Consider the following 42716-nt stretch of genomic DNA (forward strand, 5'->3'; position numbering starts at 1 on the left):
CAAACGCGGCACCCACCACAACGAACTCACCCGCTACCGCTACGACACCACCCTCTACAAAACCGGAACCACCACCCACCCCCTCACCCACACCCCCACCCACCCCTGGACACCCGACGACGACACCCTGGTACGGAGGCTCCGCAAGGAGGAGCCCGACCACCTCCGGGTGACGGGTGTCGTGAACCCGCGGATCGCCCACGACGTCGCGGTCCAACAGTCCGTGGAGAGCGGGGCGGCCCCCGTTCCACCGGTGCCGGCAGCGGATCTCGACACCTTCCACCAACTGGGCGACGAGCACGGCTACTGGACGGGAATCACGTGGAACGCCCAGGACTCCCGGGCCGTCGACGTCGTCTTCGTCAAGCGCGCGGCCCTCGCAGGCGCCAGGCCCGTCGGGCTCTACGCGCCCGCGGTGTCCGGCCCGCCCACGGCCTCCCTGTCCGCCTGGACGACCAACCCGGCCGGCAGCGGCACCGGCGCCCTCCTGGCGGACCTGCGCCACCACCTGCGCCGGACACTGCCCGACTACATGCGGCCGGCCGCCATCATCCCGCTCGACAAGCTTCCGCTCACGGCCAACGGCAAGCTCGACCGGTCGGCGCTCCCCTCACCGGACAGCGAGACCTCCGATGTCGGCAGGCCCCCGGGCACGCCGCAGGAGCAGGTGGTGTGCGAGCTGTTCGCGGAGGTGCTCGGCAGGCCGGTGGTGGGCGTGGACGAGGACTTCTTCGACCTGGGCGGCCACTCCCTGCTGGCCACCCGGCTCATCGCCCGGCTGCGCGGCGCGTTCGGTGCGGAGCTGGGACTGCGGACCCTGTTCGAGGCGCCGACCCCGGGCGGGATCGCCGCGCGGCTGGACGTCGACGACCCGGACGGCTCCTACGAAGTGGTGCTCCCGCTCCGAACCGGGGGCTCCCGGCCGCCACTGTTCTGCATCCACCCCGGTGGGGGGATCAGCTGGTCGTACAGCGCTCTGATCAAGCACCTGGATCCGAAGTACCCCCTGTACGGCATCCAGGCGCGCAGCCTGGCGCGTGAGGAGGACCGGCCCCGGACCATCGAGGAGATGGCGGTCGACTACGCCGACCAGATCCGCACCGTCCAGCCGCACGGTCCCTACCATCTGGCCGGCTGGTCGTTCGGCGGTCTCTGCGCCCACGCGCTGGCCGCGGAGTTCCAGCGGCGCGGGGAGGAGGTGGCGCTGATCGCCGTGCTCGACGTCATCCCGAACTGGCAGGGTCTGACCCACGCCGACGTCCCCGCGCCCGACGACCGGGTGATGCTCCTGTACCACGTCGGCCTGGTCGACGACGGGACCCACCGGTCCGACGACGGCGATCTGACCTTCGCCGAGGCCCGGGAGATCCTGCGCCGCCAGGGCAGTGTGCTGGCCAACCTGGACGAGGACCGGCTCGCCACGATCACGGAGATCTCGGCGAACAACACCCACCTGACGGTCGACTACCGGCCCGGACCGGTCGACGGCGACCTCCTGCTGATCGCCTGTTCGGAACAGCAGGATCCGCCGGTGACCGCCGAGGCCTGGCAGCCGTACGTCCGGGGGAAGGTCGAGGAGCACGTGGTACCCGGCGAGCACGGAGCCATGCTGAACAGCCCGGAGACGGTCTCTCGGATCGGACAGATCCTGTCGGCCAGGCTCAACGAGGTCACCGATGGCACATGAGGTCCGGTGTCCGGTTCCGAGACATGTCCCATCCGCTTCCCGCGAGGACTCACAACGATGCTGACCGACGTCTTCACCGTCGACGTGACCAAAGCCCTGGAGGCCGTCGAGGGCTGGCTGAGCGACTACATCCGTCAACCACACAGCGAACTCGGCCGATCCGGCCCCGTGTGCCCGTTCGTCGCGCCCGCGATGGACGCCGGGGCGCTGGAGATCAGGGTCCGGCTCGTCGGCCCCACTCCGAGCCAGCAGCTCGTCGACGCGATCGTCCGCTGCGCGCTGGACGAGTTCGGCGAGGTCGGCTGGAAGGCCGGCAACCCGAATCTGCGCTCGCTGCTGCTCGTCCTGCCCGATCTGAGGGCCGAGAACCTGCACCTGCTCGACGCGGCACACTCCGCTCTGAAGCCCGAGAGCGTGCGCCGCGGGCTGATGATCGGGCAGTTCCACGAGCGGTGCGACGAGAAGGCGGCACGGAACCCGGCCTTCGAGGTGAGCCACGCCCCGGTGCCGATGGTGGCCGTGCGTTCAATGGCCATCCACGACGTGCTGTTCCTCGGTGAGCGGCGGGAGTGGTTCGAGGAGTACGTGAACCGCTTCGGAAGCCGGTACCAAACGTCGCGGAGCGGCATCGACCCGTTGCTCACCACCTTGTACGAGCGTGCGCTCCGCCGGCACGGCCGGGAGGGCTGAGCGGATGCGCGGGAAACCGACGGCCGGGCCGGGCAAGCCCCTCTACCGGGGGATGGACCGGGCCGCACTGGATCTGCAGTACTCGCCCAGTTCGCGGGTCCCCAGTCTCCAGGCCTACCTCGACGCGTACGAGCGGCTGAGCGCGCGGGCGCACCAGAACCACCCGGTGCGCACCGCCCTCCGGTACGGCCCGCACCCGGCCGAGCTGCTCGACTACTTCCCCGCCGCGGGGGGTGGCCGGGCGCCGCTGCTGGTGTTCGTCCACGGCGGGAACTGGCAGGCCCTGGGCCGGGCAGCATCGGCTTTCCCGGCACCGCCGTTGCTGGCCGCGGGGGCGGCTGTCGCCGTGATCGACTACGGTCTGGCGCCCGATGTGGGGCTGGACGCGATGGCGGGCATGGTTCGCCGCAGCGTGGACTGGCTGCTGAGCCGGGCGGACGATCTGGGGTTCGCGGCACATCGGCTCCACCTGTGCGGGTCCTCGGCCGGAGCGCACCTGGCGGCCATGGCCCTCCTGCCCGGTCCGGTCGAGGGCCCCGACGTGTCCGAACGGATCGCGGGCACGGTGCTGCTGAGCGGCATGTACGACCTGGAGCCGGTGCGGCTGTCGTACGTCAACGAGGCGCTGCGGCTGGACGCGGCCGGGGCGTGGCGCAACAGCCCCCTGCGGCTGCTGCCGGCTCGGCTACCCCCGACGGTGATCGCCCGGGGCGGCAATGAGACCGAGGAATACGTCCGCCAGCACGATCGGATGGTGGCGGAGCTGCGGTCCCGGTCTGCGGTGACGGAAGTGGTCAGCCGGCTGCGCGATCACTTCGACCTTCCCTACGAATTGGGCGTCCGGGGCACCGGGCTGGGCGATGCCGTACTGACACAGCTGGGACTGGAGGGGAGCGTCGTATGAGCACGGAGGAGAACGCCGGGGGTCCGGAGCCGGGAGGTGTTTGTCCCTTTGCCGGCGAACAGCCGCACGGGTCCACCCCGTACGCGCACTATGCGCGGATGGACACCTTGCTGGAGCTCCAGTTCCCGCTGAGCGCGGCGGACACCGAACCGGGATTCATCATCATGAGCCAGGTCAAGGAGCTGCTGTTCAAGCTGCTGCACGAGGAGTTCACCACGGCACGCGAACAGTTGCGCAAGGACCTGGTCGACGAGGCGCTGTGGACGCTGCGCCGTTCCGCCCGGGTGCAGCAGGTCCTCCTGGTTTCCTGGGAGACGTTCTCGGTCCTGTCCCCCGTGGAGTTCGCGGAGTTCCGGGACGTGCTCGGCTCTGCCTCCGGATTCCAGTCCGCGGGCTACCGGCGGCTGGAGTTCCTGCTCGGCAATAAGCGCCCGGGGATGGTGGAGCCGCACCGCGGTTCGGTGATGTACGAGCGGGTGCTGGGGCAGTTGCGGGAGCCGAGCCTGTACGACGAGGCGCTGGCCCTGCTCGTCCGGCGCGGTCTCCTCACGCCGCCCGAGGACGGCGGGGGACGGGACGGCGGGGGACGGGACGGCGCGCGACCCTACCTGGAGGGTCCCGACGTGGAGGCTGCGTGGCGTGAGGTGTACGAGGACCCTGCCGGACATCGCGACCTCTATCTGCTGGCCGAAGCGCTGATGGACACCGCCGACCAGTTCGCCCGCTGGCGCTACACCCATCTGGTGACCGTGCAGCGGGTGCTGGGTGCCAAGCCGGGGACCGGCGGCACGGAGGGAGTGCCCTGGCTGGCCCGGATCAGCGACCACCGCTTCTTCCCGGAGCTGTGGTCGGTGCGCTCGGTGCTCTGACCGGCAGCCCGGGCGACCGGGCCGGACTCGCGCGGACGAGAGAGAAGGAGAGGCGATGGAGTACGGCATCACACGGGCCGTGGCGGAGGCTCTGGACACTGCCGACCCCCTGGCGGGGTACCGGGAGCGGTTCGTGGTCACCGACCCGGGGCTGATCTACCTGGACGGCAATTCGCTGGGCCGGCTGCCGGCCGCCACCCGCGACCATCTGCGCGAAGTGGTCGAGGTGGGGTGGGGCGACGGTCTGGTGCGGTCGTGGCAGGAGTGGATCGACTGGGGCGCCAGGCTCGGCGACCGACTGGCGGAACATGTGCTGGGCGCGCGCCGCGGGGAGGTGGTGGTCTCCGACTCGACCTCGGTCAATCTGTTCAAGCTGGCGGGCGCCGCGCTGGACGAGGTCGCGGACCGCGGGACGGTCCTGATGGACGCCGAGGACTTCCCGACCAACCGGTACGTCGTCCAGGGACTGACCCAGCAGCGCGGGCTGCGGCTGCGCCGGCTCGGCTCCGACCTCGACGGCGGCCTCGACCTGGACCGGCTCCGCACGGCGCTGGACCGGGATGTCGCCCTGGTCGTGCTGTCGCTGGTGTCGTACCGCAGCGGTGCGCTCCAGGACATGGCGCGGGTGAACGAGATGGCGAGGTCCGTGGGCGCCAGGGTGCTGTGGGACCTGTCCCACGCGGCGGGCGCGGTGCCGGTTGAGCTGGCGGCGGCGGGCACCGACCTCGCCGTGGGCTGCACGTACAAGTATCTGAACGGCGGGCCGGGAGCACCGGCCTACCTCTATGTGCGGCGCGAGCTCCAGGAGAGGCTTCGACAGCCGATCTGGGGGTGGTACGGCCAACGGGAGCAGTTCGCCATGCGCCCCGACTACGACCCGGTGGACACGGTCGAGCGGTTCCTGGTGAGCACTCCGCCGCTGCTGTCGTTGGCGGCCATCGAGCCGGGCCTTGACCTCGTCGAGCAAGCGGGTATGGCCGAGATCCGGGCCAAGGGGCTGCTGCTGGGCCGGCTGGCGGTGGACCTCGCGGAGTCCTGGCTGGTTCCTCTGGGTTTCCGCCTCGCCTCGCCTCGTACGCCGGAGCGGCGCGGTTCCCATGTGTCGCTGTACCACCCCGATGCCTGGCAGATCTGCCAGACGCTGGCTGCGGAGGCGAAGGTGGTCTGCGACTACCGGGTGCCGGACCGGCTGCGGATCGGACCGTCCCCGCTGTACACCCGGTTCACGGAGATCTGGGACGCGATGGACCGCGTCCGTGAGGTCGTCGCCCGCGGCGGCCACCGGTCCCGTCCGTCCGGCCTGGCGCGGGTGACCTAGGGCCTGTCGTCAAATTCCCGTCGTCGCCCGGCAGGCGGGAATTTGACGACAGGCCCTAGGCACACCCATTCCTCCCGAAACGCCGCACGTCCCCCTTCATCCGACTCATCGCTTACGGAGCACTCATGGCAGACGCGACCCCGCTCACTACCGACGGCCTGGTCCGGATCCTCTTCGGCTCCTCGGCCTTCCAGATGCTCAACGCAGGAACCCGACTGGGCCTGTTCGCCCTGCTCCACAGGCAGCCGGGCGGCCTGTCGGCGGAGGAGATCGGACGGGAACTCGGCCTGGAGCCGCGCCCGGTGCAGATACTGCTGCTGGGTACGACGGCCCTGGAACTCACGGTCCGGCAGGATGAGCGGTACCACAACGCCGATCTCCTCGACGGCCTGTTCGAGGACGGGACGTGGGACATCGTCGAGGACCTGATCGCGTACGAGGAGCAGATCGTCCGGCCCGCCGAGGTGGACTTCACCGACTCGCTGCGCGCCAACACCAATGTCGGCCTGCGGAGGATCAAGGGCACCGGTACGGACCTGTACCACCGGCTGTCCGCGGATCCGGATCTGGAGCAGCTCTTCTACCGGTGCATGCGCTCCTGGTCCCGCCTGTCCAATCCGGTCCTGGTGGAGAAGGCGGACCTGACCGGGGTACGGCGCGTACTGGACGTGGGCGGCGGGGACGGTGTGAACGCCATCGCCCTGGCGGGGGCCAACCCCGGTGTCGAGTTCACCGTTCTGGACCTTCCGGGCACCGTGGAGATCGCCCGGCGGAAGATCGCCGAACACGGGCTGACCGAACGCATATCGGTCCGGGCGGCCGACATCTTCACCGACGCCTACCCCTTGGGACACGACTGCGTCCTGTTCGCCAACCAGCTGGTGATCTGGTCGCCCGAGGAGAACGTGAGCCTGCTCCGCAAGGCGTACGCCGCACTGCCGGAGGGAGGCCGGGTACTGGTCTTCAACGCCATGTCCGACGACAGCGGCGACGGCCCCCTGTACGCGGCACTGGACAACGTGTACTTCGCGACGCTGCCCGCGGCGAGCAGCACCATCTACCGCTGGGGTCAGTACGAGGAGTGGTTCGGGGCCGCCGGCTTCGTGGAGGCGGAACGGCTGCCGGGTCTCAGGTGGACCCCGCACGGCGTGATCAGCGCGGTCAAGTGACCAGCCCGAGGGAGCCGGAGCTCCCGGCGCCGCTCACCGTGCCCGAGGGTCCCGGTGCGACCTGCCCTGTCGGTCCCCACATGACGGACCCGGACCTGCTCGCAGACCCGTTCGGCGGCTACGGCAGGCTGCGCGAGCAGAGTCCGGTCGTCCGGGGCCGTTTCGTGGACGGCACCCCCGTGTGGTTCGTGACGCGCTTCGCCGACGTCCGCGCGGTGCTGCGCGACCCGCGCTTCGTCAACACCCCCTCGAACGTGCCGGGGGAGGAGGGGGCAGACCCCCGCCACAGCATGATGGACCTGCTCGAGGTCCCGGAGGCCTTGCGGGTCTATCTGCTCGGCTCGGTCCTGGACAGCGATCCGCCGGACCACTCCCGGCTGCGGCGCCTGGTGACCCGGGCGTTCACGGCCCGCCGGATTCTCGGTCTGCGGCCGGAGATCGAGCGGATCGCGGACCGGCTGCTCACCGAATTGCCGGACCGGGAGCAGAACGGGTCGGTCGACCTGCTGGAGCATTTCTCGTATCCGCTGTCCATCACCGTGATCGGCGAGCTGGTCGGTATCCCGCCGGATGATCTCGACCGGTGGCGCGAATGGGGCGGGGACCTGGTGTCGATGCGGCCGGAACGGCTGCGGCACTCCTTCCCGGTGATGGTCGACTATTGCCACGACCTGGTGGCGGAGCGGCGTCGCGCGCTGGGGGAAGATCTGCTCAGCGAGCTGATCCGGGCCCAGGACGACGACGGGGAGAGGCTCACCGACGTCGAGATGGTCACCATGGTCATCACTCTGGTACTGGCCGGGCACGAGACGAGCGCTCACCTGATCGGAAACGGCACCGCCGCGTTGCTGCACCACCGCGACCAGCTGGAGTTGCTCCGCGACGATCCTTCGCTGCTGCCGCGCGCGGTCCACGAGCTGATGCGGTGGTGCGGTTCGGTGCAGGTGGCGCGGCTCCGCTACGCGGCCGAGGACCTGTGGATCTCGGGCACGGCCATCGCGCGGGGCGACGCCGTCCAACCGGTCCTGGTCTCAGCCAACTTCGACCCGCGCCACTATCCGAATCCGGACCGACTGGACATCAGCCGGCAGCCGGACGGACAGGCCGAGAACCATGTCGGATTCGGCCACGGCATCCACTATTGCCTGGGAGCGACCCTGGCCCGGCAGGAGGCTGAGGCGGCGTTCGGCATGCTGCTGAAGCACTATCCGGACGTTGCGGCCGCCGACGACGGCAGGCCGGACCGCTCGATGCTGCCGGGCAGTTGGCGCCTGAACACGCTACGGCTACGGCTGCGCCCCTGAACGCCCTGTGGGGCGGGGGGGCCCGAGGGCCCGCCGCCCCACAGAAGGGAGAGTACGGTGAAGTGGGAGGTCAGCGCGCCACGGCGATCGCCTGGACCGGACAGGCCAGGGCCGCCTGGTCCACCTGCTGGTGCGTGGCGTCGCCCGCCTCTCGCGGAAGCACCTGCGCGTATCCGTCCTCGTCCTGCGTGAACCGCCCGGGTGCTGTCAGGACACACTGCCCGGATCCGATGCACACGGAATGATCGATGCTGATCTGCATGACGGGAGTCTCCAGCGATCGGGCCGACGGGTCCACGGGACCGTCACCGGCCGAGTTCATGTGCGGCGGCCCGGTCGAGCGCGGAGAGTATCCACTCGTCGAACTCACGGTCCGCCTTGGACGCGGCCTCACGCCAGACCCCCATCCGGTCGCCGGACGCGCTGATGCGCGGCAGCCGGGTCCGCTCCGGAGTGGCTACCGCCCGTTTCCCCCGGCGGCTCTCCCTGAGGTTGATCCGCAGCTGGTTGCGGGACCAGCGGTGCTGTTCCGAGCGGTCCAGCCACGCGTCCGCCTCCGCCGGTGGGAGGGAGGCGACCTCCGCGTGGTGGCCGAAGCTGAGGGACTCGCGGCGCCGCCAGAACTCGAAGCGCCGGGTCACCCAGGCGTAGTTGCGCAAGGTCTGGTAGTCGAGACCGGCGGCCTCGACTCCGGCCTGGTAGCGATCCGCATACCGCTCCTGCCCGTAGACCAGCCAGTCCCCCAGGCACCAGGCCGAGGAGTCCGCGATCTGGAAGAGGTGCTGGCCGGCCCGCTCCCACCGGTCGTATCTGAGAACCACAGGGAGTTGGAGACCGACCCGCGTGGTCAGGATCCGCTCCTGCCGCTGCGGGCGGGGACGGACGACTCCGCCCCCCGGGCTGCGCCGCACCGTTAATTCTCTGTCCGTCCGGTCGCCGTTATCCGTGTGCCGCATGCGTTACCCCTCGTGTTGAGGTACTGCCAAATCTCCCACAGCCCGGCGGCAGGAAAGATTGACGCCGCCTTCTCGAAAACGGTAGGACAACTGCCTCGCCATCGTCAACGATCAATTTAAGTCCAATAATGTCACCGAGGGAAAATGACGACCAGAATCCATCAACATCGCGCCAGAAGATTCACCGGAAGTCGGCCACCGGGCGGACCGGCGGAGTCGACCACGCGGCGGGAGGGGCGAGGGCGGCCTCGACACCGTCGAGGATCAGGCCGAGGCCGGCCCGGAACGCGTCCCGGGCCTCCCTCTCCAGATACGACACGGCGCCATCGGACTCGTGCGCGACGGGTGCGGCCGCCACGGCCTCCATCGCGGCGAGGGCCGGAAAACGCCGGGCGAAGTCCGGCGCAGCCTCCGCGAGCAACGCGGAGCGAGCCTCCCACCACGCCTCGTCGGAGACCCCCGTGGCCGGTGCCGCCTGCCGGTGCTCCGCCGCGATCCGGGCCGTCCCGCGAACGAACTGGAACAGGACGGAGACGACGCGGCGCGTCCTCGGGGAATCCATCCCTACACCTTGAAGAATCTCCACCAGCGCCTCCAGTTGAGCATAGGCGCCCGGCCCGAGAACCGGTCTGGCCTGGGACACCTGAAGGACCCATGGGTGACGGAGACAGCACGCCCAGGTGTCCTCCGCCCAGGCGACGACCGCGGGCCGCCACCCCTCCCCCACCTCGTACGAGCCGGGGACCTCGGCCAGCACACGGTCATGCATGAGATCGATCAGCTCGCCCTTGCCCGGCACATGGGTGTAGAGCGCCATCGCCGTGCGCCCCAGCCTGCGCCCCACCGCCCTCATCGAGAGTGCGGCCATCCCCCGCTCGTCGGCGACCGCGATGCCCGCCGCCACGATCGTGTCGACATCGAGCCTGTCCCTGGATCCCGGCGGCTCGCCGGCCCCGCCGGATGGGGGCGGGCGCCAGAGCAGGCCCATCGTCCGGCGAGCATCGCCCTGTCCGGAAAACACAACCATCTTGCAACTCCTTACTCCATAAAGTAACCTCCACGACGCATCTCTTTACGATGTAAAGATATCAGGTGGGGTCGGCCCGTCGAGAGGGCCGACGTTCATGGAAGGTCTTTTCGATGGCAGAGCTCCCCGTATCGTTCATCCAGGTCACCGACATCGCTCGGGTGACTCCGCACATGGCCCGCGTCACGTTCGAGGCCGACCGGCTCGACGCCTCCGTCGGCACGTCGCCGGACCAGCAGGTCAAGCTCTGCTTCCCGCTGCCCGGCCAGGACCGGCCCGTCCTGCCCGAGGAGAGCGACGACGCGACCAGCTGGTACTACGCGTTTCTCGCCATTCCGGAGGACGAGCGGCCGACGATGCGTAGCTTCACGGTGCGGCGGCGCCACCCGGACAGCAACGCTCTGGAGATCGACTTCGTCCTCCACGGCGAGACCGGCCCCGCCACCCGGTGGGCGGGCTCCGCCCGGGTCGGCGACCAGCTCGGCATGGTGGGGCCCTCCGCGGTCTACTCCCGGCCGGTCTCGCTCACGGACTCGATCGCGAGCTCCGACTGGCTGCTGCTGGCCGGTGACGAGACGGCGCTGCCCGCCGTCGGCACGCTCCTGGAGGCCCTGCCCGATGGGGCACGCGCCGTCGCCTACCTGGAGGTCGCCGACGCGGCCGAACACCAGAGCTTCGAGACGGCCGGGGACGTCACGGTCCACTGGCTTCACCGGGACGGAGCCGCCGCCGGCCAGAGCGAGGTGTTGGTCGACGCCGTGCGCGAGGCCACCTTCCTTCCCGGCCGCCCCTTCGCCTGGCTGGCGGGCGAGTCCGGCACCGTGCGCAGCCTCCGACGCCACCTCGTGAACGAGCGGCAGCTGGACAAGCGGGCGATCGACTTCAGCGGCTACTGGCGGTTCAAGCTCACCCAGGACGACGCGCCGACCACCGAGGACATGGCCGAGGCGCAGGAGCGGCTCGCCGAGGCCGGCCAGGAGTGACCCGGAACGAGGGGGCAGGCCGCCCGGCCCCTTCCCCCATCCGACCCGACAGCCGGAACGCACCAGAGAGGGACCTCATGATTACCGTGCGAGGCCTCGCCAGACAGTTCACCGTGCGCGGTCGGACCGTCGACGCCGTGAAGGGCATCGACTTCGACGTCGCCGCCGGCGAACTCGTCGGCTTCCTCGGCCCGAACGGAGCCGGCAAGACCACGACCCTGCGCATGCTCACCACTCTGCTGCGCCCGACCGGGGGGACGGCCACCGTCGGCGGCTGCGACCTCCTGACGGACCCCCAGGGCGTCCGCCGCAGAATCGGATACGTGGCCCAGGGCGGCTCGACCTGGCCGGATTCCCGGGTGGCCGAGGAGATCGAACTGCAGGCCAGGCTGTACGGGCTCTCGCGGGCGGATGCCCGGCGGCGCGGCACGTTGCTGGCCGAACAGCTCGATCTGGCCGGCCTCGACCAGCGGCCCGCCAAGACCCTCTCCGGCGGTCAGCGGCGTCGGTTGGACATCGCCCTGGGGCTGGTGCACGACCCCGCGCTGGTCTTCCTCGACGAGCCCACCTCCGGTCTCGATCCGCAGAGCCGGGCCAATCTCTGGGAGCATGTCCGGCGCATGCGCGCGGAACAGGGAATGACCGTCTTCCTCACCACGCACTACCTGGACGAGGCGGACAGCCTGTGCGACCGGATCCTGGTGACGGACCACGGCACGATCGTCGCCGAGGGCACGCCGGACGAGCTCAAGGCACGGGTGACGGGGGATGCCGTCGCCGTCGACGTCGCCGACCGTGCGGCCGAGGCCGCCGAGCTGGCTGAACAGCTGCCCGGCGCCGAAGAGGTGACCGTCGCGCAGGACACGGTGCGCTTCCGGGTTCCGCGCGGGGACTCCGCGCTGCCGGAGCTGCTGCGCGCCCTGGACGGCCGCGGCATCCTCATGACCTCCGTCCAGATCAACCGCCCCACCCTCGACGACGTGTTCCTCAGTCTCACCGGCCGCTCGCTGCGCGACAGCGAGGCCGCACCACCGGCCATGGAGGCCACTCATGCTGCGTGACACCGGCCTGATCTTCACCAGGGACATGCGGCTGGCGCTGCGCAGCCCCACCTGGCTGCTCATCGGGATCATGCAGCCCCTGCTGTACCTGTTCCTCTTCGGGCCGCTCATGGTGACGGTGGTCGACAACACCCCGGGCTTCCCCTCCGACGACGCCTGGACCGTTCTCACCCCGGCGCTGATCGTGCAGACCGCCCTGTTCAGCGGCTCCTTCGCGGGAGTCGGGCTGCTGACGGAGTACCGCGTCGGCGTGGTCGACCGCTTTCGGGGCACCCCTGCCAGCCGATCGGCGCTGCTGTTCGGCAAGGTGCTGGCGCAGGCAGTCCAGGCGGTGGCGCAATCGACGCTGATCGTCGTGGTGACCCTGCTCGTCTTCGACCTGGACGCGCCGCTGTCCGGCATGCTGCTCAGCCTGGCCATCGCGGCGGTGCTGGCCATCTCCCTGTCCTCGGGGTCGTACGCGCTGGCCCTGATCCTCAAGAGCGAGGCCGCGTTCCCCTCGTTGATGAACATGGTGCTCCTGCCGCTGCTCCTGCTCTCCGGCGTCCTCCTTCCGGTCACCCGGGAACTGGCGCCGGGATGGCTCTACGCGCTGGCCAGAATCAACCCCCTGACCCATGTGGTGGACGCAGGACGGGCCGCCTTCCGTGGAGACTTGAGTTCCACCGGACTGCTGACGGGATGCCTCGTCCTCGTGGTCATGGCCGCGCTGGCACTGGTCTGGGGCACACGCACCTTCCAAAAGGAGAACGCTTGACCCGCCGGGGGCCGGACGCCCGCCCGGCCCCCGGCCCGACCACCACCCGCGGCTCCCGATGAGCCCGGTCCCGTCCCCGTAGTATCCGAGGAGCACATGTGAGTACCGAGTTCATCACGGTGACCGGTGCGAGGGAGAACAACCTCAAGAACGTCACCGTGGACATCCCGAAGGGGAAGTTGACGGTCTTCACCGGTGTCTCCGGCTCGGGCAAGTCCTCCCTGGTCTTCGACACCATCGCCGCCGAGGCGCAACGGCAGCTGAACGAGACGTTCACGGCCTTCGTCCGCACCTTCCTGCCCGACCAGGGGCGCCCGGACATGGACTCCATCGCGAACATCTCCGCAGCGGTGGTGATCGACCAGAAGCGCCTGGGAGGCAACCCGCGCTCCACCGTGGGCACGGTCACCGACGTCAACCCGCTGCTGCGCCTGCTGTTCTCACGAGCGGCAGCCCCGGGGGGACTGCGCCCGAGCGCGTACTCCTTCAACGACCCCCAGGGCATGTGCCCGGACTGCGAGGGACTGGGCACACGCGTGGAGCTCGATCTCGACGCCTTCCTCGATCCGGCCAAGTCGCTCAACGAGGGCGCGCTGCTCCACCCGGACTTCTCCACCGACACCTGGTACTGGCTGAGTTATGCCGAGTCGGGGCTCTACCCCGCCGACCGCCCCCTGGCCGACTTCACGGCGGAGGAGTGGCAGCTGCTGCTCCGCGGCGAGCTCCCGGAAAAGCTCCGCCTGGAGTGGCAGGGCAACACGCTGAACATCGCCTACGAGGGGCTGGTGGACAAGTTCACCCGGCTGTACATCAAGAAGGAGGACATGTCCGAGCGCAGCCGTCGCGTGTTCGAGCGGTTCGTCCACTCCGCCCCCTGCCGCGCCTGCGACGGCTCGCGCCTGGCCCCCGCCGTCCGCGCCTCCCGCATCGCCGGCTGTCACATCGGCGAACTCGCGACGATGGAGGCGCGGCGCCTGGCAGCGTTCCTGGCGGAGCTGGAGCTGCCTCAGGTGAAGCCCGTCCTGGACGATCTGATCACCCGGCTGCGCCACCTCGACGACATCGGGCTCGGCTATCTGAGCCTCGACCGGCAGACCCGTACGCTCTCGGGCGGCGAGTCCCAGCGGATCAAGATGGTCCGCCACCTGGCCAGCGACCTCACCGGGATGCTCTACGTCTTCGACGAACCGAGCGTAGGACTGCACGCCCGTGACGTGCACCGGCTGAAGAGGCTTCTCGTCGAACTGCGGGACAAGGGCAACACCGTGCTGGTGGTCGAGCACGATCCCGACGTCATGGCCATCGCCGACCACGTGGTGGACATGGGCCCGAAGGCGGGAGCGCTCGGCGGCGAAGTGGTCTTCGAGGGAACCTTCGCCGGCCTGGCGGAATCGGGCACGCTCACCGGCCGTCATCTGCGAAGCCGTGTGCCCCTGCGGGCCGTCCCCCGGCGGCCCTCCGGAAAGCTCACCGTGTCCGGTGCGAACGGCCACAACCTCAAGGACGTCTCGGTGGACTTTCCCACCGGAGTGCTGACCGTGATCACCGGTGTCGCCGGGTCGGGCAAGAGCTCACTGGTCAACGACGAGTTCCTGAGCCGCTGTCCGGACGCGATCGTGATCGATCAGACCGCCGTGACCGCAAACCGGCGATCGAACAGCGCCACCTACACAGGCCTGATGGACCCGATCCGCAAGATGTTCGCCAAGGCCAACGGGGTCAGCGCCTCGCTTTTCAGCGCCAACTCCAAGGGCGCCTGCCCGAACTGCCAGGGCCTGGGAATGATCTACACCGATCTCGCCTTCCTGGAGACGCTGAAGTCGGTCTGCGAGGTCTGCCACGGGCGACGGTTCACCGAGGAGGTGCTGGAGAAGCGTCTGCGGGGCCGCTCGATCAGTGATGTGCTGGAGATGACGGCGGCCGAGGCCGTCGAGTTCTTCACTGAGCCCAAACTGCGGCGGATCCTGCTCGCGCTGAACGAGGTCGGCCTGGAATACCTCCGCCTCGGGCAGCCTCTGAGCACGCTGTCCGGCGGCGAGTGCCAGCGTCTCAAGCTCGCGACGGACCTGCACCGAACGGGCGGCGTCTACGTACTGGACGAGCCCACCACTGGGCTCCACATGTCCGACACCCAGCGTCTTCTCGGCATCATGCAGCGCCTGGTCACCCAGGGCAACACCGTGCTGGTCATCGAGCACAACCTAGATGTGGTCAAGAGCGCCGACTGGATCATCGACCTCGGCCCCGAGGCGGGCAGCGGGGGCGGACAGGTCCTGTTCGAGGGAACGCCCGCGGAGCTGGTGAAGTCCGGCGCGTCCCACACGGCCGAATATCTCCGCCGGGACCTAGCCGTCGGCTGACCCGGTCCGGGCGCGCGGCCGTAAAGGGCGTGGCCGCTGGGGCGCGTACCGGGGGCGCGGAGGCACTGTTTCCACTCGGCGGTGGCAGGCATGCAGCTTGAGGCTTCAGCTCAACCAGGGACTCCACCGCCCCAGAGTTGTCCAAGTTGCCAACCCTCGACTCCACCAACGTCCGTCGAGGCAAACCGGACTATCCACATGCGGCGCGGGCCGAGGATGCGATTCCGCGGCATCCAGGACGGAAGCGCGGGACTCCTACCGCACCACTTGCTGCTCGCCGTTGCCTCCGAGAAAGAGCCCTCGACACCGCAGGCCCCGGCACCCAGGAGCGTCGACGACAGCAACGCCTGCCGGAACACGAATCCGGCAGGCGTTGCGCTCCTCGGGGCCCGAGGAAGAAGGGGAACGGGACAGGTCAGTGACCGGCGACCGTCCCGGACAGTTCGTTGGTGCCCTTCGGCAGGGTGACGAACGCCTGCTTCTCGCCCGACTCCAGGTCGAAGGAGTGCAGTTGACGCTTGCCCGGGTCGGAGACGTACGCCGTGTGGTCCCGGACGAACAGGGTGGGCCTGGGCTGCTGCCAGTCCAGGGGCTCGGTCCAGTCGCCGACCGCTTCGATCTTCTTCTCGACCTTTCCGGTCTCCGGGTCGATGACGTGGAGGATGCCGTTGGTGCCGAGCACGAGGGCTTCGCCGTGCGGGCCGCGGGCGAGGGAACGGAAGGAGTAGCTGGTGCCGAGGTCGACCAGCTTCATCTTCGCCGTACGGGTGTCGATCAGGGATATGCGGGTGGGACGTTCCAGTTCGGCGTCGGGGTCGGTCTTGTAGTCGCCGAGGAGGATCGGGGAGACGTCGCTGCCTGCCTGGTTGCCGGTGCGGGCGTAGTCGCCGGGGGCGTCGACCTTGGTGAACTTGCCGTCCTTGTAGAGCAGGACGCCGTCCTCGCAGCCGAAGCCGACCGCCTCGTCCTGGGCGGCGGCCTCGCCGTGCACTCCGGGGCAGTCCTCGGAACGCGCGATCTCCTTGTTGTCCTTGTCCAGGACGAGGGCTCCGGTGCGCTTCTCCTCGGTGCCGAGGGTGGTGACGAGTTCTCCGCCGGCCAGTTCGATGGCGACACCGTGGTGGGGCTTCGCGGACGTGTAGGTGCGGCCGTCCGGCTTCTTCCCGTCGGACAGGCCGGCGGGGTCGAAGACGTTCACCTCTCCCGTGCCGTCGGTGAACAGGACCGTCTTGCCGCCGTGCCGGACGACGTGCCCCGGCTTGGAACCCTTGAACTCGGCGTCGGTGAACTCCTGTCGGGTGGCGTCGAACACGCGGAAGCCGGAGTCCGTGGAGACGACGACGTGCTCCTTGTCGCCCGCCGGGTTGACCCGGTTGAAGCCGGGCAGTTCGATCGTCTTCGCGAGCTTCAGGGTCTCGCCGTCGAGGACGTACAGTCCCCCGTCGTACGAGGCGACGATCGGGTTCCCGACCGCCGCGGCCTCGCTGCTCTTCTGCTTCTTGGGCTCTGCGCCGGCAGGGGTGTCGTCGTTGCCGTTGCCGCCGCAGGCGGTCAGCGCCATCGACGCCGCCACGACCAGCGCCGTGCCCGTGAACACTCTGGCGCGCGTGGGCTTGTTCATGATCGGTGTTTCCTCTCCGGCCCTCAGGCGCAGGTTTGTGGGGTGGAGCGGCCGGCGTTCGAGGTGCCGTGCCGCGGGGAAGCTCGTTCAGTCGCCGGTGAGGCCCTCGGCCATGGCCGAGGTGTTGGCGCGCATCATCTCCAGGTAGGTGCCGGCGCCCTTGCCCTTCTCGGTCAGCGACTCGGAGTAGAGCGAGACGACGTCCACGTCGCCGCCCATCTCCTGGCGCAGGACCTCGGCGAGCCGGGTGGGCTGGGAGGAGTCGGCGAAGACGGTGCGCACCTTGGCTTTCTCCATGGCCTGGGTGAGAGAGCGCAGGTCGGAGGAGCTGGGCGAGGCGAGCGTGGTGCCGCTGGGGATGACCGCGCCGATGACGCGGAAGCCGAAGCGGTCGGCGAGGTAGCCGAAGACGTGGTGGTTGGTCACCAGGACACGCCGGTCCTCGGGGATGGCGGCGAAGGACTTCTCCATCCATCCCGTGAGGTCGGCGAGTTGTCCGTCGTACCGCTCGGCGTTCTCCCGGACCTTCTTCTCGTCGACGCCCTCCACGTGCTCGGCGACCTGGTCGGCGATCAGACCGGCGGCCTCGCGTACGCGGTCGGGGTCGGTCCAGAAGTGCGGATCGGGCTTGCCGGCGTCCTCTTCGGGGCCGCCGTCCTGTCCGGCGTGGAAGGTGAGGGGGTCGGCCGCCTCACCCGCGGCGAAGGTGGCCACTCCGGACTCGCGGGCCGCCTCCACGTGCCGCAGCACGTTCTCCTCCAGGCCGAGCCCGTTGTAGACGACCAGGTCCGCGTTCTCCAACTCAGCTGCCTGCACGGCCGAGAGGCCGAAGGAGTGCGGGTCGGCGTTGGGCTTCATCAGGACACTGACGCCTGCCTCGTCCCCGACGATCTCCCGGGTGATGTCGCCGAGGATGTTGGTGGTCACCACGACCCGGGGCCGTTCGTCTCCGCCGCCCGCGCAGCCGGTAGCCGCACCGGTGAGGGCGAGGAAGCCGACCAGGGAGGCCAGCAGGGAGCGCATCCGTGGAGCGCCCATGAGCGCGCTCATCGGCCCGTCTCCACCATCAGGGACGGCCGTACGTCGACGTCGAACGTACGGGCCACGCGGAGATCGTCGTTGTAGTCGATCTCGTACACGCGCTTGCCCTCGGGGTCGTTGAGGTAGGCCCGGCTGCGGTCCACCTCGATCACCGGGGCCGCGCCGCCGCCCGCACCGGCTTCAGGCAGTTCCTTCAGCAGGGGATCGGTCGCGCCGGTCTCCTTGCCGGTGGGTATGTCGTAGCCGTGCAGGGCCCCGTCGGTCTCCAGGACGACCAGCGGTGAGCCTTCGCCGGCCGTGTTGGCGGCGACCACGGGGCCGGTCTTCACCCGGGTCCAGGCGCCCTCGCCGGCATCCAGGACCCAGACGGCGTCCTTGCCGGCGGGTGCCGTGAGGGTGCTGCTGCCCGGGCGGTGCCGGAACTCCACGGCCCGCTCGGCCTTCGGCACGTCCTCGCCGTACGGAATCATCTCCGCCGTGAAGGCGCCGTCGTCCTCGTGGACGAGCAGGGCGCCGTCGGCGCAGCCGAGGACGACCCCGCGCCGGGTGACCGCGTCACCCCGGGGCTGCTCGCACTCCGCCTCCGGAGCGGCGACGCGCTTGCCGGAACGGTCCAGCACGGAGACCTTCGCCGGAGCCCCGCTCTCGGCGGTGAGCGTCACCAGGTGTTCCGCGTACGGCACGACGGCGCCGACGAACGTTCCGGGCAGCGGGGACGGCGTGCCCAGGGCGCCCTTCTCCAGGTCCGCCCGGCGATACACGCTCGCCTTCCCGTCCGTCGCCGACGTGGCCACGGTCACGCCCGCGTCGCTGCGGATGCTCGTACCGGTGCCGGCCGGAAGTTCGCCCACCTCCTTGATCTTCGCGCGGTAGTAGTGGACGTGGTCGCCGTGGTCCACCATCCACGCGCCGCTGTCGAGCACCCGTATGCCGTCCGGGCCGTGGAAGTATCCGAAACGGCCGTCCGTGGTGAGTGCGGTGGCGCCGGGGCTGCGGGCGATGTCGTGCACCTTGCCGGTGATCAGGTCCAGCACGCGGGTCTCACCGCTCCCGGGGTCGCCGAGCAGAAGTCTGGACTGCTGCTCGGCCGCCTCGGTGGCGCCTTCGACATAGCCGTGCGGAGTGGGGGACGAAGCAGACGCACCGGAACCGGACTTGGCCTCGTCCCCGCCCCCGCATCCGGCGGTCAGGAGGATCACGGCCGCGAGGGCCGGAGCCAGTGATGTGACGTTTTTTCGGACGAGCAAGGGGATCGCCTCAGGTTTCTCTCGGTCAGGACGTGGGGGAGGTCGCGGCCGGGGCGACCGCCGGTTCGGCAGGACCGGTGCGGCGCGCGGGGCGGCGGTGCCGAAGTCCGGATGCCAGGTGGGACAGGAAGAAGAGAGCGACAGCGAGGGCCGAGACGGTAGCTCCGGCCGCGGTGCGCAGATGCCAGGACAGGAGCAGGCCGCCGAAGGTGGCGGCGGCGCCGAGGAGCGCTGCCAGGGCCATGACGCCGCTCACGCTGCGCGCCCAGGGCAGGGCCGCTGCGGGCGGGGCGATGAGCAGACCGAGAACGAGCAGCGTGCCCACGATGTGGAAGGAGGCCACGATGGCCAGAGCCAGCAGGCCGAGCAGTACGGCATGGGCGAGCCGGGGACGCAGCCCGAGTGTCCGGGCCTTGCGGTCGTCGAACGCGAGAGCCAGGAAAGCCCGGTGGCCGAGCACCGAGACGGCCAGCGCCAGCAGCAGGGCTACTCCGAGGAGGAACAGATCGCTCTCCCGCACGGCGAGGACGTCTCCGAACAGGAAGCCGGTGAGGTCCACCGCGAAGGACTGCGAGCGCGACACGATGATGACGCCGAGCGACAGCATGCCCACGAACAGCAGGCCGATGCCGGTGTCCTGGGACAGTCGCGGAGTCCGCCCGAGGGCCGTGACGCCCGCCGCCATCACGGCCGCGCTCACCACCGCCCCCACCAGCAGGTTGCCTCCCAGCAGGGAGGCGACCGCGACGCCGGGCAGCAACCCGTGCGACATGGCGTCACCGAGGAAGGCCATCCCGCGGAGCACCACCCACGTTCCCGCGAGGGCGCATATCGCCGACACCAGGATCCCGGCCCACAGGGCCCTCTGCACAAAGGCCACCTCGAAAGGGGCCGTCAACCACTCCATACGCGGACCATATAATGACAACCATGTTCAACAACAACCCCTCACTCCCGTCGGCCGTCGATCTACGGAATGAGCGCGTCCGGTTCCAGCGGCTGAGCGCCGGCTACCCCGGCCGCCCCGTACTCCACCAACTCAGCGCCGTAATACCGTCGTTGGCGATGACCGCCCTGGTCGGACCCAACGGAAGCGGCAAGTCGACGCTGCTGGGCGTCCTGGCCGGAGTGATCACCGCCACATCCGGAGAACTGCGGTACGCGGAGGGCTCCCCACCGGCCTTCGTCCCGCAGCGCGGTGCCGTCGGCGACACCCTCCCCCTCACGGCGCGGCAGACGGTGGAGATGGGCCGCTGGGGACAGCGGGGCCTGTGGCGGCGGCTGACCCGCACGGGCCGGACCGCGGTCGACTCCGCCATGGAGAGGCTGGGGGTCGCCGACCTCGGCGCCCGCCAGCTCGGCGAGCTGTCGGGCGGCCAGCGTCAGCGCGTGCTGATCGCGCAGGGCCTCGCCCAGCAGTCCGACCTGCTTCTCCTGGACGAGCCGACCACCGGGCTCGACCCCGAGGCGCGGGAGCGGATCACGGCCCTGCTGACGGACCTGGTCGCCGACGGCACCACCGTCGTCCAGGCCACCCACGACCTGGAGGCCGCCCGCTCGGCCGACGCCTGCCTGCTCCTGGCCGACGGACGACTGATCGGGCAGGGATCACCGGAGGAAGTGCTCACCCCGGAGGCACTGGCCCGGATCTGGCAGCCGGTGTGAAGCACGAAGCGCTCGCAGAGCCTGTGCAATGACCGAGGCGGGGTGAGCGGATCGCCGGTCGCCCCCCTTACGGACCGGGGAATCTCCCCCGGTCCGTCCCGCACGCAAACAGCACAGCCGCAGACGCCCGCCCCTGGGTCACGGCGAGTGAGGCGAACCAGTAACGCCTCAGCGGGCGTCGCTGCTGCGCACCGTGAGGATGCGTACCGCGCGATCTCCCGTGTGAGTCTCGCGGCCGTGCCAGCAGCGGTAATTGTCCAGGACGAGGATCTCCCCCTCGTCGAGCCGGAATCGCGGGAGCGTCTCCTCCAGCGCATGGACGGCTTCCTCCAGACGGGCGAGCATCCGCCGGGTGTGGTCCGCGCCGGGGTCCCGGTGCAGAGGGGCCACCCCGTCGCCGCGCCGGACGATACGCCGACCGGCGCGGGTGTACTCGACATGCCTGCCCACAAAGGGGGTTGCGGGCATACCACGCAGTCCGGACCACGCGCCGTACAGGTCGACGTCCCCCCGGGTCAGGAAGTCCCACAGTTCAGGATCGGCCGTCGCGCAGTGGTCCACGAAGCGATAGGCGTCGGCCACGAAGGAGTCGCCGCCGGAGTCGGACTGCCGGATGCACTGGATGAGGACATAGTCCTCATCCGGATCACGTCGGCGATGCTCGACGCCCCCTACGTTGACGACGAAGTCGAAGCTGTCCGCATGGAGGTGGACGAAGTTCGAGCCGTCGGACGCCCGCAGCCGGTGAGGGAACACCTGCTGCAGCCGCTCCCCCAGGACGGCTGCGGCGGCGAGGACCAGGCCGTCACCGGTGGGCTCGACGCCTGTCAGGACGACAGCGCCGTCAGCGGCGAGCGGGTGAGCGGCCTCCAGCCTGTCCGTGACGTGGATCCGGGCCGGCACGACGCCGGGAGCAGGCAGCTGTGCGGTGGGCATGAAGCTGGGTCCCTTCGACTGTTCGGGAACGGCCGGCCGGGCAACGGCCGCGAGGAAGTCCACGTGCCCGAGGGCGTCCGCGCAACCGGGCCCCGTCGGGGCATGCCTCCGGGAACCGCCCTCAGCCGACGGTCCGACCACCATGACTGACGGCGTTCGGGAAACTGAGGGTCCGATAGATTGCGACACCCCCGGCCAGATCCCCGCACGCCCGGGCCACCGCTGTGGCCCGGTGCGGGTACGCGGGATCCGCGGCGTCCAGGAGCACGCCGAGCGCCGTCCCACTGTGCCCCACGGCCACGCCCAGACCACCGGCATCCCTGCAGATCTCCCGCATGGGCTCCAGCAGTCGCTTGTACCGAAGCGGCTGGTTCATGAGCGCGCTGCGCGTCGCCACCCTGCCCACCTCCGCGAGGTCGCGTGAGCGAACGGCCCCACTCAGCCGGTCCAGCAGGTCGGCGTACTCACGCCGGTCCGCCGGCGTGAACGGCTTGGGTATGCGGTTGAAGTCGACCGTGTCCACGGCCCCGCCCTCGTCGACACCGACGACCGACATGGCGGGCAACGGGCCCAGCATCGCGCGCAGTCGTACCGCTCGATGATGGAAGGCGACTATTCCCGGGTACAGGACACCATCGGTCGGTTCGATCAGCCTCAGCAGCCCCTCGATCCGCGATGGCGGCATGTCGAGCCGCAGGGCCCGCCCCACCGCCCGCGCCGTGGCGACCAGGTCGGCGGATGAACTGGCCAGCCCTTTGCCCTCCGGGATCACGCTGTTGACCGTCAGCACCCCGCCGGTCGCCCCCGGCGTCTCCTCCAGGATCAGGCAGGCCAGCCGCCTCGCCTTCTCCTTGTGCGACGGCCTGACGATGACGTCTCCCATGGCCGGGTCGCACCGGAAGGACGCCCTCGCCCACCGGGCGACAGGTAGCGTGACGAGGAAATCACCTGCCTCCTCCGGCAGTTCACCCTGAAGCAGTTCCCCGAACGTTCCGTAGGCGGTGCCCACACCCGTGTCCGCGCCCGCCTGGCCCGACAGGCAGGATCGCGGACCGACTTGGGGCAGATTCATGAGTTCCTCCGAAAGCCTTGCTGCCCCGTCATGGGGCGTAGAGGTGCCGTACGGCTCCTGTGGCGGCGACTGACGCGCACCTTACCCGCTTTTGACAATCGTTTTCATTTCCATAATGCTCTCGTCCGGGCTCACGGTCACACCGCGGCCCAGCCCAGCCGGACCTGATCGAGACAGACGGTTCATGTCCCGCTCGACCGGAAGACGGAGATGTACGAGCACATAGCTGAAGCGATCAAGAAACCCGATCTCATAGCCCTGCGGCCGGACCTGGTCTGTCTGCGGTTCGAGACCATGAAGATCTACTCGGCTCTGGGGGCGGTGCGGCACCTCCGTGAGTCGGGCACCGTCAAACCCGGTGACACCCTCATCGACAGTTCCAGCGGCATCTACGCGCAGGCCCTCGCCCTCGCCTGCCACCGCTACGGCATGAAGTGCCACATCGTGGGGTCGACCACGGTGGACCGCACGCTCAAGGCGCAGCTCGAGATTCTCGGTGCCACGCTCGAGCAGGTGCGGCCGTCCAGGAATCTCCGCCTCGACCAGGAGCTCCGGGTGCGGCGCATCGCCGAGATCCTGGAGGAGAACCCCTCGTACCACTGGATGCGGCAGTACCACGACAGCATCCACTACTACGGCTACCGCGAAGTGGCCGAAACGATCGCCGACGAGGTCCCCGCCGGACCGCTGACCCTGGTGGGCGGCGTGGGATCCGGCGCGTCGACCGGCGCCATCGCCTCGTATCTGCGCGAGGCGGGCCGAGACGTCTCCCTCGTCGGAGTCCAGCCCTTCGGCAGCGTCACGTTCGGCTCGGAGCACGTCTCGGACCCGGACATGATCATCGCCGGCATCGGCAGCGCCATCCCGTTCGAGAACGTCCGGCACGATCTGTACGACCGGATCCACTGGGTCAACTTCGACTCCGCGCTCGCAGGCGCCGTCCACCTGCTCCGCTCCAGCGGCATCTTCGCCGGCCTGTCCGCGGGCGCCGCCTACCTGACCACCCGGTGGGAGCGGTCGAAGGACGATTCCCGGACGTACGTCTTCATCGCGGCGGACACAGGTCACCGCTACGTCGACAGCGCGTACGCCAAGCACACCGAGGCGCCCGACATCGAGGACCTCGAACCGCGCGAGATCACCTCGCTCGACGAGCTCAGCCACCCCTGGTCCGCCATGGCCTGGACCGATGACTCCACTTCCGACCAGAAGAAAGCCCTCTGACATGCCCTTTCCCATGCCGCAGTCGGTCGCCGAGCTCACCGATGCCGTCCTCGCCGGGGACTACGGCCCCGACCCGAAGGACATGACCGTCACCAGCGCCTTCTGGCTCTACCACACGACACGGCTCGCCGGCGGACCGGTGACGTACCACAACCACTACCTGGTACTGCGTGTCGGCCGGTCCTTCGGCGGCTGCTCCTTCGAGGCGGGCGAACTCACCCCGGACTTCTGCGAGAACGCCTCCGGGCACCCGTTGGAGAAGTTGCTGCGCCACGAGTCCGCCCCGGTGCGCACAGCGGCGCTCGACGCCTACCTCGCACAGATACAGCCGCACCGGGAAGCCCCGGAGCCGGAGGCCGTCCCGCTGCCGGTGGGGACCCCCGAAGTGCGGGCGAAGGCGCGGGACGCGTCCATCGCCGGGCTGCTCGACATCGAGGAGGGCGCCAAGGTCGCGCTCATCGGCGTCGTCAACCCGCTCGTCGCCGCGATCCGCGAGCGGGGCGGCGTCTGCCTGCCCTGCGACCTCAACCTGCGAACCACCCAGTGGGGAGAGCCGGTCGCGGACGACATGACCGAGGTCCTCGCAGAGGCCGACGCCGTCGTCGCCACGGGGATGACTCTCTCCAACGGCACCTTCGACCTGATCCTGGAACACTGCCGCGAGCAGAAGGTGCCGCTCGTCGTGTACGCCCAGACGGGCAGCGCCGTCGCCCGCGCCTTCCTCGGCTCGGGCGTCACCGCCCTGAACGCCGAGCCCTTCCCGTTCTCACAGTTCAGCGCCGACGAGACGACGATGTACCGCTACCGCGCCGGCGGTGACCTGTGAGCGCCGGCACCTCCCGTTCGGCCGTCGCACCGGAGAAGTCCCCCGGGATGCCCGGCGACCTGAAGATGGCGCGAGCCCTGTGGCCGGTCCTGGTGGCCTCCGCCGTCGGCCTGCTGCCGTTCACCGTCTTCAGCACGTACCTGGTGCCGATCGCCGAGGAGACCGGGAGCGGTGTCGCCGCGGTGGGCGGCCTGCGCGGCCTGGGGGGCCTCGCGGCGCTCGCCGTGGGCACGGCCCTGGCCCCGCTGATCGACCGGGTTCCCAAGTCGAAGGCGGTCGCGGTCGGTCTCGTCGTACTCGCCGTCTCCTCAGCCCTCGGCGCGAGCGGGGACTTCCTCCTGACCGCGGTGTTCTGCCTGCTGGTCGGCGCCGCTACGGCGGTGATCAACCCGGCGCTCACCGCTGCCGCCGCCGACCGGTTCGGCGACGGCAGGTCCGCCGCCCGTGCGGCCACCCTCGTCACGTCGACGACCTCGATGGCGGCGATGCTCGCCGCGCCCCTGATCGCTCTGCCGGCCCTGCTGCGGGGATGGGAGGGCGACCTGCTCGCCGTCGCCGTCGTCTCGCTGCTGCTCGCCGCGGTCTTCCTCGTACGCGGGAGGAAGGGCGAGGACGCGGTGGTCGAGGGCGGCCCGCGCACGGGCTACTTCGCCTCGTTCAAGGCCCTGGCCCAGGTCCGCGGCTCGGTACCGCTGCTGGCCATCTCCTTCCTGCGCACCGCGGTCTTCATGGGTTACCTCGCCTACCTCGCGGTCTACTACGACGACCGGTTCCACCTCGACCCCGCCCTGTTCTCGCTGGTGTGGACACTCAGCGGCGCCTCGTTCTTCGTCAGCAACCTGCTCACGGGCCGCATCACCAACGCCGAGAAATCCACCGTGGGTACCGAACGGCTTTTGCTCGTCGGACTGTTGGCGGCCCTGGTCACCGCAACCGGTTTCTGGTTCACGACCTGGCTGCCGCTCGCCCTGGCCTTCACCTCGCTGCACGCCGCGAGCCACGCGGTCGTCGCCGCCTGCGCCGTCAGTCTGCTGGTCAGGCGCTGCGGATCGATGCGGGGTTCCGCGCTGAGCCTCAACGCGGCGGGCCAGAGCCTCGGCGTCTTCGCCGGCGCCGCCCTCGGCGGAGCGGGACTCGGGATCGCGGGGTACCCGGGGATCGCCGCCGCGTTCGGGCTGCTCGTCGCCGTGGCCGTGGTGGCCGGGCTCCTGGTGCTGCGCTCCGAGGACGAGGACGAGATGCCCGGCACCGCGTAGCCGAAGCCGACGGGGCGCCCGCTCCAAGGCCGCGGGCACCCCCGGACGCACATCCAACCTTCACCAACGTTCCGAGACCGGAAGGCCGATCCACATGTCACCGCCCGCGCCACCCGAGGCGCCGCAACGTCCCGCGCCCACCGCGGAAGAGCCGGTTCGGACCGGCTCCCGGACCGGCCTGGTGGCGATCTGCGCGAGCCTGTTCGCCGCGCTCGTCGTCTCCGTCGTCGTCGCCATCGGTCTCGGGCCCGCCGTGGTCCCCCCGGCCGAGACCGCACGCTTTCTCTGGGCCGCGCTCAGTGGCGGGCAGATCTCGGCGGACGAGGTGACGACGTACCAGATCATCTGGCAGATCCGCACCCCGCGCGTGCTGCTCGCGGCGCTCGTGGGGGCCGGGCTCAGCGCGGTCGGTGTCGCCATCCAGGCCCTGGTGCGCAACGCGCTGGCCGACCCGTTCGTTCTGGGTGTCTCCTCGGGGGCCTCCGTGGGCGCCGTCGGTGTGACGGTCATGGGCGGGCTCGCCGTGTTCGGGATCTACGCGGTCTCCGTGGGCGCCTTCCTCGGCGCGCTCGTGGCCTCGCTCCTGGTGTACGGCGCCTCGTCCACCAAGGGGGCGCTCTCGCCGCTGCGGCTCGTCCTGACCGGTGTCGCCATGTCGCTGGGCTTCCAGGCCGTCATGAGTGTCATCATCTACTTCGCGCCCAGCTCCGAGGCGACCAGCATGGTCCTGTACTGGACCATGGGCAGCTTCGGCGCCGCTTCCTGGGGTTCGCTCCCCGTGGTCGCAGCCGCCGTGCTGGTGGGTGTCCTCGTCCTGCACCGGTACGGCCGCCCGCTCGACGTCCTGGCTCTCGGTGACGAGACCGCAGCCAGTCTGGGCATCAGCCCCGACCGGCACCGCAAGTCCCTGCTCGTGCTCGTCTCCCTGGTGACGGGCGTGATGGTCGCCGTCAGCGGTTCCATCGCCTTCGTCGGCCTCGTCATGCCGCACCTCGTGCGGATGGTGGTGGGCGCGACGCACGCACGGGTGCTCGCCGTCGCACCGCTCGCCGGGGCGGTCTTCATGGTCTGGGTCGATCTCGTGTCGCGGACCCTGGTCGCCCCCCGCGAGCTGCCGCTCGGCGTCATCACCGCGCTGGTCGGCGTCCCGGTGTTCATCACCCTGATGCGCCGCAAGTCCTACATGTTCGGGGGCCGTTGAGATGAATCTCGAACTCGACGGGCTCTCGGTGGTGACCGACGGCAAGAGTCTGGTACGGGACCTCTCCCTGGACGTCGGCAGCGGTCAGGTGGTCGGCCTCGTCGGCCCCAACGGCAGCGGCAAGTCCACCGCCCTGCGGTGCGTGTACCGGGCCCTGAAACCCAGCTCCGGCACCGTGAAGGTGGACGGCCAGGAACTCTCGTCGCTGACCATGCGCCGCAGCGCCCAGCTCATCGCGGCGATGACCCAGGACGGCGCCGTCGACCTCGACTTCACCGTCGAAGAGGTGATCGCCCTCGGCCGCACACCCCACCAGCGCGGCAGCACCCCGCTCAACGGTCACGAACGGGATCTGTGCGAGCACGCCATGCGTCGGCTCGACATCCTGCACCTGGCCCGACGAGGCATCCTCACCCTCTCCGGCGGCGAGCGCCAGCGCGTCCTGCTGGCCCGCGCCCTCGTGCAGGAGCCGAAGATCCTCGTCCTCGACGAGCCGACGAACCATCTCGACGTACGCCATCAGGTGCGGCTCCTGTCCCTGCTGCGCGGCGCCGGCCTGACCGTCCTCGTCGTACTCCACGACCTGAACCTCGCGGCCGCCGCGTGCGACCGGATCGGCGTACTCAGCGAAGGCCGCCTGATCAACTCGGGTACGCCCAAGGACGTCCTCACCCCCGAACTCGTCGACGAGGTGTTCGGGGTCCGCGCCTCCGTCGTCCCGCATCCGCTGACGGGCGACCCCCAGCTGCTCTACTCACTCGATTCCTGAGGAAGACCATGAAGTTCACCAAATTCGCCATCCCCGTCGCCGCGTCCGCGCTCCTGCTCACGGGGTGTGGCGCCGAAGTCGAATCCCAGGGCAAGGGCTCCGGGAAGAGCACCGTGAAGCGCTGCGGCGAGTCCGTCGAGTACACCGTGCCGAAGCGGGCCGTCGCCTACGAGGGCGGCAGCGCCGACAAGCTGTTCAGCCTGGGCCTGGCCGACCATGTGCACGGCTACGTCATGCCGCCGGCCAACCCGCCGGTCAGCGAGTCCCCCTGGGCGAAGGACTACGCCAAGGTGAAGATGCTCAGCGACGACCTCCTCAACAAGGAGATCGTCGTGGACGCCAAGTCGGACTTCGTCGTCGCCGGCTGGAACTCGGGCTTCAGCGACCAGCGGGGCATCACCCCGGAGATCCTCGACAAGCTCGGCGTACAGAGCTTCATGCACAGTGAGAGCTGCTACAACTACCCGGGACATCCGGAGAAGTTGACGCCCTTCAAGGGCCTCTACACCGACCTCGAACGCCTCGGGCGGATCTTCCAGGTCGAAGAGAAGGCGGAGAAGGTCGTCGCCGGCCTGAAGAAGCGTGAGGCCGCCGTCGCCGAGCAGGCTCCGAAGGGCAAGCCCGTGCCCGTGTTCCTCTACGACTCCGGGACCGACCAGCCGTTCACGGCGGGCAACCAGGTGCCGCCCAACGACATCATCAAGACCGCGGGCGGGAAGAACATCTTCGACGGCCTGGAGGAGCGCTGGACCCAGGTGAACTGGGAAGCCGTCACGCAGGCCGAGCCCGAGGTCATCATGATCTTCGACTACGGCGACCAGCCCGCCGAGAAGAAGATCGAGTTCCTGAGGAAGTCGCCGCACACCAAGGAACTGCCGGCCGTGAAGAAGAACAACTTCTTCATCCTCGACTACAACGAGGGCATCAGCAGCCCGCGCAATATCGACGGCCTGGAGAAGTTCGGAAAGTACATGCGCGCATTCGAGAACTGATGGCCAGGGCTCGGTCACGGGTCCTTCCGGTGGCGGTCAGCTCTCGCTGGTGCTTGCCCCTGATGTCCCTGGTCTTCCCCTCTGAACCGGGGAGGGCCGGGCATCTTCCGCCGCGTGCCGTCAGCTGTACGCCGTGATCAGCGGGACCTCGCCGGTGAGAAGGGACGTACCAAGCTCCTGGGCCTTGTACACGAGGGGATCGTGCAGGGTCAGCGTTCGGGCGTCGCGCCAGAACCGGTCGAGGCCCGATGAGCGTGCCGTGGCACGGGCGCCGGTGAGTTCGAAGATGCGGCTGGTCGTCTCCGTCGCCGTACGGGAGGACACAACCTTGGCAGCGGAGACCGCGAGCGCGGCCCGGCCGCGTTCGGCCGGGGTCAAGGCGAGGCCGACTGTGTCCGCCTGCACGAAAGCCCTGGTCGCCTCGTCGGCCAGGAGGCGTGCCGCACGGAGGTCAGCGTCGAGGTGCCCGTACCCGGCGAGGACGTGCGGGTCGTCGACAGCGCTCTCCAGTCCGCTCGCCGGCCAGGGGCGCGAGGTTTCGCGCGTGTACTGGGCGGCCTCGGCGAGCGCGCCCTCGACGATGCCGACGAGGACCTGTGTGAGCACCGCCTGGAAGGCCAGGGAGACGAGTGACAGGCGCAGCCGGCGCGGACTCGAATCGTCCTCGTCGGCCGGGAACGTGCCCAGCACGTCACCGGGGTCGGCCCGGACGTCCTGAAGGACGATGCTCCCGCTCGCGGTCAGACGCTGCCCCAGGTTGTCCCAGTCCGACGGGTGCGAGATGCCGCCGGCTCCGCGACGGGCGACGACCACGAGCCGCGCCGCGCGATCGGCGCGGGTCGCGCTGACGAAGAGGCGGTCGGCGACGGCGCAGCCAGTGGCGAACGCGCCTCGGCCGGAGACCGAGAGCCCGTCATCGGTCTCGGTGGCGACGATCGTGTCGCGCGGGTTGCTCACGGCCGCCACGAACAACTGGTCGGCCGCGACTTCCTGCCTCAGCGAGCGGGCCAGTTCGCCGTTGTCGTAGAGCGAGGCACGCCACAGGTGCAGGTAGTGGTAGCCGAGGAGGTGTCCGATCGAGGCGTCGCCGGCGGACACGAGCCGGGTGACGGTGTGCGTCGTGCGGTGGTCGTCGGGATCGACGGCGAGCAGCCCGCTCTCGCGCAGCATCTGGATCTCGGCCAGCGGCGGCTGGTTGGCGTGCTGCCTCTCGACCGCGTCCTTCCGCAACCGCTCGGCGACGGCGCGGGCGGTGGTGACGGCGTCTGCGGGGTTCATCACGAGCCTGTCCTTTCACGCTGGGGGCTCCGGAACCGGCGGTGCACGAGCAGCAGGGCCGGGGGGATCAGCACGCACTGGGCGGCGACCGCCACCCAGAACCCGGGCAGTTGTCCGGCGGTCTCGAACCGGTAGTAGAGCCCGCCGCCGACCAGCCCGCTGAGGAAAGCGCCGATGCCTTCGGCCAGCCGCTGGTGGCTGAAGACCACGGCTGGGGAGCGTTTCGAGCGGGCGAGTGCTTCGAGGACGTTCTTCAGGAGCAGTACGGAGTTTCCCGCGCCGATGGCGAGGATGCCGACGGCGAACGCCACCTCGTTGCCACCGGTGAACGCGATCATGCCGACGGCCAGGCCCCCGAAGCCGAGCGCCATGGCTTTGGTGTAGCGCATCTGCTCGACACGGTCGGCGATGAGGGGCTGGAGCACGGCCAGCACCAGGGAGTAGCCCATCATGGCCGCGCCGTAGAACACGGTGGCGACCCGGTCCTCGGCGTAGGACGACAGGTACTGGTAGAAGTGCATGTGCAGGTAGAGCGTCAGAGCGGTCACGGCGAAGGGCAGGACGGCGAGCCCTCTCAGGGCCCGGCGCAGCGGCTCGACCACCTCGTGCTCGTCCCTGCTCTCCCGGGGCAGGAACACATGGCCGACCATCATGAGCGCGTGCAGCACGGTGGCGGCGACGAACATCCCGCCGGGTTCGTGGATGAACAGGGAACCGACCACCGGGCCGAGCGCGACACCGACGTTGCCCGTGGCGTAGCTCGCGGCCACCAGGCGCGGCCGTTCCGTCTCGCTCGCGCCATGGACGGTATAGCCTCTGACGCTCGGCGAGTAGAGAGCCGTGGCAGCCGATCGCAGGAACAGCGCCGCGATGGTCACCGCCGGCCATGCGCCGCCGACGACGAATCCGAGCGATCCGAGTGTCTGCGGGACCATCGAGATCAGAAGGCAGCGCTGGAACCCGATGCGCTCGGCGAGAGCAGCGCCCGGCACGCCGCCGGCGAACTGCACGAAGGTGGCCAGTCCGAGGACGACTCCCACCTGGCCCATGCTGAGTGACATGCGGTCACGCAGGAGGATGGCCAGATACGGGTAGACGGAGAAGCTGATCAGGTTGACGAGGAAGCCGCTGCCGAGCAGCGCTCGCTGTGTGCCGGTGAACGAGCGGACGCCGGACAGTAAGGAACCGCCCGGCGTCTCACGTCGGGTGAACGTCACGCCGTCCGTGCCTTCTTCCCTCGCATGATCAGGCGGGTGGCTCCGCCGTCGTACGGGCGGCCGTCCCAGTCACCGAAGCACTCGATCTCCTCGAAGCCGGCCTGCCGGAACATGTCGCGCAGTTCCCTGGCGCTGTAGACGTAGCAGGTGAGGGAGGAGTGCTCGGCCGTGTTGCCCCGCACCATCGTCCAGTCGGTCCGGTACCGGGTCCAGTCGTCCAGGATGGTGTCGCGCATGACGACCATGCCTCCCGGTATGTCGACGATCTTAGGAGGACCGACCCAGGACGCGTACGTCTCCTTGCTGAGCAGGTCCACGATCAGCTGTCCGTCCGGTGCCAGTGACTCGTGGGCGTTGCGCAGGACTTGGAGGTTCTCCTCGGGGTCCTCGAAGTAGCCGAAGGAGGTGTACATGTTCAGCACGACGTCGAATGCGCCCGGTGCCACGTACTCGCGCACGTCGGCCTGGACGAGCGCGGCTTCGACCTTGGCGTCCGCGCAGACGGCGGCAGCTCGTTCGAGCAGTTCGCTGTGGAGATCCACACCCGTGGTCCGGTACCCCTGAGCGGCCAGGGGCACGGTGTACACGCCGACGCCGCAGCACTGGTCGAGCACGCGGCTGCCCGCCGGGAAGGCCAGCAGCGGGGACGTGGTCACCACCTCGGCGGCCTGCCGCTCCCTCTCGGGCGAGAAGAGCACCGCAGAGAAGCCGGACCACAGGTTCAGGTCCTCGTACCAGTCCATCGTTCCCCTCCCGTCGTGCGACGCAACGCGCGTCCCTTCTACATGTCGTGCCGGGAGCGGGAGAAGTTCCCGCTGCCCGTGCGGCGGTCAGCGTGACGGGCGGACGCCCAGGCCCGGTTCATCGCCCAGGACGATACTGCGGTCGTTGAGGCCAAGTCCCCGGAACGGGGGGTCGCTGAGGTAGAGGTGGCCGTCCATGTCGATGTGGTCGGCGAGCGGAGCGAGCTGCGCGGCCTGGCTGATGGCGAGCTCGGACTCGCACATGCAGCTGAGCATGGTCCGGAGCCCGGCTTCCCGGCCGGCCTCCATGACCTTACGGGCCCCTCGGATTCCGCCGGCCTTGCACAGTTTGACGACGATGCCGTCCGCGTACGAGCGTGCGGCGAGGACACTGGCGACGTCGGTGCACCCCTCGTCGAGGAAGACCGGCAGCCGGTCCGGGAACTCCCGGTAGCGGTGGTAGTCGTCGACCGCCGTGGTGGGGAACGGCTGCTCGATGAGCTGGATGCCCAGTTGGCGCAGGCGGGGCGTGAGGGCGCGTGCGGTGTCGAGGTCCCACGCCTCGTTCGCGTCGATACGGACGGGCAGCGCCGTCACTGCCCGGATCGCCTCCAGCGCCTCCAGGTCGTCCGGCCCGCCGACCTTCACCTTGAGCGCGCCCACGTCCGGTGCCTTGCGGACCGCGCTCACGGCTTCGTCCGGGCTCGCCATGCTGATGGTGTAAACCGTCGGCCCCAGGGTTCTGGGCATCCTGAACAGCTCCCAGGTCGGCCGGCCCGCGGCCTTGCCGATCCAGTCGTGCACCGCGCCGTCCAGTGCCATCCGTGCGCCGGCCGGCGCGTCCCACTTCTCGATGCGATCGAGGACGAGCTGCGGGTTGTTCAGGTTCGGCCCGAGGATCTGCACGCCCTCGGCTGCCACAGCGTCCACGACGTCGTCGGCGGTCACTCCGCTGTACTCGGTCGGTGTGCCCTCGCCGAAGGCTGTCATCCCGTCGTACGTGAGGGTGACCATGCAGGTGTCGACGGAGTCGATCTCGCCACGGGAGCTCTTCACCGTCTCGATGAGCCGCAAGGACTCGCGGTGCACGGCGAGTTCGGTCCTGCCGGAACCATGATCCATGAGTGGGCCTCTCTCGGTCGTTCGGGTCTTCTGGAACTTGGCGGGTCTCCGTGCCGACTTGTTTGACAAGGGATACGGCACGTGACGAGTGAAGGAGACGGCGATGGAATGGTTCGAGGACGAGACGTTGTGGGTCGATTTCTCGGATGTGTTGTTCTCCGCGGGGCGTGCCGAGGAGGCCCGGGCCCGGGTCGGCTCGTCCCCGCTGCTGCGGGTGCCTGCCGGTGCCGCGGTGCTCGATCTCGGTTGCGGGCCGGGGGCGTACGCGATTCCGCTGGCCGGGAGCGGGGCCGCGGTCACCGGTGTGGACCTCAGTGCGGCACTGCTCCGACGCGCGAAGGCGGGGGCGTCGGAAGCAGGGGTGGAACTGCGGCTCGTCCGGGCGGACATGCGCGAGTTCATCGAGCCTGACCGGTTCGACCTGGCCATCAGCATGTACACCTCTTTCGGGCTCTTCGCCGATCACGACGAGAACATGCGGGTCCTGCGGAACGTGGGGGCGAGCCTCAAGCCGGGCGGTCACTTCCTGATCGACCTGTACGGGAAGGAGATCCTGGCCCGTGACGGCGGTCTGCCGCACATCTTGGAGGTCGAGGGCGGCACGATGGTCGTCCGCGGCACGATCCTCGGTGACTGGGAACGGTTCCGGGACGACTTCACCCTGGTCCGGGGCGAGCGGGCCCGGACGGCGTTCGTCGAGCACACCCTCTACAGCGCTTTCGAGCTCAAGACGATGCTCGTGGAGGCGGGGTTCACCGAGGTCGAGTGCTTCGGTGGCTTCGATGCCGAGCCCTTCGACAACCACGCCCGACGGCTGATCGTGAGGGGCAGCCGGGGGTCGGAGGCCGCCTAACACCGGGGGCGCGTCTCGGCGTGCACGGCTCCCGCCGCGGTGACCGCACGGTGCGTGGCGATCTCCGCGGTGGGGCCCTCGGCGAGCACGATGCCCACATAGCCACGTCCGTCCGTCAGTTGGTCGATGTTCGCTCCGACCGCCTTCGTCGGATACCAGGTGGGCTGCCCCGGGTAGCGGGAGATGTCCTCAAGACCGTGCACGGCGACGAGTTCGCCCGCCTGTGCCGGGTAGGCGAGGACGAACGCGACAGCCGGGCCTCCGGACAAGGGGGCGTCGAGCAGCCGTGGCCGGACGCCGAGTGCGAGGTCGACCAGGCCGCCGTACACGTTCACGTCGAGCGCGCGGCACATGGACTCCCCGACCAGCGCCCCGCCGATGCGGGGATTGACCTCGATCAGCCGTGGCCCGTCGGCCGTCATCGACAGTTCGATGTGGGCGAAACGGTCGGTGTATCCGAGAGCCGCGAGAACCTCCCCGAGCCACGCTTCGATCTCCCTCAGCTCGGTCGGCGGCAGCGCCACGGGGAACGCCGTCACGTCCTCCCGGAAGAAGGGCTGCGCGGACATGAGGCGGCTGGAGAGGCCCAGCAGCCTGGTCTCCCCCGCCCAGGTCACGGTCTCCGCGCTGTAGACCGGTCCGGCGAGGAACGGCTCGGCGAACAGTCCTCCGAAGAGGGAGGCGCCCTCGGCCTCCCGGTGGAAGCGGGAGAGGTCCTGGGCGTCGCGGACGAGCCATACGTTCTGGCTGCTGGTGCCTGCCGTGTCCTTGACGATGGCGGGCAGCCCGACGGTCGCGGCGAGCCGCTCCAGATCCACTGCGGCCGCCTCCTCCACCGGCATGGCTCCGAACGGGCTGAGTCCCTTGCCGTGCAGGAGGTCGCGGACGCGGGCCTTGTCGCGTACCAGCCGTATGACGGCCGGGTCGACGCCGGGCAGACCGAATTCGGCGGCGAGTTCGGCACCGGCCACGCCCCAGGTGTCCGTCGAGCTGATGAGGCCGCGAAGGTCCTCGATCGATGCGAGAGCCTTGGCAACCGCCTTTCGGTCACCGGTGTCGACCGCGACGACGTCGACGGATCCAGCCGGCAGGGTGGCGAGTTCGTGCAGGTACAGCGGCTCCACACCGGTCAGCAGCACCAGTCGCTCGCCCGACTCGTGTGCGGCGCGGGCAAGGTGGGCGAGGCCGAAGGAGAGCATCTCAAGGCAGGCGATGGTCATACCTACATGTCGGCTCCATGTCCGGGAAAGTTCCCGCTACGAGCGGATCCGAAGGCTGTTCCCGCTGTGTGAGCCGGGCTGCCGGAATCCCCCGTGATCAGCTGCGGACGGCGTCCTCGACCGCTGGTATCTCCAGGGTGGGGATGGCCGCGAGGAGACTGCGGGTGTAGGCGTGGCGGGGGCGGGTGGTGAGGTCCTCGGTACGGCCCTGCTCGACGATACGGCCGTCCTGCATGACGGCGATCCGGTCCGCCAACTGCGAGACGACGGCGAGGTCATGAGTGATGAACAGGCAACCGAGGTCGAGTCGCTCCCGCAGATCGCACAGGAGGTTGAGGACCTTCGCCTGGACGGATACGTCGAGTGCCGTGACCGGTTCGTCGCAGATGAGCAGCTGTGGCTCCAGAGCCAGCGCCCGGGCGATCGCCACCCGCTGCTGCTGTCCTCCGGACAACTGCCGGGGGCGGCGGTCCCCCACCTCCGGTTTCAGCCCGACGAGGTCGAGGAGTTCACCGACGCGCGCCGACCGGACCCGTGCGTCGCCCAGCCGGTGGATGCGCAGGGGTTCTTCGATGGCCTGCCGTACCGTCTGGCGCGCGCTGAGCGTCAGGGAAGGGTCCTGGAACACCATCTGGACCTGTCTCCGGTGCGCGCGAAGAGCGCGCCGCCCCCGGATCGCGTGTACGTCCACTTCTCCTACGCGTACCACCCCCGCATCGGGGCGGTGCAGCCCGGTCACGACGCGCGCCAGGGTCGTCTTGCCGCAGCCCGACTCGCCGACCAGCCCCACGATCTCACCGGCCGCCACACTCATCGTGACGTCCTTGACCACCGTCACGGCGTCCGGGCCGCCGTGACAGGCGCTCACCTCCACGATCTCTAGCACGAGGTGTCTCCCTTCCCCACGGCGACCGTCGGCTCACCGGGGTGCCGAAGGCAGGCCGACCGGTGTGCGGCCGCTCCTGCGAGTGCTTCCAGAGGAGGTGCCGCGTCCACGCAGGAGGCCACGGCAAGGGGGCAGCGGGGGGCGAACCCGCAACCGGTGGTGTCGTCCGGGCCGGCGCCTCCTTGGCCCGGCATGGTCCGGAAACGGGTACCGGGTGGCGTGCCCGGGCGCGGGACCGCGTCCAGCAGCCCCCGCGTGTACGGGTGGTCGGGCCGGGTGAGCACGGCGGCGAGGGGCCCACTCTCCACGATCCGGCCGGAGTACACGACGGCGACCGAGTCGGCCAGCCGGGTCACCACCCCGAGGTCGTGGCTGACGACGACCATGGACATCGCCAGTTCCTCGCGCAGGCGCGCCAGCAGGTCGAGCAGTTGGGCCTGCACGGTGACGTCGAGGGCGGATGTGGGCTCGTCGGCGATCAGCAGCTCGGGCTCACAGGCCAGGGCCATGGCGATCTGCGCCCGCTGACGCATGCCGCCGGACAGCTGGTGGGGGAATTCGCGTGCGACCGTGGTGGGGTCGGGCAGGCCGGCCAGGCGCAGGAGTTCCTCGGTGACCCGGCGGGTCGCGGGGCGCCGCCCTCCGCGGCCCGCGTTGCGGACCGCCTCGTCGACGTGCGCGCCGATCGTCCTGAGCGGGTTGAGAACGGCGCCGCTGTCCTGGAAGACCACCCCTACCCTGTGGCCGTTGATCCGGCGGCGCTCCGCCGGGGTGAGCCCGACCATCTCGCACGTGCCGGCGCCGTTCGCCAGCGCGGCGGAGCCGGTGACCACCGCGTACGGGTCCAGCAGGCCGAACGGGGCCAGTGCTGCCGTGGTCTTGCCACTGCCGGTCTCGCCGACGAGGGCGAGGACTTCGCCCCGGCGGACCTCGTACGACATCTCCGCGACGACGCGGCGCCGCTCGCCGTCCCGCGGGTAGGTGACGGTGAGGTCCCGCACACGGAGGACCGGGGTCTCTCCGGGGCATCCTGGCACCGTCTCCGGTGGGGAGGATGTCGTGCGTTCGGCGGCACGGGGCGCGGACGGTGCGGCCTTCCGGCGGACCGGCCACGCCGACCCGGTTCGGGTCGGCCGGACCAGGCGGAGGACGGAGGGCCGTTCCTCGCCGGCCGCCAGCCGCTCACCGAGCAGGTTGCTGGCGAACACCACTGCCGTGATGGCGACGCCTGGCGGATAGGCGAGCCACCACGCGGAGTCCATGAACGCCCTGCCTTCGACGAGCATCTGTCCCCACTCGGCGTTCGGCGGCGCGACACCGAGGCCGAGGAAGCTCAGGGTGGCCACGCCGAGGACGATGGTGCCGACGTCGGTACTGGCGTAGACGAGGCAGGGTGCCAGCGCCGGCGGGAGCAGGTGCCGGCCGAGGATGCGCGCACGGCCCGCGCCGAGCAGGCGCAGTGCGTCCAGATGGGGGCTCTTGCGCAGGTCGGCGACGCGGGCGCGCGCGATCCGCGCGTACGGCGCCCACGACCAGAGGGACAGCGCCAGGATCAGGTTCTCCACACCGGGACCCTGTACGCCGATGACCGCGAGGGTGACCAGCATGCCGGGCAGCGAGACCACCACGTCGATCACCCGGGAGACGGCCCGGTCGACCCGTCCGCCGAGGTAGCCTGCGGCGGCCCCGATGACGGCACCGGCCGTCAGGGCGACCGCGAGCACGGCCGCGGTGACCGAAAGGGAGATCCGAGCACCGTGCAGGATCCGGCTGAGCTGGTCCCGGCCGAGCTGATCGGTACCGAGCGGGTGCTCCGAGGACGGCGGCAGCAGCCCGGCCGTGAGGTCGTTGGCGGTCGGATCGGCCGGGGAGAGGACCGGGGCCAGCACCCCGACGACCGCGAAGAGGATCAGGGGCAGTGCCAGCAGCACCGTGCCGATCCACGCGCGGCGCCCCGGACTTCGTGCCTCGACGGTCATGGCATCCCCTCCCGGGTCCGCGCTCCCGGAACTCCGACCGGTTCGCGGAGCGCCGCGTCCGTACCCGAGGTCTTTCTCCCCGGGAGCATGGGCCGACGCCGGGAACGTGCGTTCCCGCCCCGCCGGGAACGGGGATCGATGAGTCCCTGGAGCACATCGGCACAGCGGTTGACCAGGATGAAGCCGCCTCCCATGACGAGCGTGGCCGCCTGGAGCGCCGGGACGTCCCGGGAACCGGCGGCCTGGACGAAGTAGGCGCCCATGCCGGGCCAGCCGAAGATCTGTTCCACCACGACGGTGGCCACGAGAAGGCTGCCGATGCCGAACGCGGCGACGGAGAGGATCGGTCCGGCGGCGTTGGGCAGTCCGTCCCGGATGACGATCGACAGCGTTCCACTGCCCCGTGCCTGCGCCGCGCGTACGTAAGGCCGGTCGAGGGCATCGCGCAGCGTGACGGCGACCACGCGGCTGAGGACACCGGCAACAGGCAGGCCCAGTACGGCCATGGGCATCAGCCACGTCGAGGGGCCCGCCATACCTGATGTCGGGAGCAGCCCCAGGCGGATCGCCAGATACAGGACGAGGAGGTAGCTCAGCCAGAACGACGGGATCGAGCTGACCAGGAGCGCGCCGGTGCGCAGCGCCCCGCGCAGCACTCCGCGTCGGAGTACCGCACCGGCGACACCGACACCCACGCCGACCACGACGGCGATCACGGCGGACCCGCCCACCAGTGCCAGCGTGACGCCCAGCCGGTCCGCGACTTCGGGGCCGATCGCGGCGTTCGTACGCAACGAGCGCCCGAAATCGCCGGTGCAGGCATCGGCGAGCCACCGTACGTAGCGCACGGGTGCCGGGTCGTCGAGCCCGAGTTCCCCGCGGACGGCCTCGATCTGCTCGGGCGTGGCGGGGCGGCCGGCCCGGGTCGCCGCCAGCACCGCCGCGGGGTCGCCCCGCGCGAGCAGGACGAGGGCGAAGGTCCCCACGGACATCGCCAGCAGCACGCCGACGGTGTCCACGGTCCACCGCGCGACGTGACCGCCGGCCGTCGCCAGCCGGCCCAGCGGTCTCACCCGACCGTCACCCCGGTGAGCTCCAGGTCCACGTCCGTGGGCGGAACGGTGAATCCCTTCACCGTGTCCCGGGTCGCGTAGACCCGCGGCCGGTAGACCAGGGGGACGAAGCCCGCGTCGGCTGCGACCTCGTCGTACAGCTTCTGGTACGCGGCGGCGCGTGCGGTGGGATCGTCCGCGAACACCGCCTTGTCGACCAGGTCCTCGGTGGCCTTCGTCACCCAGAGCGGGCCGCGGGCTCCGGAGGTGAACATGGAGACGACCGAACCCGAGGGGTCGTAGGGCGCGCCGAGTCCCTCGAAGAAGGTGATGTCGTAGGTTCCCTCCGCCCGCTCGTCGTAGTACGCGGCGGCGTCGACCGGGGAGATGTCGACGGCGATGCCGACCTCCTTGAGCGATCCGGCGATGGCCTCGGCCATCGAGCGGGGGTCGAGCTGCCCTTGGGCGGGGGTGGCGGGGATGAGCAGTTTGAGGGAGAGGCGCTTTCCGTCCTTGACCCGGTTGCCGCCGTCGAGGGTGTACCCGGCGGCGTCCAGTGTGCTGCGGGCCGCTGCCTGGTCGAAGTAGTCCGGCAGGTCGGTGCCCGAGTCGGGCACGTTCGGGGGGAACACCCGCCGTGCGGGCTTGCCGTAGCCCTGGAACAGGGCCTTGGTCAGGGCGGTGGTGTCGATGGCCTGGCGCACCGCCTCACGCACCGCTCGGTCTCCGGCCGGGCCGTCGGCGTTGAACCCGAGCATGATCGAGACGTCCGGATCGCCGACGAGCGACGTGATGTCTCCGCGCCCGCTCAGTGTCTTGGCCTCGACCGGTGTGATCGGGGCCTGGTAGGCGCCACCGATGAGGTCGATCTCCCGGTTGCTCAGTGCGTCGAGCCGGGCCTGGGAGTCCGGTATGACCTTGAACTCGACCCGCTCCAGCTTCGGCCGGGTTCCCCAGTAGTCGTCGTTGCGTACCAGCTCGGCTCCTGTCGCGGAGTTGGACTCCAGCTTCCACGCCCCGGTTCCGACAGCCTTCTGGAACGTGCCGTCGGCTTTCGCCGCCTTCGGACTGAGCAGTCGTACCGGCCGGATGATCGACAGTTCCTGCAGCAGCGGCTCGTACGGCTCCGAGAGAGTCAGCTTGACGGTGTCCTTGTCCGGGGTCTCCACGGCCGAGATGACCTGGGAGGCCCGGAAGAAGGTGAACTTCTTGTTGCCCACCCACCGGTCGAAGTTCCACTTCACGGCGGCCGAGTCGAGCGGGGTCCCGTCGGTGAAGGTGACCCCGTCCCGCAGGTCGAAGCTGACGCTTCTGCCGTCCTCGGCGATGCTCCATGACTCCGCGAGTCCCGGCTTCAGCTTCCCGCCCTCCGCGTAGGTGACGAGGGGCTCGTAGACCGCGTCGAGCAGAACGAAGTTGCCGGTGAACGCATGCGGGTCCAGGGCGCCGGACTCCTCGCTCAGGCCGACGCGCAGCACCGTGCTGCTGGAGCCCGATGAGCCCGGGCCTGCGGAGCACCCGCCGATCAGCACGGTCGAGGCGGCGAGGACGACAAGGGTGGCGCGGGGTCGTAGCACGGACACTCCTGGCGGACGGTAGCCATGGCACGGTGGGTGATCGCCCACCGCGGGAGTAGTCGGTGGGCCGGTGCGGATAGTTCCCGCCGATCACCAGATGCTTGCGTGGTCATAGTGGCGCCCGTGCCTGACCGGCCTCCCCCGCCTCTGCCGGCGGATGCGCTCCGTACGCGATCCGCACAGCCCCGTCGTCGTGGCGCGTGGTGGTGGCTTCGACACCGAACACCTCGCGCATCACGCCGGGGGTGAGGACGTCGAGCACCGGGCCGGGCGGCGACCGCCGCGCCGTGGTCGAGGACGACGATCAGGTCGCAGAGGCGGGCGGCGAGGTCCAGGTCGTGAAGGACGGCCAGGGCGCGGGCGAGGAGGACGCGTTGGCGTTCGCCTCCGGAGAGGGAGGCGTAATCGCGTGTGGCGAAGGGGCGGATACCGCAGCGGTCGATGGCGTCGGCGACGGCACGCCGGTCGTCGGGGCCCTCGCGGCCGGCCGGCCCGTGGTGGGGAGTACGGCCGATCTCGACGATCTCGGCCACGGTGCGGCCACCTGTGCTGCCCGCCGGGTCCTGGAGTACCGCGGCGGTTCGGGTGAACACGCGCGGGAATCCAGCCGACGGAAGAGATCGCCATGATCCCAGCTCGGGCTGCTCACCCTCGCCGCCCGGAGCGGACTCAACGGAAAACGACGACGTCCCCGTCGGATCAACTACCGAGCCGTCCCATGAGTCGGGTGCGAGAGCTTCCGGGTCCCCCGGCTCGACGGAATTCTTCGCCGGGATCGCGAAAGGCCACGAAGGGGGTTCACTCGCCTCGCTTCAGGGTGCGGACCCCAGGGTGACCGGCCGGACGTCAGCTTCCACTGTGATCGTCCCGGACCGCTGGAATGCGAGAGTGAACGCGACGCGCTCCCCCGGCCGCCACGAGGGGTCGGAGCGGACAGTCACCGCCGAGCCGTGCGGGGACATCTCCACCTCCCCCTCCGCGGGGATCTCCACGCTCCCCGAGCTCTCCCGGTAGGCACCGTTCTCCTCGTTCATGCGGTGCACGGTCAGCTCGGCGGTCGAGGCCGCCGGAGAGGTGACCGAGAGGAGCCGGTCAGGCGCACCGCCGGTGTTGACGATGCGGAAGTAGGCGTTGGTGTTCCGTCCCGGTATCACCGGCAGCAGGACCCGGGCCTCCCTGACCTCGATCTTCGCTGGACTGCCCGCATGGCCGGCACCTGCCCAGGCGGAGAGGCAGCCGATCGCGGCGAGTGAGACCAGAGCCACGACCAGGCCGGTCCCGGTCGCCTCGCGGGCACGGCGCAGACGGGAGGAGGAGGAAGGTGAGGAGTTCATGTACGCGCGGTTCCTCGACGAGAGACGGATATGAGCTGCGGTGAGGCGTCGTGGGTGAGATCAGCGCGCGTCACACCATGCCCCGTGCGGCGGTACGGGGACGGGACTTGCCGACCGGTGAGGCCTGCCAGGTGCGCAGCCGCAGGCTGTTGGCCACGACGAGGACCGAACTGAGGGACATCGCGACGGCCGCGACCATGGGGCTGAGCAGGCCGACCATGGCCAGGGGCATGGTCACGGCGTTGTAGCCGAAGGCCCACACCAGGTTGGTGCGGATGGTGCCCAGGGTGTGCCGGGCCAGCCGGACGGCGTCCGCGAGCGCCTCGATGTCGCCGCGTACAAGGGTGACGTCGGCGGCGCCGATGGCTACGTCCGTCCCGGTGCCCATGGCGATGAACCGCTCCGGGTCTGATGGAGGCTCGATTCCTTGAGAGGATCGAGTCATGGCACGTCCGTCCCCTTACCCTCCCGAGCTTCGCGAGCGCGCGGTGCGCATGGTTGCGGAGATCCGTCCGAACTA

At 70.0% G+C, this 42716-nt stretch carries 38 protein-coding genes and 2 pseudogenes; 19 read left to right on the plus strand and 21 right to left on the minus strand.

The genetic code is table 11. From position 1 onward, the window contains the following. The 7 genes from IE140_RS34965 to IE140_RS34995 all read left to right on the plus strand — a co-directional run. The coding region (locus IE140_RS34965; RefSeq protein WP_189461050.1) for an alpha/beta fold hydrolase at positions 1-1687 on the plus strand (1687 nt) is incomplete at its 5' end. Positions 1688-1744: 57 nt separating this feature from the next. Further along, positions 1745-2377, plus strand: a complete 633-nt coding sequence (locus IE140_RS34970) for a DUF6875 domain-containing protein (protein ID WP_093436395.1) — start codon at positions 1745-1747, stop codon at positions 2375-2377. A 4-nt stretch (positions 2378-2381) separates the two neighbouring features. Then, positions 2382-3281 carry an alpha/beta hydrolase gene (locus IE140_RS34975; RefSeq protein ID WP_150194547.1) on the plus strand — a complete coding sequence of 300 codons (900 nt, stop codon included), beginning with the start codon at positions 2382-2384 and terminating at the stop codon, positions 3279-3281. After that, positions 3278-4150 (plus strand): tryptophan 2,3-dioxygenase, encoded by an 873-nt coding sequence (locus IE140_RS34980; RefSeq protein ID WP_093436397.1) that lies wholly within the window; start codon positions 3278-3280, stop codon positions 4148-4150. Before IE140_RS34975 ends, IE140_RS34980 begins: the two co-directional genes overlap by 4 nt. 55 nt (positions 4151-4205) lie before the next feature. After that, positions 4206-5468 carry a kynureninase gene (gene kynU, locus IE140_RS34985; RefSeq protein ID WP_150194545.1) on the plus strand — a complete coding sequence of 421 codons (1263 nt, stop codon included), beginning with the start codon at positions 4206-4208 and terminating at the stop codon, positions 5466-5468. Between the two features lie 125 nt (positions 5469-5593). Further along, complete coding sequence (locus IE140_RS34990) at positions 5594-6637, plus strand: methyltransferase (protein ID WP_150194543.1); 1044 nt, start codon at positions 5594-5596, stop codon at positions 6635-6637. Positions 6638-6717: 80 nt separating this feature from the next. Next, positions 6718-7941, plus strand: a complete 1224-nt coding sequence (locus IE140_RS34995; protein ID WP_150194540.1) for a cytochrome P450 family protein — start codon at positions 6718-6720, stop codon at positions 7939-7941. A gap of 70 nt (positions 7942-8011) precedes the next feature. On the opposite strand, the gene IE140_RS35000 is transcribed toward IE140_RS34995, so the two are convergent. The 3 genes from IE140_RS35000 to IE140_RS35010 all read right to left on the minus strand — a co-directional run bounded on the left by IE140_RS35000 (position 8012) and on the right by IE140_RS35010 (position 9924). Next, positions 8012-8203 (minus strand): ferredoxin, encoded by a 192-nt coding sequence (locus IE140_RS35000; protein ID WP_032765837.1) that lies wholly within the window; start codon positions 8201-8203, stop codon positions 8012-8014. 43 nt (positions 8204-8246) lie between these two features. After that, positions 8247-8852 carry an LmbU family transcriptional regulator gene (locus IE140_RS35005; protein WP_268252806.1) on the minus strand — a complete coding sequence of 202 codons (606 nt, stop codon included), beginning with the start codon at positions 8850-8852 and terminating at the stop codon, positions 8247-8249. A 226-nt stretch (positions 8853-9078) separates the two neighbouring features. Continuing rightward, positions 9079-9924 carry a TetR/AcrR family transcriptional regulator gene (locus IE140_RS35010; protein ID WP_150194538.1) on the minus strand — a complete coding sequence of 282 codons (846 nt, stop codon included), beginning with the start codon at positions 9922-9924 and terminating at the stop codon, positions 9079-9081. A gap of 113 nt (positions 9925-10037) precedes the next feature. Here IE140_RS35010 and IE140_RS35015 point away from each other — a divergent pair, with 113 nt between their 5' ends. The 4 genes from IE140_RS35015 (at position 10038) to IE140_RS35030 (ending at position 15085) form a co-directional block, all read left to right on the plus strand. Further along, positions 10038-10907, plus strand: coding sequence for a siderophore-interacting protein (locus IE140_RS35015; RefSeq protein ID WP_150194536.1), 870 nt, complete (start codon positions 10038-10040; stop codon positions 10905-10907). A gap of 77 nt (positions 10908-10984) precedes the next feature. Further along, complete coding sequence (locus IE140_RS35020) at positions 10985-11968, plus strand: daunorubicin resistance protein DrrA family ABC transporter ATP-binding protein (protein ID WP_032765577.1); 984 nt, start codon at positions 10985-10987, stop codon at positions 11966-11968. Further along, complete coding sequence (locus IE140_RS35025; RefSeq protein ID WP_093436413.1) at positions 11958-12725, plus strand: ABC transporter permease; 768 nt, start codon at positions 11958-11960, stop codon at positions 12723-12725. Before IE140_RS35020 ends, IE140_RS35025 begins: the two co-directional genes overlap by 11 nt. A 98-nt stretch (positions 12726-12823) precedes the next feature. Continuing rightward, positions 12824-15085 carry an ATP-binding cassette domain-containing protein gene (locus IE140_RS35030; protein ID WP_150194534.1) on the plus strand — a complete coding sequence of 754 codons (2262 nt, stop codon included), beginning with the start codon at positions 12824-12826 and terminating at the stop codon, positions 15083-15085. A 415-nt stretch (positions 15086-15500) separates the two neighbouring features. On the opposite strand, the gene aztD is transcribed toward IE140_RS35030, so the two are convergent. From aztD to aztB, 4 genes are all read right to left on the minus strand, one after another. Then, complete coding sequence (aztD, locus tag IE140_RS35035; RefSeq protein ID WP_150194532.1) at positions 15501-16706, minus strand: zinc metallochaperone AztD; 1206 nt, start codon at positions 16704-16706, stop codon at positions 15501-15503. 87 nt (positions 16707-16793) lie between these two features. Then, complete coding sequence (gene aztC, locus IE140_RS35040) at positions 16794-17756, minus strand: zinc ABC transporter substrate-binding protein AztC (RefSeq protein WP_189461053.1); 963 nt, start codon at positions 17754-17756, stop codon at positions 16794-16796. Next, the gene (locus IE140_RS35045; RefSeq protein ID WP_150194530.1) at positions 17753-18994 is read right to left on the minus strand and encodes a hypothetical protein; all 1242 of its coding nucleotides are present in this window, start codon (positions 18992-18994) and stop codon (positions 17753-17755) included. Before IE140_RS35045 ends, aztC begins: the two co-directional genes overlap by 4 nt. A gap of 25 nt (positions 18995-19019) precedes the next feature. Continuing rightward, complete coding sequence (gene aztB / locus IE140_RS35050; RefSeq protein ID WP_093436426.1) at positions 19020-19901, minus strand: zinc ABC transporter permease AztB; 882 nt, start codon at positions 19899-19901, stop codon at positions 19020-19022. A 14-nt stretch (positions 19902-19915) separates the two neighbouring features. On the opposite strand from aztB, the gene aztA reads away from it, so the two are divergent. Further along, the gene (aztA, locus tag IE140_RS35055) at positions 19916-20659 is read left to right on the plus strand and encodes a zinc ABC transporter ATP-binding protein AztA (RefSeq protein WP_373296219.1); all 744 of its coding nucleotides are present in this window, start codon (positions 19916-19918) and stop codon (positions 20657-20659) included. Between the two features lie 168 nt (positions 20660-20827). Here aztA and IE140_RS35060 read toward each other — a convergent pair whose 3' ends face one another. Then, on the minus strand, positions 20828-21595 hold the full coding sequence (locus tag IE140_RS35060; protein ID WP_150194525.1) for a TauD/TfdA family dioxygenase: 768 nt from the start codon (positions 21593-21595) through the stop codon (positions 20828-20830). A gap of 121 nt (positions 21596-21716) precedes the next feature. Further along, on the minus strand, positions 21717-22667 hold the full coding sequence (locus IE140_RS35065) for a GHMP family kinase ATP-binding protein (RefSeq protein WP_229827101.1): 951 nt from the start codon (positions 22665-22667) through the stop codon (positions 21717-21719). A 210-nt stretch (positions 22668-22877) separates the two neighbouring features. On the opposite strand from IE140_RS35065, the gene IE140_RS35070 reads away from it, so the two are divergent. The 6 genes from IE140_RS35070 (at position 22878) to IE140_RS35095 (ending at position 28935) form a co-directional block, all read left to right on the plus strand. Continuing rightward, positions 22878-23891: a pyridoxal-phosphate dependent enzyme gene (locus IE140_RS35070; RefSeq protein WP_093436431.1), complete on the plus strand. Its 1014-nt coding sequence runs from the start codon at positions 22878-22880 to the stop codon at positions 23889-23891. Between the two features lies 1 nt (position 23892). Next, the gene (locus IE140_RS35075; RefSeq protein WP_150194523.1) at positions 23893-24717 is read left to right on the plus strand and encodes a Rossmann-like domain-containing protein; all 825 of its coding nucleotides are present in this window, start codon (positions 23893-23895) and stop codon (positions 24715-24717) included. Next, positions 24714-25973, plus strand: a complete 1260-nt coding sequence (locus IE140_RS35080) for an MFS transporter (protein WP_150194520.1) — start codon at positions 24714-24716, stop codon at positions 25971-25973. The genes IE140_RS35075 and IE140_RS35080 overlap by 4 nt, the downstream gene beginning before the upstream one ends. Before the next feature lie 181 nt (positions 25974-26154). Then, on the plus strand, positions 26155-27174 hold the full coding sequence (locus tag IE140_RS35085) for a FecCD family ABC transporter permease (RefSeq protein ID WP_109177657.1): 1020 nt from the start codon (positions 26155-26157) through the stop codon (positions 27172-27174). Between the two features lies 1 nt (position 27175). Then, a complete protein-coding gene (locus tag IE140_RS35090) occupies positions 27176-27943 on the plus strand; it encodes an ABC transporter ATP-binding protein (RefSeq protein WP_150194518.1) in 768 nt (255 codons plus the stop codon). A gap of 8 nt (positions 27944-27951) precedes the next feature. Beyond that, positions 27952-28935: an ABC transporter substrate-binding protein gene (locus tag IE140_RS35095; protein WP_150194516.1), complete on the plus strand. Its 984-nt coding sequence runs from the start codon at positions 27952-27954 to the stop codon at positions 28933-28935. A 120-nt stretch (positions 28936-29055) separates the two neighbouring features. Here IE140_RS35095 and IE140_RS35100 read toward each other — a convergent pair whose 3' ends face one another. The 4 genes from IE140_RS35100 to IE140_RS35115 all read right to left on the minus strand — a co-directional run bounded on the left by IE140_RS35100 (position 29056) and on the right by IE140_RS35115 (position 33295). Beyond that, on the minus strand, positions 29056-30213 hold the full coding sequence (locus IE140_RS35100) for an acyl-CoA dehydrogenase family protein (protein ID WP_150194514.1): 1158 nt from the start codon (positions 30211-30213) through the stop codon (positions 29056-29058). Next, complete coding sequence (locus IE140_RS35105; protein WP_150194512.1) at positions 30213-31430, minus strand: MFS transporter; 1218 nt, start codon at positions 31428-31430, stop codon at positions 30213-30215. The genes IE140_RS35100 and IE140_RS35105 overlap by 1 nt, the downstream gene beginning before the upstream one ends. Beyond that, positions 31427-32173, minus strand: coding sequence for a class I SAM-dependent methyltransferase (locus IE140_RS35110; RefSeq protein WP_150194509.1), 747 nt, complete (start codon positions 32171-32173; stop codon positions 31427-31429). Before IE140_RS35110 ends, IE140_RS35105 begins: the two co-directional genes overlap by 4 nt. Before the next feature lie 87 nt (positions 32174-32260). After that, the gene (locus tag IE140_RS35115; RefSeq protein WP_150194507.1) at positions 32261-33295 is read right to left on the minus strand and encodes an enolase C-terminal domain-like protein; all 1035 of its coding nucleotides are present in this window, start codon (positions 33293-33295) and stop codon (positions 32261-32263) included. A 103-nt stretch (positions 33296-33398) separates the two neighbouring features. On the opposite strand from IE140_RS35115, the gene IE140_RS35120 reads away from it, so the two are divergent. Continuing rightward, positions 33399-34148, plus strand: a complete 750-nt coding sequence (locus IE140_RS35120; RefSeq protein ID WP_150194505.1) for a class I SAM-dependent methyltransferase — start codon at positions 33399-33401, stop codon at positions 34146-34148. On the opposite strand, the gene IE140_RS35125 is transcribed toward IE140_RS35120, so the two are convergent. The 8 genes and pseudogenes from IE140_RS35125 to IE140_RS35160 form a co-directional block, all read right to left on the minus strand. Further along, a complete protein-coding gene (locus IE140_RS35125) occupies positions 34145-35368 on the minus strand; it encodes an ATP-grasp domain-containing protein (RefSeq protein WP_150194503.1) in 1224 nt (407 codons plus the stop codon). The genes IE140_RS35120 and IE140_RS35125 overlap by 4 nt on opposite strands. A 97-nt stretch (positions 35369-35465) precedes the next feature. Then, complete coding sequence (locus tag IE140_RS35130) at positions 35466-36254, minus strand: ABC transporter ATP-binding protein (protein WP_150194501.1); 789 nt, start codon at positions 36252-36254, stop codon at positions 35466-35468. Then, the gene (locus IE140_RS35135) at positions 36248-38233 is read right to left on the minus strand and encodes a dipeptide/oligopeptide/nickel ABC transporter permease/ATP-binding protein (protein WP_150194499.1); all 1986 of its coding nucleotides are present in this window, start codon (positions 38231-38233) and stop codon (positions 36248-36250) included. Before IE140_RS35135 ends, IE140_RS35130 begins: the two co-directional genes overlap by 7 nt. Further along, on the minus strand, positions 38230-39306 hold the full coding sequence (locus IE140_RS35140; protein WP_150194497.1) for an ABC transporter permease: 1077 nt from the start codon (positions 39304-39306) through the stop codon (positions 38230-38232). Before IE140_RS35140 ends, IE140_RS35135 begins: the two co-directional genes overlap by 4 nt. Further along, positions 39303-40862 carry an ABC transporter substrate-binding protein gene (locus tag IE140_RS35145; RefSeq protein ID WP_167533478.1) on the minus strand — a complete coding sequence of 520 codons (1560 nt, stop codon included), beginning with the start codon at positions 40860-40862 and terminating at the stop codon, positions 39303-39305. The genes IE140_RS35140 and IE140_RS35145 overlap by 4 nt, the downstream gene beginning before the upstream one ends. Positions 40863-40971: 109 nt before the next feature. Next, a pseudogene (locus tag IE140_RS36325) lies at positions 40972-41524 on the minus strand (ATP-binding cassette domain-containing protein); the annotation flags it as partial. Between the two features lie 150 nt (positions 41525-41674). Continuing rightward, positions 41675-42196 (minus strand): copper chaperone PCu(A)C, encoded by a 522-nt coding sequence (locus IE140_RS35155; protein WP_150194493.1) that lies wholly within the window; start codon positions 42194-42196, stop codon positions 41675-41677. A 70-nt stretch (positions 42197-42266) separates the two neighbouring features. After that, positions 42267-42590: pseudogene (locus tag IE140_RS35160) on the minus strand (heavy metal translocating P-type ATPase); the annotation flags it as partial. Positions 42591-42716 lie beyond the last annotated feature (126 nt).

Source organism: Streptomyces parvus (assembly GCF_014648875.1).
GTDB lineage: Bacteria > Actinomycetota > Actinomycetes > Streptomycetales > Streptomycetaceae > Streptomyces > Streptomyces parvus.

Excerpts from the sequence above, each read along its gene's own strand:
- IE140_RS34970 (WP_093436395.1), top strand. The coding sequence starts at position 1,745 with ATGCTGACCGACGTCTTCACCGTCGACGTGACCAAAGCCCTGGAGGCC.
- IE140_RS34975 (WP_150194547.1), top strand. The coding sequence starts at position 2,382 with ATGCGCGGGAAACCGACGGCCGGGCCGGGCAAGCCCCTCTACCGGGGG.
- IE140_RS34980 (WP_093436397.1), top strand. The coding sequence starts at position 3,278 with ATGAGCACGGAGGAGAACGCCGGGGGTCCGGAGCCGGGAGGTGTTTGT.
- kynU (WP_150194545.1), top strand. The coding sequence starts at position 4,206 with ATGGAGTACGGCATCACACGGGCCGTGGCGGAGGCTCTGGACACTGCC.
- IE140_RS34990 (WP_150194543.1), top strand. The coding sequence starts at position 5,594 with ATGGCAGACGCGACCCCGCTCACTACCGACGGCCTGGTCCGGATCCTC.
- IE140_RS34995 (WP_150194540.1), top strand. The coding sequence starts at position 6,718 with ATGACGGACCCGGACCTGCTCGCAGACCCGTTCGGCGGCTACGGCAGG.
- IE140_RS35000 (WP_032765837.1), bottom strand. The coding sequence starts at position 8,203 with ATGCAGATCAGCATCGATCATTCCGTGTGCATCGGATCCGGGCAGTGT.
- IE140_RS35010 (WP_150194538.1), bottom strand. The coding sequence starts at position 9,924 with ATGGTTGTGTTTTCCGGACAGGGCGATGCTCGCCGGACGATGGGCCTG.
- IE140_RS35015 (WP_150194536.1), top strand. The coding sequence starts at position 10,038 with ATGGCAGAGCTCCCCGTATCGTTCATCCAGGTCACCGACATCGCTCGG.
- IE140_RS35020 (WP_032765577.1), top strand. The coding sequence starts at position 10,985 with ATGATTACCGTGCGAGGCCTCGCCAGACAGTTCACCGTGCGCGGTCGG.
- IE140_RS35025 (WP_093436413.1), top strand. The coding sequence starts at position 11,958 with ATGCTGCGTGACACCGGCCTGATCTTCACCAGGGACATGCGGCTGGCG.
- aztD (WP_150194532.1), bottom strand. The coding sequence starts at position 16,706 with ATGAACAAGCCCACGCGCGCCAGAGTGTTCACGGGCACGGCGCTGGTC.
- aztC (WP_189461053.1), bottom strand. The coding sequence starts at position 17,756 with ATGAGCGCGCTCATGGGCGCTCCACGGATGCGCTCCCTGCTGGCCTCC.
- aztB (WP_093436426.1), bottom strand. The coding sequence starts at position 19,901 with ATGGAGTGGTTGACGGCCCCTTTCGAGGTGGCCTTTGTGCAGAGGGCC.
- aztA (WP_373296219.1), top strand. The coding sequence starts at position 19,916 with ATGACAACCATGTTCAACAACAACCCCTCACTCCCGTCGGCCGTCGAT.
- IE140_RS35060 (WP_150194525.1), bottom strand. The coding sequence starts at position 21,595 with ATGCCCACCGCACAGCTGCCTGCTCCCGGCGTCGTGCCGGCCCGGATC.
- IE140_RS35065 (WP_229827101.1), bottom strand. The coding sequence starts at position 22,667 with ATGAATCTGCCCCAAGTCGGTCCGCGATCCTGCCTGTCGGGCCAGGCG.
- IE140_RS35070 (WP_093436431.1), top strand. The coding sequence starts at position 22,878 with ATGTACGAGCACATAGCTGAAGCGATCAAGAAACCCGATCTCATAGCC.
- IE140_RS35075 (WP_150194523.1), top strand. The coding sequence starts at position 23,893 with ATGCCCTTTCCCATGCCGCAGTCGGTCGCCGAGCTCACCGATGCCGTC.
- IE140_RS35090 (WP_150194518.1), top strand. The coding sequence starts at position 27,176 with ATGAATCTCGAACTCGACGGGCTCTCGGTGGTGACCGACGGCAAGAGT.
- IE140_RS35095 (WP_150194516.1), top strand. The coding sequence starts at position 27,952 with ATGAAGTTCACCAAATTCGCCATCCCCGTCGCCGCGTCCGCGCTCCTG.
- IE140_RS35100 (WP_150194514.1), bottom strand. The coding sequence starts at position 30,213 with ATGAACCCCGCAGACGCCGTCACCACCGCCCGCGCCGTCGCCGAGCGG.
- IE140_RS35110 (WP_150194509.1), bottom strand. The coding sequence starts at position 32,173 with ATGGACTGGTACGAGGACCTGAACCTGTGGTCCGGCTTCTCTGCGGTG.
- IE140_RS35115 (WP_150194507.1), bottom strand. The coding sequence starts at position 33,295 with ATGGATCATGGTTCCGGCAGGACCGAACTCGCCGTGCACCGCGAGTCC.
- IE140_RS35120 (WP_150194505.1), top strand. The coding sequence starts at position 33,399 with ATGGAATGGTTCGAGGACGAGACGTTGTGGGTCGATTTCTCGGATGTG.
- IE140_RS35125 (WP_150194503.1), bottom strand. The coding sequence starts at position 35,368 with ATGACCATCGCCTGCCTTGAGATGCTCTCCTTCGGCCTCGCCCACCTT.
- IE140_RS35135 (WP_150194499.1), bottom strand. The coding sequence starts at position 38,233 with ATGACCGTCGAGGCACGAAGTCCGGGGCGCCGCGCGTGGATCGGCACG.
- IE140_RS35155 (WP_150194493.1), bottom strand. The coding sequence starts at position 42,196 with ATGAACTCCTCACCTTCCTCCTCCTCCCGTCTGCGCCGTGCCCGCGAG.